Origin of the sequence: Corynebacterium intestinale (assembly GCF_023574125.1) — a bacterium.
Lineage (GTDB): Bacteria > Actinomycetota > Actinomycetes > Mycobacteriales > Mycobacteriaceae > Corynebacterium > Corynebacterium hesseae.
Genome location: NZ_JAMKFF010000001.1, coordinates 55,654 through 112,003 on the forward strand (window position 1 = coordinate 55,654; position 56,350 = coordinate 112,003).

At 60.3% G+C, this 56,350-nt stretch carries 52 protein-coding genes and 1 pseudogene (2 of these 53 running past the window's edge); 33 read left to right on the forward strand and 20 right to left on the reverse strand.

Annotation, left to right across the window (positions count from 1 at the left end):
- From M5J06_RS00275 to sepX, 4 genes are all read left to right on the forward strand, one after another.
- A protein-coding gene (locus M5J06_RS00275; protein ID WP_070520743.1) for a UTP--glucose-1-phosphate uridylyltransferase crosses the window boundary here: on the forward strand, window positions 1-309 show its 3' portion. 621 nt of this gene lie to the left of the window's left edge; the window shows 309 of its 930 coding nt (coding positions 622-930); the start codon falls outside the window, past its left edge; its stop codon occupies window positions 307-309.
- A gap of 88 nt (window positions 310-397) precedes the next feature.
- Complete coding sequence (glp, locus tag M5J06_RS00280; RefSeq protein ID WP_250223667.1) at window positions 398-1,690, forward strand: molybdotransferase-like divisome protein Glp; 1,293 nt, start codon at window positions 398-400, stop codon at window positions 1,688-1,690.
- 18 nt (window positions 1,691-1,708) lie between these two features.
- On the forward strand, window positions 1,709-2,425 hold the full coding sequence (locus tag M5J06_RS00285; protein WP_070520749.1) for a GNAT family N-acetyltransferase: 717 nt from the start codon (window positions 1,709-1,711) through the stop codon (window positions 2,423-2,425).
- Between the two features lie 161 nt (window positions 2,426-2,586).
- Window positions 2,587-3,816 carry a divisome protein SepX/GlpR gene (gene sepX / locus M5J06_RS00290; RefSeq protein WP_367615188.1) on the forward strand — a complete coding sequence of 410 codons (1,230 nt, stop codon included), beginning with the start codon at window positions 2,587-2,589 and terminating at the stop codon, window positions 3,814-3,816.
- A gap of 19 nt (window positions 3,817-3,835) precedes the next feature.
- Here sepX and M5J06_RS00295 read toward each other — a convergent pair whose 3' ends face one another.
- Window positions 3,836-4,453: a DNA-3-methyladenine glycosylase I gene (locus M5J06_RS00295; RefSeq protein ID WP_250223669.1), complete on the reverse strand. Its 618-nt coding sequence runs from the start codon at window positions 4,451-4,453 to the stop codon at window positions 3,836-3,838.
- 41 nt (window positions 4,454-4,494) lie between these two features.
- Window positions 4,495-5,124 (reverse strand): methylated-DNA--[protein]-cysteine S-methyltransferase, encoded by a 630-nt coding sequence (locus M5J06_RS00300; protein ID WP_367615182.1) that lies wholly within the window; start codon window positions 5,122-5,124, stop codon window positions 4,495-4,497.
- On the opposite strand from M5J06_RS00300, the gene M5J06_RS00305 reads away from it, so the two are divergent.
- Together M5J06_RS00305 and M5J06_RS00310 are read left to right on the forward strand one after the other, a co-directional pair.
- A complete protein-coding gene (locus M5J06_RS00305; protein WP_070520761.1) occupies window positions 5,087-5,500 on the forward strand; it encodes a DoxX family protein in 414 nt (137 codons plus the stop codon). The genes M5J06_RS00300 and M5J06_RS00305 overlap by 38 nt on opposite strands.
- A complete protein-coding gene (locus tag M5J06_RS00310; RefSeq protein WP_070520764.1) occupies window positions 5,487-6,176 on the forward strand; it encodes a zf-HC2 domain-containing protein in 690 nt (229 codons plus the stop codon). The genes M5J06_RS00305 and M5J06_RS00310 overlap by 14 nt, the downstream gene beginning before the upstream one ends.
- Here M5J06_RS00310 and pmt read toward each other — a convergent pair.
- Entirely contained in the window at window positions 6,173-7,786 is a 1,614-nt protein-coding gene (gene pmt, locus M5J06_RS00315; RefSeq protein WP_425248917.1) for a protein O-mannosyltransferase, read from the reverse strand. The genes M5J06_RS00310 and pmt overlap by 4 nt on opposite strands.
- A 38-nt stretch (window positions 7,787-7,824) precedes the next feature.
- On the opposite strand from pmt, the gene rsmI reads away from it, so the two are divergent.
- The 7 genes from rsmI (at window position 7,825) to M5J06_RS00350 (ending at window position 15,654) form a co-directional block, all read left to right on the forward strand.
- Window positions 7,825-8,673, forward strand: coding sequence for a 16S rRNA (cytidine(1402)-2'-O)-methyltransferase (rsmI, locus tag M5J06_RS00320; protein ID WP_070597491.1), 849 nt, complete (start codon window positions 7,825-7,827; stop codon window positions 8,671-8,673).
- A 38-nt stretch (window positions 8,674-8,711) separates the two neighbouring features.
- Window positions 8,712-9,776, forward strand: a complete 1,065-nt coding sequence (locus M5J06_RS00325; RefSeq protein ID WP_250223671.1) for a substrate-binding periplasmic protein — start codon at window positions 8,712-8,714, stop codon at window positions 9,774-9,776.
- A complete protein-coding gene (locus M5J06_RS00330) occupies window positions 9,760-11,070 on the forward strand; it encodes a hypothetical protein (RefSeq protein ID WP_145990297.1) in 1,311 nt (436 codons plus the stop codon). The genes M5J06_RS00325 and M5J06_RS00330 overlap by 17 nt, the downstream gene beginning before the upstream one ends.
- Before the next feature lie 38 nt (window positions 11,071-11,108).
- Complete coding sequence (locus M5J06_RS00335) at window positions 11,109-12,242, forward strand: MFS transporter (protein WP_250223672.1); 1,134 nt, start codon at window positions 11,109-11,111, stop codon at window positions 12,240-12,242.
- A gap of 24 nt (window positions 12,243-12,266) precedes the next feature.
- Window positions 12,267-14,099, forward strand: a complete 1,833-nt coding sequence (gene metG / locus M5J06_RS00340) for a methionine--tRNA ligase (protein WP_250223673.1) — start codon at window positions 12,267-12,269, stop codon at window positions 14,097-14,099.
- A 5-nt stretch (window positions 14,100-14,104) separates the two neighbouring features.
- Entirely contained in the window at window positions 14,105-15,298 is a 1,194-nt protein-coding gene (locus M5J06_RS00345) for an MFS transporter (protein ID WP_101736224.1), read from the forward strand.
- 95 nt (window positions 15,299-15,393) lie between these two features.
- Window positions 15,394-15,654: a HigA family addiction module antitoxin gene (locus tag M5J06_RS00350; protein WP_070520778.1), complete on the forward strand. Its 261-nt coding sequence runs from the start codon at window positions 15,394-15,396 to the stop codon at window positions 15,652-15,654.
- Window positions 15,655-15,866: 212 nt separating this feature from the next.
- On the opposite strand, the gene M5J06_RS00355 is transcribed toward M5J06_RS00350, so the two are convergent.
- Window positions 15,867-16,370, reverse strand: a complete 504-nt coding sequence (locus M5J06_RS00355; RefSeq protein ID WP_070563396.1) for a GNAT family N-acetyltransferase — start codon at window positions 16,368-16,370, stop codon at window positions 15,867-15,869.
- A gap of 8 nt (window positions 16,371-16,378) precedes the next feature.
- The gene (locus M5J06_RS00360) at window positions 16,379-16,873 is read right to left on the reverse strand and encodes a GNAT family N-acetyltransferase (protein ID WP_250223674.1); all 495 of its coding nucleotides are present in this window, start codon (window positions 16,871-16,873) and stop codon (window positions 16,379-16,381) included.
- A gap of 24 nt (window positions 16,874-16,897) precedes the next feature.
- Between M5J06_RS00360 and M5J06_RS00365 the strand changes: the two genes are divergently transcribed.
- The 5 genes from M5J06_RS00365 to M5J06_RS00385 all read left to right on the forward strand — a co-directional run bounded on the left by M5J06_RS00365 (window position 16,898) and on the right by M5J06_RS00385 (window position 22,813).
- Window positions 16,898-17,722 carry a TatD family hydrolase gene (locus M5J06_RS00365; protein WP_250223675.1) on the forward strand — a complete coding sequence of 275 codons (825 nt, stop codon included), beginning with the start codon at window positions 16,898-16,900 and terminating at the stop codon, window positions 17,720-17,722.
- A gap of 246 nt (window positions 17,723-17,968) precedes the next feature.
- A complete protein-coding gene (locus tag M5J06_RS00370) occupies window positions 17,969-19,117 on the forward strand; it encodes a resuscitation-promoting factor (RefSeq protein WP_070597502.1) in 1,149 nt (382 codons plus the stop codon).
- 33 nt (window positions 19,118-19,150) lie between these two features.
- Window positions 19,151-19,993: a 16S rRNA (adenine(1518)-N(6)/adenine(1519)-N(6))-dimethyltransferase RsmA gene (gene rsmA / locus M5J06_RS00375; protein ID WP_144268881.1), complete on the forward strand. Its 843-nt coding sequence runs from the start codon at window positions 19,151-19,153 to the stop codon at window positions 19,991-19,993.
- Complete coding sequence (locus M5J06_RS00380) at window positions 19,990-20,928, forward strand: 4-(cytidine 5'-diphospho)-2-C-methyl-D-erythritol kinase (RefSeq protein ID WP_250223676.1); 939 nt, start codon at window positions 19,990-19,992, stop codon at window positions 20,926-20,928. Before rsmA ends, M5J06_RS00380 begins: the two co-directional genes overlap by 4 nt.
- Before the next feature lie 49 nt (window positions 20,929-20,977).
- The gene (locus tag M5J06_RS00385) at window positions 20,978-22,813 is read left to right on the forward strand and encodes an ABC-F family ATP-binding cassette domain-containing protein (protein ID WP_070520795.1); all 1,836 of its coding nucleotides are present in this window, start codon (window positions 20,978-20,980) and stop codon (window positions 22,811-22,813) included.
- 36 nt (window positions 22,814-22,849) lie between these two features.
- Here M5J06_RS00385 and M5J06_RS00390 read toward each other — a convergent pair.
- Window positions 22,850-23,764 (reverse strand): annotated as a pseudogene (locus M5J06_RS00390) (AEC family transporter).
- Window positions 23,765-23,921: 157 nt separating this feature from the next.
- Between M5J06_RS00390 and M5J06_RS00395 the strand changes: the two are divergent.
- Window positions 23,922-24,512 carry a hypothetical protein gene (locus M5J06_RS00395; RefSeq protein WP_070530613.1) on the forward strand — a complete coding sequence of 197 codons (591 nt, stop codon included), beginning with the start codon at window positions 23,922-23,924 and terminating at the stop codon, window positions 24,510-24,512.
- A 99-nt stretch (window positions 24,513-24,611) separates the two neighbouring features.
- Entirely contained in the window at window positions 24,612-24,932 is a 321-nt protein-coding gene (locus tag M5J06_RS00400) for a putative quinol monooxygenase (RefSeq protein ID WP_070686397.1), read from the forward strand.
- Between the two features lie 69 nt (window positions 24,933-25,001).
- Here the strand turns inward: M5J06_RS00400 and M5J06_RS00405 are convergent, their stop codons facing one another.
- Window positions 25,002-27,560 (reverse strand): acyltransferase family protein, encoded by a 2,559-nt coding sequence (locus M5J06_RS00405; protein WP_250223677.1) that lies wholly within the window; start codon window positions 27,558-27,560, stop codon window positions 25,002-25,004.
- 226 nt (window positions 27,561-27,786) lie between these two features.
- Between M5J06_RS00405 and M5J06_RS12420 the strand changes: the two genes are divergently transcribed.
- Window positions 27,787-27,969: a hypothetical protein gene (locus M5J06_RS12420; RefSeq protein ID WP_070565752.1), complete on the forward strand. Its 183-nt coding sequence runs from the start codon at window positions 27,787-27,789 to the stop codon at window positions 27,967-27,969.
- Between the two features lie 58 nt (window positions 27,970-28,027).
- On the opposite strand, the gene M5J06_RS00415 is transcribed toward M5J06_RS12420, so the two are convergent.
- Window positions 28,028-28,825 (reverse strand): HAD family hydrolase, encoded by a 798-nt coding sequence (locus tag M5J06_RS00415; protein WP_367615183.1) that lies wholly within the window; start codon window positions 28,823-28,825, stop codon window positions 28,028-28,030.
- A gap of 99 nt (window positions 28,826-28,924) precedes the next feature.
- On the opposite strand from M5J06_RS00415, the gene M5J06_RS00420 reads away from it, so the two are divergent.
- Window positions 28,925-29,959, forward strand: a complete 1,035-nt coding sequence (locus M5J06_RS00420; RefSeq protein WP_250223678.1) for an enoyl-CoA hydratase/isomerase family protein — start codon at window positions 28,925-28,927, stop codon at window positions 29,957-29,959.
- Window positions 29,960-29,962: 3 nt separating this feature from the next.
- Here M5J06_RS00420 and M5J06_RS00425 read toward each other — a convergent pair whose 3' ends face one another.
- Genes M5J06_RS00425 through M5J06_RS00435 form a run of 3 tightly spaced genes read right to left on the reverse strand, consistent with a single transcriptional unit; the run spans window position 29,963 to window position 33,465 of the window.
- Window positions 29,963-31,099: a DUF6882 domain-containing protein gene (locus M5J06_RS00425; RefSeq protein WP_250223679.1), complete on the reverse strand. Its 1,137-nt coding sequence runs from the start codon at window positions 31,097-31,099 to the stop codon at window positions 29,963-29,965.
- 20 nt (window positions 31,100-31,119) lie between these two features.
- Window positions 31,120-32,262, reverse strand: coding sequence for a glycosyltransferase family 4 protein (locus M5J06_RS00430; RefSeq protein ID WP_250223680.1), 1,143 nt, complete (start codon window positions 32,260-32,262; stop codon window positions 31,120-31,122).
- Between the two features lie 6 nt (window positions 32,263-32,268).
- Entirely contained in the window at window positions 32,269-33,465 is a 1,197-nt protein-coding gene (locus M5J06_RS00435) for an NAD-dependent epimerase/dehydratase family protein (RefSeq protein WP_250223681.1), read from the reverse strand.
- A 247-nt stretch (window positions 33,466-33,712) separates the two neighbouring features.
- Between M5J06_RS00435 and M5J06_RS00440 the strand changes: the two genes are divergently transcribed.
- The gene (locus M5J06_RS00440) at window positions 33,713-34,369 is read left to right on the forward strand and encodes a sulfite exporter TauE/SafE family protein (RefSeq protein WP_070530598.1); all 657 of its coding nucleotides are present in this window, start codon (window positions 33,713-33,715) and stop codon (window positions 34,367-34,369) included.
- A gap of 127 nt (window positions 34,370-34,496) precedes the next feature.
- Here M5J06_RS00440 and M5J06_RS00445 read toward each other — a convergent pair whose 3' ends face one another.
- Together M5J06_RS00445 and M5J06_RS00450 are read right to left on the reverse strand one after the other, a co-directional pair.
- The gene (locus M5J06_RS00445) at window positions 34,497-35,042 is read right to left on the reverse strand and encodes a gamma carbonic anhydrase family protein (protein WP_250223682.1); all 546 of its coding nucleotides are present in this window, start codon (window positions 35,040-35,042) and stop codon (window positions 34,497-34,499) included.
- A 6-nt stretch (window positions 35,043-35,048) separates the two neighbouring features.
- Window positions 35,049-35,456: a hypothetical protein gene (locus M5J06_RS00450; protein WP_250223683.1), complete on the reverse strand. Its 408-nt coding sequence runs from the start codon at window positions 35,454-35,456 to the stop codon at window positions 35,049-35,051.
- Window positions 35,457-35,491: 35 nt separating this feature from the next.
- On the opposite strand from M5J06_RS00450, the gene M5J06_RS00455 reads away from it, so the two are divergent.
- From M5J06_RS00455 to M5J06_RS00475, 5 genes are all read left to right on the forward strand, one after another.
- Window positions 35,492-36,361 carry a patatin-like phospholipase family protein gene (locus tag M5J06_RS00455; RefSeq protein WP_070565770.1) on the forward strand — a complete coding sequence of 290 codons (870 nt, stop codon included), beginning with the start codon at window positions 35,492-35,494 and terminating at the stop codon, window positions 36,359-36,361.
- Window positions 36,362-36,483: 122 nt separating this feature from the next.
- Entirely contained in the window at window positions 36,484-38,049 is a 1,566-nt protein-coding gene (locus tag M5J06_RS00460; protein WP_250223684.1) for an aspartate-alanine antiporter-like transporter, read from the forward strand.
- A 198-nt stretch (window positions 38,050-38,247) separates the two neighbouring features.
- Entirely contained in the window at window positions 38,248-39,426 is a 1,179-nt protein-coding gene (locus M5J06_RS00465) for an acetyl-CoA C-acyltransferase (RefSeq protein ID WP_250223685.1), read from the forward strand.
- A gap of 37 nt (window positions 39,427-39,463) precedes the next feature.
- On the forward strand, window positions 39,464-40,522 hold the full coding sequence (locus tag M5J06_RS00470; RefSeq protein ID WP_250223686.1) for an enoyl-CoA hydratase/isomerase family protein: 1,059 nt from the start codon (window positions 39,464-39,466) through the stop codon (window positions 40,520-40,522).
- 40 nt (window positions 40,523-40,562) lie between these two features.
- Window positions 40,563-41,327 (forward strand): enoyl-CoA hydratase, encoded by a 765-nt coding sequence (locus tag M5J06_RS00475; protein WP_250223687.1) that lies wholly within the window; start codon window positions 40,563-40,565, stop codon window positions 41,325-41,327.
- Window positions 41,328-41,404: 77 nt separating this feature from the next.
- Here the strand turns inward: M5J06_RS00475 and M5J06_RS00480 are convergent, their stop codons facing one another.
- The 3 genes from M5J06_RS00480 to M5J06_RS00490 all read right to left on the reverse strand — a co-directional run bounded on the left by M5J06_RS00480 (window position 41,405) and on the right by M5J06_RS00490 (window position 44,495).
- The gene (locus tag M5J06_RS00480; protein WP_250223688.1) at window positions 41,405-41,905 is read right to left on the reverse strand and encodes a MarR family winged helix-turn-helix transcriptional regulator; all 501 of its coding nucleotides are present in this window, start codon (window positions 41,903-41,905) and stop codon (window positions 41,405-41,407) included.
- A 139-nt stretch (window positions 41,906-42,044) separates the two neighbouring features.
- The gene (locus M5J06_RS00485; RefSeq protein WP_250223689.1) at window positions 42,045-43,775 is read right to left on the reverse strand and encodes an AMP-binding protein; all 1,731 of its coding nucleotides are present in this window, start codon (window positions 43,773-43,775) and stop codon (window positions 42,045-42,047) included.
- A gap of 159 nt (window positions 43,776-43,934) precedes the next feature.
- Window positions 43,935-44,495, reverse strand: a complete 561-nt coding sequence (locus M5J06_RS00490) for a TetR/AcrR family transcriptional regulator (RefSeq protein WP_250223690.1) — start codon at window positions 44,493-44,495, stop codon at window positions 43,935-43,937.
- 229 nt (window positions 44,496-44,724) lie between these two features.
- Between M5J06_RS00490 and M5J06_RS00495 the strand changes: the two genes are divergently transcribed.
- On the forward strand, window positions 44,725-45,933 hold the full coding sequence (locus M5J06_RS00495; protein WP_250223691.1) for an acyl-CoA dehydrogenase family protein: 1,209 nt from the start codon (window positions 44,725-44,727) through the stop codon (window positions 45,931-45,933).
- Between the two features lie 49 nt (window positions 45,934-45,982).
- Window positions 45,983-46,732: an SDR family NAD(P)-dependent oxidoreductase gene (locus tag M5J06_RS00500; RefSeq protein WP_250223692.1), complete on the forward strand. Its 750-nt coding sequence runs from the start codon at window positions 45,983-45,985 to the stop codon at window positions 46,730-46,732.
- Between the two features lie 72 nt (window positions 46,733-46,804).
- Here M5J06_RS00500 and M5J06_RS00505 read toward each other — a convergent pair whose 3' ends face one another.
- Together M5J06_RS00505 and M5J06_RS00510 are read right to left on the reverse strand one after the other, a co-directional pair.
- Window positions 46,805-47,938, reverse strand: a complete 1,134-nt coding sequence (locus tag M5J06_RS00505; protein WP_250223693.1) for an acetoin utilization protein AcuC — start codon at window positions 47,936-47,938, stop codon at window positions 46,805-46,807.
- Window positions 47,935-50,574, reverse strand: a complete 2,640-nt coding sequence (locus M5J06_RS00510) for a GNAT family N-acetyltransferase (RefSeq protein WP_250223694.1) — start codon at window positions 50,572-50,574, stop codon at window positions 47,935-47,937. The genes M5J06_RS00505 and M5J06_RS00510 overlap by 4 nt, the downstream gene beginning before the upstream one ends.
- 232 nt (window positions 50,575-50,806) lie before the next feature.
- On the opposite strand from M5J06_RS00510, the gene M5J06_RS00515 reads away from it, so the two are divergent.
- Both M5J06_RS00515 and mmsB read left to right on the forward strand, forming a co-directional pair.
- On the forward strand, window positions 50,807-52,321 hold the full coding sequence (locus M5J06_RS00515; protein WP_250223695.1) for a CoA-acylating methylmalonate-semialdehyde dehydrogenase: 1,515 nt from the start codon (window positions 50,807-50,809) through the stop codon (window positions 52,319-52,321).
- 12 nt (window positions 52,322-52,333) lie between these two features.
- The gene (gene mmsB / locus M5J06_RS00520) at window positions 52,334-53,221 is read left to right on the forward strand and encodes a 3-hydroxyisobutyrate dehydrogenase (protein ID WP_250223696.1); all 888 of its coding nucleotides are present in this window, start codon (window positions 52,334-52,336) and stop codon (window positions 53,219-53,221) included.
- A gap of 19 nt (window positions 53,222-53,240) precedes the next feature.
- On the opposite strand, the gene M5J06_RS00525 is transcribed toward mmsB, so the two are convergent.
- Complete coding sequence (locus tag M5J06_RS00525) at window positions 53,241-53,822, reverse strand: TetR/AcrR family transcriptional regulator (RefSeq protein WP_250223697.1); 582 nt, start codon at window positions 53,820-53,822, stop codon at window positions 53,241-53,243.
- A 75-nt stretch (window positions 53,823-53,897) separates the two neighbouring features.
- On the opposite strand from M5J06_RS00525, the gene M5J06_RS00530 reads away from it, so the two are divergent.
- On the forward strand, window positions 53,898-55,397 hold the full coding sequence (locus M5J06_RS00530) for a GntP family permease (protein ID WP_250223698.1): 1,500 nt from the start codon (window positions 53,898-53,900) through the stop codon (window positions 55,395-55,397).
- Here the strand turns inward: M5J06_RS00530 and M5J06_RS00535 are convergent.
- Window positions 55,394-56,350: the 3' portion of a CaiB/BaiF CoA transferase family protein gene (locus tag M5J06_RS00535; protein WP_070565788.1), read on the reverse strand. Its footprint extends 54 nt past the window's final position; only the last 957 of its 1,011 coding nucleotides appear in the window; its start codon lies off the right edge, out of view; its stop codon occupies window positions 55,394-55,396. The genes M5J06_RS00530 and M5J06_RS00535 overlap by 4 nt on opposite strands.

Sequence of the window (56,350 nt, forward strand, 5' to 3'; positions counted from 1 at the left end):
CCGTCCAACCTTGTGGCCACGGGGCGCTACCTGCTCGACAGGAAGATCTTTGATGCGCTTCGCCGTATCAAGCCGGGCAAGGGTGGGGAGCTGCAGTTGACCGATGCCATCGAGCTCCTCATTAAGGAGGGACACCCAGTTCACGTCGTAGTTCACCAAGGCAAGCGCCACGATCTTGGCAACCCGGGCGGTTATATCCCAGCCAACGTGGACTTTGGTCTGCGCGATGAGAAATACGGTCCCGCGCTCTACAAGGCGATTAAGAAGATTGTGGAGGATTACGAAGAAGAAAACGGGCTGAAGGGCTAAGTCTTGACGCACCAAGCGCGCTAAGCTCTACTCCAGTAACTTCCATCCCTTTAGGCCCCACATACCCCAGAGCAAAGGTAGGCGGTACATGCGTTCGGTCGATGACCAGATGGCGTTCATTCTTGATGCAGCGATGACTCCGGAGCCGGTACGCATCGCCATCGCGAATGCGCTGGGTCTCAAGTGCGCGGAGGAGGTGCAGGCTAATCAGCCGCTGCCGGGCTTCCCGCAGGCGGCGATTGATGGCTACGCCGTGCGTGCCGTGGACGTCGGGGGAGAAAAAGCCCTCAAGGCGCGCACTCGCCACGACGCTGAGGATGCGGATGCTCCTGCCTCGGAGACTGAGATTGAGCGCTCGCTTCCGGTGGTGGGGGAGGTTCCGGCAGGCTCACGCCAACCTTTGCGTTTGCAGCCTAAGCAGGCGGTGCGGGTGTATACGGGTGCGCCTTTGCCCACGCTTGCCGACGCCGTCCTTCCCCTCGAGTGGACCGACCGCGGACGCAAGCGCGTGACCTCACACCGGCCAGTGCGTTCGGGAGACTTCGTGCGCCGCGTGGGCGATGACATCCAACCCGGCGATGTGGCAGTGTCCTCTGGAACTGTCTTGGGACCGGCGCAGATTGGCCTGCTCGCGGCGGTGGGGCGCTCGAAGGTGCTGGCGTACCCACGCCCGCGCGTGACCATCGTCTCTTACGGCAAGGAGCTTGTCGACGTCGACCGTGAGCCCGGCCTGGGTCAGGTCTTCGACGTGAACTCTTACTCACTCGCAGCGGCCGCGAAGGAGGCCGGCGCGGACGTGCAGCGCGTGGGCATTGCTGCCGGTGAGCCGCGCCGCGTGCGGGAGGCCTTGGAGACTTACCTGGCGCGCAGCGAGGTGTTGGTGATTTCCGGTGCCGTGGGTGGTGCGGGCGCGGATGAAATCCGCGAAGTCCTCGATGAGCTGGGGGATGTCGATACCACTCGTGTGGCAATGCACCCCGGTTCGGTCCAAGGTTTTGGTCTGTTGGGGGAGGAGCGCATCCCTACCTTCCTGTTGCCTTCGAACCCCGTGTCTGCGCTCGTCATCTTCGAGGTTTTTGTGCGCCCGTTGATTCGGTTGTCCCTAGGCAAGCGCAGCGGTCAGCGTCGCGTCGTACGCGCACGCGTGCTCAACCACATGGAGTCCCGCCCGGGCCGTCGCGGATACATCCGTGCCCGGCTGATGCGTGACGCCGAGACCTCCGATTACCTAGTGGAAGGGCTAGGTGGCGCGGCGGGCGCGCCGGCACACCTGCTCGCCGGGTTGTCAGAGGCGAACGCGATGATTCGCATCCCGGAGGAGGTCACCGAGATCCGCCCGGGAGATGTGGTCGACGTCCTCTTCCTGACCCAACGAAGCTAGCCGGCAGCTACGCACGCCATGCTTGATCCTTTTGGTACTGCCGCAGGGAGGTTTTCCACCCCCGCCAGCGGTGAGGCTCACCCCGAGCATCCGGGGTGGCCTGAGGCGACCCCTGCTGTGCGGCTGCGAGGTTCCAGCGTCTTCCCGCACGGAGCGACGGTGCGCCTGCGCCCGCTGTTGCGTCGGGATGGTGAGGCGTGGCGGCAGCAGCGCATGGCGGATCGGGATTTTCTTAAGCCCGTGGAACCTACGCTGCCGACGTCATGGGATGCGGCGCATTCGCAGTCTGCGTGGTGGAATCACCTGATGTTTTTGCGCGATTCTGCCCGCGTTGGAACGGTGGTGCCGCTCGTCATTGACGTCGATGGGCAATTTCGAGGCCAATTGACCCTGGGAAATATTCAGCACGGAGGGGTCAGTGAATGCTGGATCGGCTATTGGGTCCATTCCGGGGTACACGGCGCCGGCGTGGCCACCGTTGCGTGCGCCCTCGGCGTGGACCACGCTTTTTACCGAGTGGGGCTGCACAGAGTCACCGCCACCTACCTGCCGGAGAACCCTGCTTCGGGCAAGGTGCTACACAACAATGGCTTTCGGGATGAGGGATTTCTGCGCCGCAACTTACACATTGACGGCGCATGGCGGGACCACCACTTCTTGGCGCTCAATCGTGAGGATTTTGCCTCGAGCGCGGTGGAGCGCCTGCACGCAGCGGGGCGGATCCTCGGTCTCTAGATCGCGCTTGGATTAGTTCAACTACCTCTGTTTTCACTTAAGTAACAACCTTGTAATTTATGGGCATCGTTGATGCCCATGGAGCCGGTGTGGGCGGCTAGAGTAGGGGCCTAGTTATATTCCCTTTTCGTCGACCCCTGAAAGTGGGACACAGCCGCATGATGACTGCCGTGCCGATCATTCTCGTAATCGTGTTGTGGCTCTTCATCCTCGCCCCGTTGCTTTTGCGTTCGCAGCGTCCGATGAGCCACACGGGTGAGGCCTTTGAAGAGACCCGCGTGCTCTTCGAAGGTGATTCCGGCTCTGTGCCGGGCCGTCGCAAGCCGCGCCTGGGCAAGGAAGATATCCGCCCGCGCGCCCAGGCAGGAACGGGGGCTGCAGCGGACGAAGCGGAGTACGAGCTGGTGGAGGCCGAAGGCGTAAGCGAGGATTCGCAGTCCTCCCGCGCTGAAACCGCTACCTCTGACGAAGCTACTTCGGACGTCGCGGAGACGATTGACGGCGAGGTTGTTGAGGAAGACGCCGTTGAAGAGGACTTCGAGCTCGAAGCGGAGCCCGCCCACGTCGCCGAGGCCGAGCAGGAAGCAGGACAGGACACCAAGGACGTTGAAGCAGATGCTGCTGAAGTGTTTACAGCCCCAGCAAATGCTGAGGTGGCGGAGGATGCTTATGACTTCGATGACGCCTACACTTCTCCGGTCGATTTGATGTACCCGGGTGCTATTGACGCTGTGGAGGAGGCGCCGACGACGCCCAACGCCGAGGAATCAGATGGGGCTGATGGTGCTCCCGACGCGGAAGAATCCACGGCGGCCGAGAGCGAGAACGCTGATGCCGCGGAGCTGAACGCCGAGGACTCTGAGGCCGGCGGCAGCGATACCGAGCTGTCTGAGGACGAGCTCGCCTTCGCACAGCGCCGCCTTGGCCGCGGCGGATGGGATCCGGTGAAGGAGAAGGAAGCTTCTGCCACGCGTTACCAGCGCCGTCAGCGTACGCTCATCGGGTTGGCGGTAGCAGTGGTAGTTACGGTATGCCTCGGCATCGTCGTGGGCGGATGGACGTGGTGGCTGGCGGCTATCGCTGGTGTTATGACCACGGTTTACCTGGTTGCGCTGCGCGCCCAGGTACGCCGTGAACGGGAGCTGTTGCGGCGCCGCATTTACCACCTACGCCGCGCCCGCCTGGGAGTGCGTAACGCGGAGAACCCCGCCGAGTCGCTTCCGCCGAAGCTGCGCCGCCCGGGCGCGCTCATCCTGGAAATCGATGATGAAAGCCCGGACTTTGACTACCTTCCGGTGTACTCGGAGGATGATTCCGACGGTGGGTTTGACGGTCCTCATCCCACCCCGCGTCAACGGCGTGATGATTTGGCGGAGCGTCGAGTTGGCTAAGCGCTGTGTTGGCTGAGCGCTAGGCCGGCCACACACCGGATGTACCGCGACGGTGCGAGCCCACGAGGTGGGCATCGACCATGCCGATGGCCTCCATGAGTGAGAAGCACGTTACTGGGCCGACGAACTTGAACCCGGCCTTCTTTAAAGCCTTGGACATGTCCAAGGCTTCTTGCGTGTATTTAGGGATGTCTTCTTCGCGCTCCGGTGCGATGGTCTCTTCCGGCAAGAAGCTCCAGATGAACTCATCGAGTCCGCCCTGCTCTCTTAAGGCCACCGTGGCCTTCGCGTTGGCAAGTACCGCATTGATCTTGAGGCGGTTCCGGATGATTCCAGGATTATTCATCAGGCGCTCCACTTCCTCCTCGCCGAAGCTTGCCAGAAGGTCAGCATCAAACCCCACGAAAGCGGCGCGGAAAGCTTCGCGTTTGCGCAGAACGATCTCCCAGCTCAACCCAGCCTGGAAGCCCTCCAAACAGAGGCGCTCTAGCAGTGCGGATTCCTCATGGATGGGCATACCCCATTCGGTGTCGTAGTACTCCTTGAGGAGTGGGGAGGTCATTGCCCAAGCAGGGCGGCCGAGCCCCGCGGAGTCAAAAACAAGTCTCGTATCGTTTGCCATCTTTGTACTAGTCATGCCTTTTTAGACTGCAGAAGTTATTCATCGGTTCCCCAGGGCTACCCGTGCTTGCCAAGGGCTCTCTGCGGATTAGTGCCGCAGCATGCGGCCTCGTGGTCCAGAAGCATCTGCTTCGCGGCTGCGCCGCCGCGATAGGAACCAACACCGCCGCCAGCTGGTACGACGCGGTGACACGGCACCACAATAGGAAGCGGGTTGGTGGCACAGGCGCTCCCCGCGGCACGTGCGGCCTGCGCGCTACCGGCGGCGGTGGCAAGAGTCGAATAGGTCCAACGTTCCCCGAATGGGATGTCGCGCAGGACACGCTGCGCCCGATCCCGGAAGGTGCGCGGGGACTCAGGCACGGCGAGAAGCAGCTCAAAATCCCTCCGCGTGCCGGCAAAATACTCGGCAATTTGTTGAGAGGCGTCGACAAGCACCGCGCCTGCAGAGCCAGGTTCGGTGACATCCGTGAGGCGTTGCATGCTTCTAAGATCCGGAGATTCGCCGTCGAAATACACATGAGATAAACCTCGCGCAGATCCCACGAGGGTGAGGCAACCTAGAGGCGTGTTCGTAGTGGTCCACGTAAGCATGCTGGGTGGGGAGTCCTTTCGGAGGGAGGTGGCTATCCAGGGTAGTCTATGAACCATGAATAGACCCGCCGTACGCGATGCCGCGCTCCTCATCTTCCGCGCGGTGCTGGGAGTAATCTTCGTGGCGCACGGCGTGGACAAGATGTTCTTTAGCGGGATGGACGAAATTACCGGGCAGTTCTCCGCCATGGGGGTCCCACAGCCGCAGACCTCGGCATACTTGGCTGCCTTCGCGGAAATGCTGGGCGGGGCGGCCCTGGTGGTAGGCCTTCTCACGACCTTTGTTGCGGGGGCTTTAGCGCTGCTCATGGCGTGCGCATTGTATTTCGTGCACATCGGTAACGGTCTCTTCGCGGCCGATGGCGGCATCGAGTACCCGCTGGTTCTCATCGTGTCATTGCTCATGATCGTGGTCTTCGGTTCCGGCCGGGCGAGCGTGGATGGAGTGCTGAGCCGTGCTGACGCATGAGCAAGTGCAGGCAGCGATTTCCGCGCAGTTAGACGGGGAAGCCCCGCAGCTGTCGCCTGACGTCATCGAGGCACACGTTTCCAGCTGCCCAGACTGTGCGGCCTTCCGGGACAAGGCAGCGGCTCTATCCCGGTCGTTGAGCCTTGTGGAACCGGATGGAGCACCGCCGCAGGATCTATCCGAGGTAATCCTCGCTGGCGTGGAGCCAGAATGGCAGCGAGCTTCGAGCACCCGGCAGGCTTCGCTGTCGTTGGCGCGAGTAGCCCTCGGTGTGCTGTCCGTGGCATTTCTTGTGTGGGCGATTGTGGTCGTCGTCAGCGCTTCGGGTTTGACCACCCTGGAGAGCGAAGGGACCCTTGCAGAAGGCGCTGACCCGGAGCGCGCGCGCCTGTTGATCGAGGCCGCAGCACTGCGCTTCGGCCTTGCCAGCGGTTTGGGTTTTGCTGCATGGCGCCCTGCCTCAGCGCCCGGATTGCTGCCGGTGGCGTGCACAATGTTCGCGTTCCTGTGCGGCTTTACCATGCGCGATTTTGCCCTGGGTAGCGTCGCCGCGGGGCAGCTTTATATCCTCATCGGCACCGGGCTCGCCACCGCCTGCCTGGGCTGGGCTTGGGCGGCGGACCGGGGGTTCCTGCTGCGGGACGTTTATCGGACGCTATCTGCTAGCCCGCGTTAGGTCCACGACGGCAGCCACATGATGGAGTTGTACCAAGAATCCGGGATCATGTAGCCGTAGAGGATCGGGGAGAAGTAGGCAAACATCGCTACAACGAGTGCGGCGTAGCACACCGTGATGAAGGTGCCCAGCGGCATCGCGGAACCGAAGAGCCTTGCGAGCCAGTGCCATTCCAGTTTGCGGCCGCGCCCGATCATTTGGCCCAAGGCCAACGCGATGAGCACGATGATGAACGGGATAAACGCCGTGGCATAAAAGAAGTACATCTGGCGGTCGAAGACCGCTAGCCAGGGTAGGAAACCCGCCGCGGCGCCCACGAGCGGAATGAGGAAGGCGCGGTTGCGGCGCACGAGCAAGGACCACAGTCCCCACAGCACCGCTGGAATGACCAGCCACCAAATGGCCGGGGTGCCAAACAGGTACAGCATCTTGCGGCAGGATCCGCCGTCGCCACAGGAAATGTCAGTGGAGGAGTAGTAGAGGATGGGGCGCGCGGCCACCAGCCAGGCCCACGGCTTGGAATCCCAGGGGTGGCTGTGGCCGCCTGAAGTGGTCAAGGAGGCGTGGAATTCCAGCACGGAGGAGTGGTAGTAGAACCAGCCGGCGAGCGGCTCGGGGAGGTTGAGTAGCCAGGACCCTTCTTCGATAGTGCCGTCCACCTTGGCGTGGCGGTAGACGGCGGTTTCATCGGCGAACCAAGCGCGCCATGACCACGCGTAGAGCGCTACAGGAACCGCGACGATGGAGGCGAGGGCCGCGGGCGTATCGCGTACCAGCGTGCCCACGATGTAGCGGCGCACTCCATAAAGACGGCGCAGCGCGAGGTCCGAGAAGACGCTCATGAGGCCGAAGAACATGATGTAGTACAGGCCTGACCACTTCACAGAAAGTGTTAGCCCCAGGAAGACACCGGCCGCAAAGCGCCACCACCGGAAACCAAAACGAGGACCGAAGTCGGAATCACCCATGGTGCCCGAAAGGAAAGCGGCGTGGAGGCGCTCGCGCATCTGCTGGTGGTCGCGCGCCAAGGCCCACGCGGCGGCAACGACGAAGAAGACTTGGAAGATGTCCAGCATGCCAAACTTGGAGGCCACGAGAAGCACACCATCGCACACTGCGAGCAGACCAGCCAGGAATCCAACCTGCCATGAACCAGACAATCGGCGAGCCAGCGCCATTGTCAGCAGGACCGTGCCCACGCCAAAGAGCGCGGCCATGCAGCGCCATCCCAATGGGGTGTAGCCGAAGAGTGCCTCCGAAATCGCAACAATCTGCTTGGCCAGCGGCGGGTGGACGACAAGGCCATAGCCCGGATTGGACTCGATACCGCCGATGAAAAGGTTATGCCAGCTGGTAACCATGTCCCAGGCCTGCGGCACGTAGTGCTTCTCATCGAAGACGGGCGTGCCTTCGGAGACCGGGGAGGTCAGGCCAATGAAGCGCGTGAGGAAAGCCAGCGCCGCGATGATCGCGGTGCTGATCGTGTCAGCCGTTGTCCAGACATAGGGCCGGGGAGCAGGAGGCGCTGGCCGGGTATGGGCGCCGCGTGCAAGAGAAGGACGCGGGCGCTTGATGCGGCCAGATCGATCGGTAGGGGTTGCGATACTCACTCGGATGAGTCTAGCGTGCGTGTGCCATGCTGGGGAGTATGAGTCTTCAGCTTGAACCCTTGCCGCGTGGGGTCATCCTTGCCGCCACGCCGCTGGGAAACCCCGGTGACGCTTCAGCCCGCTTAATGCAAGCTTTGGGTCACGCAGATGTCATTGCCGCGGAAGATACCCGCCGCGTTCGCAATCTGGCCCAGGCATTAGGGGTGGAGATCCGCGGCAGGGTGGTGTCCAATTTCGACCACAACGAAGAGGAGCGTTCGCGCGCTCTCGTCGCCGCCGCCCGGACCGGGACAGTGCTCGTGGTGTCCGACGCCGGTATGCCCCTGGTGTCTGATCCTGGGCACTCCATCGTCACTGCAGCAGTGGAAGCAGACGTGCCCGTGACCTGCTTCCCAGGACCCTCGGCGGTGCCGACGGCTCTTGCGCTGTCTGGTTTGGGGGTGGGGCATTTTCTCTTCGATGCCTTCCCGCCGCGCAAGCCTGGGCCGCGCAAGGCGTGGCTGGAGTCCTTGGTGGGGGAGCAGCGCGCGATTGCGTTCTTCGAGTCCCCGCACCGCTTGGCACAGACGCTTGGCGACGCCTCCGCGATTCTCGGCGCCGACCGTCGCGCCGCTGTGTGCCGAGAGCTGACGAAGACCTACGAGGAGATTAAGCGAGGCTGCCTAGGCGAGCTCGCGGAGTGGGCTGAAGAGAATGCGCGGGGCGAAATCACCGTAGTAATCGAGGGCGGTGAGGCTGCACCCGTGTCGATGGAGACCCTCGTTGAGCAGGTCCGGGCAGAAGTAGAGCGGGGTGTGCGTGCCAAAGATGCGTGCAAGAAGGCGGCGGCGGGAACGGCATGGTCCAACCGTGAGCTCTATGACGCTTACCTTGCTGCTCGTGGTTAGCAGGGGTAAAAATTTAATTCATACGATAAAGTATTTGCTTGAGGGAAAAACGCGATCTTTGCTATCGTTTTGCCGTGCCACCATTGAAAGATAAGAAGAAAACTCGCTGGATTCGCTTGGTTTTTGGAGTCGTCTGCATTCTATCGGTGTTGGCGTCATTATTAATGCTGCGGCTTCAACCTCCGCGCGCGGCTCAGTCTGTGCAGATCAAAACATCAGATTGGGATCCGTATGTCACGACTAGTGATGAAAACGGTGGCGTTGTTGGCGACATTGTTCTGTCAGTTTTGGCGAGTAGTGGTTACAACGGTCAGGTTTCCTTTGACACATGGGATAGTGGCCTCCAGAAAGTACAAGAAGGAACTGTATTCGGCGTTTTCCCAATGGTGAAATCTGCTTCGCGCCTGGAAAATTACGAATACTCTGATCCCCTTGTTGACTATCGGTATGTCCTATTCAAGCGGAAGGATTACAACGTTACCCAGGCGATGCAACGTGGTGATTTTAACGGTGTACGTATTGGAAAAATTGACGGCTATGACTATTGGGCAGAGCTTGATAACTCAGGTGCAGAATTTAGTAACTACTCCTCGCCGGCTGAGGGTTTTAAAGCTCTTCAGAATAAAGAAGTGGATCTTCTCGCGGAATCCGATCTCGTAGGCAACGCTATTCTTAGGAGTGCGGCCTTCGAAGGTGATTCAGGGATGTTCGACATTCTTGAAGGTAATGCGGCAGCTCTTTCTTCTGAAGACAGTGTTCATTTCTTGATTCGGAAAAACAAGCAATCGAGAGCTGTAATCGATAGGTTCAATAAATCCCTGGCTGAGTATAAAAAGACCGATCGATATAGAGAGCAAATCTCCATGCTGAAAGGTGTACCAGAAAGAGTGAGGCTTATCGGTGATGGATTGATTGACATACGTGACGAATCAGACAAATTTCTTGGCAGTTTGCCAGCTGGAGTATCAGCTCAAGTGCTTGTTTGGCCGGATGACCTCAAAGAGGAGCAGGAAGTAAAAATCAAGATGCTCACCGGACCTTTGGCTGGGCGAACTGGTTTTGTGAATCTTGAAAGTGTGGAAGTCAATGACGTACAAGGCTAGTTTCCGATTAGTTTCGCCGCTGCGCGTTGATTGCTTAACCCAACCCGGAGTTGAATATCGTGATGGAGATTCTGCCCGACGCTTTTGGGAGTCAGTCGCCCGTGAATCTGGGACTATTTATGCGCGCAAGGTTCCGCAAGCAGGATCGCTACAATATGAATCAGCGCAGAGCATTGATATTCAGAATGATATCGCCGTGGTGAAGGACAAGGTTCAAGTCGAAAAGTCGTTTTATCGAAGTCAGGAACCGACAGTAGAAATCAGTTCTGTTGAGTGGAGCCTCTGTGATTTCGGTATCCTGCTTTCTGAAATCGAACTGGCTGTGGGGATTGAAGGGAAAACGGCCTCGTCAATTGAACAACTTGTGCAGAAGGTCGCTACGCGAATTAACCAAGAGCTCATCGCCCGCATTTATGACGAATTGCGCGACGTGATTAAACAACATGATGGCTACGAGGAATTTGTGTTGTTCCAGGGCGATACGCCCATGGAAGATGCCTGGGCGTCGCGAGCACTGATTTTTGACCCATCAGAGTCCGAATATGCAGAACTTCAAAGTGACTTTGCCTTGGAATGGCTGGGAAACACTAAAGGTAAGAGCGGGATTGTTGAATCGCTGAAACAGCGGAAGATTAGCCACACTGCGGACTGGATGAATTACATTTATCTGAGGGAAACTGCTGACAACAGGGTTGAGATGCAGGAGATGTGGAAGGCGCTTGTGCGTGCACAGTTCTTCTATGCTGCTACGGGTAGAAGCGATTCGAATCTCATGAATATCCTGTCTTGGGCCATGTCCCAATCTTCCGATATTTCAACTAGCAAGCTTCGAGCGCAACTGCGGCAGGAGATGGATTTTGCTGAAGCCTTGTTTCTCAAGAAAACGGAAGTGGGTAAATACGTTAATCCAATGTCGAGATTGGAGACGACGCGCATTCTTGAGGTTTGGGATTATTACGAAGTATTGGAGAATCCTGTACAAACCAAGCTGCGTATTTGCCAGACGAGACTTGACGATATTGATGGAGAACGAGCTCGGTCTGCGAGCTTTTTCACGGACTTAATCCTTATGGTGATTGGTGTAACTTCAATCTTGGGGACAATGTTGGCAGTGGTCAGTTTGGGCCGGAGTACTTCTGCCGATCCTGATCAAACTATCTATGATCTAGGTGCGGGTGACCTGACTACGTGGATTGCTACTCAACCCGTCGACGTCATTCTTCTTATATCAACCATAGTTTCGGTTCTCATGGTTATCGCATTCGTAGTTGCTCGTAAGAAAAGCGAGTCTTGATGGGGACGAGAACGCGATACGGAGTAATTGTACTGGCTTTGGAAGTCCAGTTCTGGTTTCCAGTTTGGTTGCTTTTCCTCTTAGAACGTGGAATTACCACCGAGGAGGCCTCTATAGCCGATGGGGTTTTCCGCTTGATTGCGACGGCCCTTGAGGTTCCTGTCGGATGGTTTTCAGATCGCATTGGCCGGAAGAAGTCCCTTTATCTAGCTCTTATTGGTACGTTTATTACATTCCTTCTTATCGCCTATGTGAATGACTTACCTAGCTTGTTTATTGCATGGAGCGTGTGGGGCCTTGTGTGGGCTCTTGTTTCGGGCTTGCTTACGGCCTATGGCTGGGAGATAGGCAGCCAAATAGAAGGTGGTGGTCCTACCACCGCAGCCGAGTTCATTCGTATACGCAGAGTGTGCGCAGCGATCGCGATGATTGTTTCGTTGGTATCGGCAGGAGCGCTGTTCGAACTGTCTCCAGCGCTTCCATTTGTTATTACAGCTGTAGTAGCTGCAGCTGTAATTCCTGTCGCGTGGGGCTTGCCTGATATCGATCAGCATGTGCGTCAAACTGGGCCGAAACGTATTTCAACGGCGAATTTGCCTTCAGGAGAGATTCTCTGGGCGATTGTGGCCGGTAGCATAGTGTTGATCAGCGGCTGGAGTATCCAAATGGTCTTTCAACCGCTTGGCTTGGAAGCATCATTGACTCCTAAAGAAATCTCCTTCCTCTTTGCCGGTTTTGGCGTGGCTCAGTTGGCGGGCGCATGGCTTGTGGGGAAGCTCCCCTTTTCGAGACGAACTGTGCTAGTTACGTCGGTAGCGGGAATTGCGTTTATGTGCTTAGGCGTGTGGCTTGGGTTCAAATTCGAAGTTGATGTTTGGGCTCCTTTTGTATTGCTTGTTTCGCTTGGTATTTTTTATTCGGTCGGCACTGCTTACTGTGACATTTGGGTTTCAGCGCTGTCATCCACTAAAAACCGCGCTACCATGCTGTCCTTCGTTTCGTTAGTAGGCGGAGTGGTAATGATCTTCACTCGGCCGCTGTTGGGTTTAATTTCGGGGAGCGTAAGCGCTGCTGCTGCGTGTGGAGTTTGGGGTGCGGTATGTCTTGTATTGACGGTCGTGCTATGGCTTCTGCTTGTAAATAAGACCTCAGAGTCAGTTCGTAAGTGCTAAACCTCTCAAAGTAGAGTGGTGTCCATGAAGAATCCAGTTGTCGTTAATGTTGCTTGGCCCTATGCCAACGGACCCCGCCACATCGGACACGTGGCGGGCTTCGGTGTTCCTTCCGACGTGTTCGCCCGTTTCCAGCGAATGCGTGGCAACGACGTCCTCATGGTTTCTGGTACCGATGAACACGGCACCCCGCTGCTGGTTCAGGCGGACAAGGAAGGCGTGACGGTGCGTGAGTTGGCGGATCGCTACAACCGCCAGATCGTCACCGACCTGGCTGGGCTCGGCCTGTCTTATGACCTCTTTACCCGCACCACGACGCGCAACCACTACGCGGTGGTGCAGGAGCTGTTCAAGGGTCTCTACGAGAACGGCTACATGATTAAGGAGACCACCCAGGGCGCGATCTCGCCGTCCACTGGCCGCACTTTGCCGGACCGTTATATTGAGGGCACCTGCCCGCTGTGTGGCGCCGATGGCGCGCGCGGTGACCAGTGCGATAACTGCGGTAACCAGCTCGATCCGGTGGACCTGATTAACCCAGTATCCAAGATCAACGGCGAGGCCCCGGAGTTTATTGACACCGAGCACTTCCTGCTGGATCTGCCTGCGGTCAAGGAGGTCCTCGAAGAGTGGTTGAAGACTCGTGAGGATTGGCGCCCCAATGTTCTCAAGTTCTCCCTCAACCTGCTGGAGGACATGCGCCCGCGCACCATGACCCGAGACATCGACTGGGGAATTCCCATTCCAGTCGAGGGCTGGGAGGACAATGGTGCGAAGAAACTCTATGTGTGGTTCGACGCGGTCATTGGTTACCTGTCTTCTTCCATCGAGTGGGCACACCGCACCGGCAACCCGGACGCGTGGAAGGATTACTGGCAGAACCCGCAGGCGCGCCACTACTACTTCCAGGGCAAGGACAACATCACCTTCCACTCCCAGATCTGGCCGGCTGAGCTCTTGGGCTATGCGGGTAAAGGCTCCAAGGGCGGTGAGCTGCACACCTATGGTGAGCTCAACCTGCCGACGGAAATCGTGTCTTCGGAGTACCTGACCATGTCCGGGTCCAAGTTCTCCTCTTCCAAGGGCGTCGTTATCTACGTCAAGGACTTCCTTGAGGAGTTCGGTCCTGACGCGCTGCGCTACTTCATTGCCGTTGCCGGTCCGGAAAACAACGACACCGACTTCACCTGGGATGAGTTCGTGCGCCGCATTAACAACGAGCTCGCCAACGGCTGGGGCAACCTGGTTAACCGCACCGTGTCGATGGCTCACAAGAACTTCGGTGAGGTGCCGGCACCGGCCGCGCTGGAGCAGGCAGATGAGGATATCCTGTCGCTGGCAGAGGAAACCTTTGCCACCGCCGCGGGCTTCCTCGAGCAGTCCAAGTTCAAGCAGGCCATGACCGCCATCATGCACGTCGTGGGTGAGGCCAATGCCTACATCGCTGCGATGGAGCCGTGGAAGCTAGCCAAGGATGAGACCCAACGCGAGCGCCTGGCCACGGTGTTGTGGACCGCGTTGCAGGTGGTTTCCGATTGCAACGTGATGCTGACCCCGTTCCTGCCCTTTACCGCCCAAAAAGTGCACGAGACCCTGGGCCGCGAGGGAGTGTGGGCCGCGCAGCCGCGCATCGAGGAAGTGACGGATGACATGCCGGTTGAGCTTGTTGGCGTAAACCTTCCGCCGGAGAATCACCTGTACCCGATCATCACGGGTGACTACTCCGCGCAGCAGGCCGTGTGGAAGCGATTCGACATAACCCCGGGGACCGCGCTGCAGAAGCCGAAGCCGCTGGTGGCTAAGCTTGACCCAGAGCTCGGTGAGACCGGCCCTGAGTGGGCCCCGGTTCAGAAGTAGAAGGGGTGGGTTTGGCGTTTCGGCGCACACTTGCGCCTGTCCTACTCTTCACAGTTGTTTGCCTGACCGCGCTGAACCTGCGCTCCGGTATTGCTTCGGTGGCACCGGTGCTGGGGCAGATCCAAGACTTCTTTGGAATCAGCTCTGGGCAGGCAGGCTTGTTGACCGCGCTGCCGGGGCTGTGTTTTGCCGCCATGGGGTTGGCGGCGGTTCCCATTGCGCGCCGCGTGGGCCTAAGCCGAACCCTAGCCGGCGGCACGGTGGCCTTGGTTGTGGGGCTCGGCCTGCGTCCATGGGTCAGTAGCTTTCCGCTTTTCGTCGCGCTTACCCTGTGCGTTGTTGCCGGCATCGCGCTGGCAAATGTGCTGCTTCCTGCATGGATCAAGCAACATGGATCGGGCCGCACGTTGGTGGCGCTGATGACCACCTACACCACGATGTTGGGCGTTTCCAGCGCCCTCGGCCCATTGTCCGCGGTGACACAAAAATCGTGGCAAGGTGCGTTGTGGATTTGGTGCCTGCCCGCCATCGCCCAGCTGGTGGCGTGGATAGTGGTCCTACCTAAGACCGGTAAGGACGTCGCCCACGGCACGGTTGATGGCGCGGACGCACAACGCCCCATGTTCACCTCACCCACTGCGGTGGCCATGCTCTTTTTCTTCGGTGTGCAATCCACCATGGCCTATGTACAGATGGGGTGGCTGCCGCGCATGCTGGTAGAAAAAGGCGTGAGTGAGAACACCGCCAGCGTGGCGCTCGCTGTCATCGGAGTCTTCAATATTCTCGGTGGCGTAGTCATGCCGTGGCTCATCTCGCGTCTTAACCGCCTTACTCCCGTTCCCGTGGTGCTTTCTTTGTGCACGTGTGCCGGGTGGGGTGGAGTGCTCGTGGCTGCCGACGCCGCCCCGCTGGCCTGGGCCTCGTTGATGGGGATCGGCGGTATGTGCTTCCCATTGGCGCTTGCTCTGCTCACTGCCCGCACGCGCACCGCGCTCACCACGGCGCGGCTCTCCGGCTTCGTTCAGCCGGGCGGCTACGTCTTGGCGGGCCTCGTACCGCTGTCCGTGGGAGTGGTGCGCGGGGCCACCGGGGATTGGACCGCTGTGCTCATTGGTCTCATGGTGCTCTGTTTCTGCATGCTGGTCGCGGGTCTGCGTGCGACCACTCGGGTCTACATTGACGACGAGCTCGCTGCCTAGCTGGTTCTCGACGGTATACTGCCTGTAGAGCAGAGGAGGTTGAGATCGTTGACTACCACTAACAAGCTCCCCCAGTACACCCAGGTGAAATCCTTATGGAGGACTTTCTCAAGGACATGGGGATTACCCAACACAAACTCGCTGTTTCGATAGGGGTCCCGCCTCGACGTATTAACGAAATCGTCCACGGAAAGCGGGCTATTACCGCCGATACGGCTCTTCGTTTGGCTAAATATTTTGGAATGTCCCCACAGTTCTGGCTGGGACTGCAGACTCACTACGATTTGGATGTCGCGGAAGACAAAATTCTTGCTGAGTTGGACGATATTGTGCCGCTTCAGGCAGCGTCGGCTTAACTTGTGCGCGGGGAGTGACTGAGCAGCACAGTGTGAGTCTCTTGGGTTGAAACTGCCGTTGTTGCCAAAGTTTCCCGCTTCGCCTCAAGATCTGGCTTGTTCTTTGGCAACAATGGCAGTGCCGTCACTGAGGTGGGGCGTAGGGCAGTGCCGTCACTGAGGTGGGGCGTAGGGCAGTGCCGTCACTGGGGTGGGGCGGCAATCAAGCCGCTTTAGGAGCGGTTGAAGTCGCGCTGCAGGTGCACCAGCCCTAGCCGCACGCCGTCCTTGGTGTGGATATTGGGCATGCGGCCGGTCTCCACGAAGCCGAACTTCTTGTGCAGGGCGATGGAGGACTCGTTGGTGTCCACGATGTAGGTGATCATCGTCTCCACGTAGTCATTTTCCTTTGCGTGATCCATGAGCGTGTCCATGAGCTCGCTGCCCACGCCCTTGCCGCGCGCTGATTCCGCGATGTAAATGGAGTCCTCCGCCGTGCCGTAGTAGATGGCTGGGGTGACGAATTGGAAGTAGGCGGCCCAACCAACAATTTCGTCGTCGTCCACGGCGACATAGACCGGATAGTTGTCCTTTTCCATCTGCGCCAGCCACTTCTCGCGGTCCTCTACGGACTCCTGCCATGTGACGAGGTTGGCGGCCGGTTTCGCGGCGGAGGCGGAGTTGTAGATGGCGGCGATTGCGGAGGCGTCGGCAAGCTCTGCGGGACGGACGTGCATGATGTTCCTTAAACCATGAGTTGCAAGTGGGTGAGGTCTATCCAGCGCCCAGCTTTGCGGCTGACTTCTTTTAACGTTCCTACAGTGGCAAAGCCGAACTTTTCATGCAACTTGATGGATGCGGCGTTGTCCGCCACGATGAGTGCCAGCAGCGTATGGACCTGTTCGGCTGCGCGGGCATGCTGAACGACTGCATCAAGCAAGCGCGTGCCTACCCCGCGGCCGTGGGCGGTGGGATCAACGTAGATCGTCGTCTCGTAGCAGCCCAGCCACACTTTCGGATCGCGGTAGGGGCGGTAGAGTGCCCAGCCTAGATACGTGCCGTCATCGTCGAATGCAATGAAACAGGGGCAATTGTCGCGACCTAATTGGTGCAGGTAATCGGTGCGTTCCTCCACGGTGGCGGGTTCGCTGCGAAAGATGAAGTGGGTCTCCCGGATGGCCCAATTCAGCGTGGCGGTCATCGCGGGGACGTCGGCGTCCGTCGCTTCACGGATAATCATGCGGGCAAGACTACACTCGCAGCCATGTCTAAGAAGAAGCCACGCCCCACGCCCGTTCCCGCCGAAGGTTTGAGCCAGCTTATCGACGCCCACACGCACCTCGCCTCCTGCCGCGACGCTGATGTCGACCTCGTTGAGCGTGCTCGTGCTGCTGGTGTTGAGCGCATCGTTACCGTGGGTGATGGCTTGGCTGAGGCGGAGAAGGCTTTGGCGGCGGCGCAGGAATTCGACAACGTGTATGCCGCGTGCGCCATTCACCCCACTAAGGCGGCTGAACTTGATGAGGCTGCTCGTTTGCGCTTGAGCGAGATGGCTGCGGATCCGCGCTGCGTGGCCATCGGGGAGACAGGCTTAGATACCTATTGGATTCACCACGAGCCGGAAACCACCGCGCCCCTTGAAGTCCAAGAGGAAGCGCTGCGCTGGCACGCGGAATTGGCGGCGAAGGTAGGAAAGACGCTCATGATCCACAACCGTGAGGCCGATGAGGACCTCATGCGTGTGCTGGGGGACTGCCCAGAGCCGCCGACGGTGATGCTGCACTGCTTTTCCTCGCCGCTCGCCGTGGCCAAAGAAGCCCTCGAACGCGGATACGTTCTGTCTTTCGCCGGCAACGTTACTTTCAAGCGTAATGAGGAGATGCGCCAGGCCGCTGCCATTGCGCCGGCAGGGCAACTGCTGATTGAAACGGATGCACCGTACATGACGCCGGAGCCTTTCCGGGGTGCGCGTAATGAGCCTTCCTTGATTGGGCACACGTACCGTTGCGTGGCGCAGGCGCGTGGTCAAGAAGTGGAAGACCTCGCGGCGGAGGTGGCCACAACCTTCGCGCGGGTCTTTGGTGTGTGAGGATTTTCACTTTATCTAAAGGTGCTGCTCAGTGGTGGCGCACGTGTTTGTTGTGACGAGTGTGCTGCTAGTGGCCGCGGCGCGTGAATGCATTTCGTAAGTTACGTTCTGTTACCGTATTGTTATTCAAAGTTAGTCCGGTAGTGATGTCGCCGGCAGGCGCGCGTGGGGCGCGCCGTGACAGGTGTTCAGAATGCGGGTCCCCGCATTGTGAATACGAAGCATCGTGAAGACGAGTAAAGGTTTATGTCCCCGAAGAAGCAGATCAAGCGAATCAACAATTCCCGCTCTTTGCCGCTGCGCATGGCTACCGGTGGTGTGCTTGGCACCCTAGCCGTGGGCGGCGTCGTTGCCGTCAGCACGCAGAAGGACATCACGCTTGACGTGAACGGCGAGACCACTCAGCTGGCCACCTTCGCTGGTGATGTCAACGCTGCCCTCGAGGCTGCCGGAGTCAACGTTGGGGGAGAGGACGTTGTCTACCCGGCCCTGTCAGAGCAGGTCGCTGATGGTGATTCGATCACCGTTCGCACTGCCAAGCCTGTCGCGGTTACCATCGATGGCGTCGAAAAGCAGCTCTCTTCCACCGATCTCACGGTGTCTGACCTGCTGGGCGGCCTCGATGGAATCGCCCCGGGTGCTGCCATCACTTCCGGTTCCAAGACCGTGGAGGAGGATGAAACGGTGACTGAGGGAATGAACCTTGAAGTGGTGTCCCCGAAGATCGTCAAGCTTACTGACGGCGGTTCCGTTTCCTATGCCAGCGTTGCGGCCAAGACTGTGGGGGACGTGCTCGAGGCTCGTGGAATCACGGTGGGCAAGGATGACCGCGTATCCCCAGCTCTGGATACGCCGGTGAAGGCGGGTACCGCCATTACTGTGGACCGCGTCGAGATCTCCGAAGAGGAAAAGACGGAGGACTTTGACGCGCCGGCTAATTATGTCGATGACCCAGAGCTCGAGGAAGGCACTGAGGAAGTCCGCGAGGAGGGAACCCCCGGTTCGCGCGCCGTGACCCGCAAGATTGTCAAGGTCAACGGCAAGGAAGAATCCAACGAGATTATCAAGGAAGACGTGCGCAGGGAGGCCGTTGCTGCCGTGATTGCGCGCGGAACCAAGCCGAAGTCCACCGCGCCGGCCGTTGCGGATGGCTCCGTGTGGGATTCCATCGCACAGTGTGAGGCAACCGGAAACTGGGCAATCAACACAGGCAATGGTTTCTCCGGTGGCCTGCAGTTCACCCCGTCGACCTGGGCTGCTTTTGGTGGCACCGAGTATGCCCCGGAGGCATGGCAGGCTTCTCGCGAGCAGCAGATCGCTGTGGCAGAGAAGGTTCAAGCCGCGCAGGGCTGGGGTGCATGGCCTGCGTGTACCGCCAAGCTCGGCCTGCGCTAAAGCTTACGAGCCACGCGTATTAGTCTGAGTGGTATGACTCAACCCCATCTGCTGGGCCCAGTGGAGATCCGCGAACTCGCCGCTGAGCTTGACGTGACGCCGACGAAGAAGCTGGGCCAGAACTTTCTGCATGACCCGAACACCATCCGCCGCATCGTTGCTGCTGCCGACTTGTCCCCAGAGGACCGCGTGGTTGAGGTGGGCCCCGGGCTGGGTTCGCTGACCCTGGGGCTGTTGGGGGAAGTTGCGCACGTGACGGCCGTGGAGATTGACCCGCGTCTGGCTGGCAAACTGCCGGATACCGTGGCCGCGCGGGCAGCCGACTTTGCGGATCGCCTTTCCGTGGTGGAGAAGGATGCGCTCACCGTTGAAGCGGGTGAGTTGGGGGAGCCCACCGCCTTGGTGGCCAACCTGCCCTATAACGTCGCGGTACCGGTGTTGCTCCACCTGCTGGAGGTCTACCCATCGATTCGCCGCGTTTTGGTCATGGTGCAGCTGGAGGTGGCTGAGCGCCTCGCCGCCGCGCCGGGCAGCAAGGTCTACGGCATTCCTAGTGTGAAGGCATCTTTTTATGGCCCGGTTAGGCAAGCCGGGACAATCGGCAAGAACGTGTTTTGGCCGGCGCCGAAGATTGAGTCAGGCCTGGTGCGCATCGACTGCACCCGCCCCTTCGACGAGGCGCTGCGCCCGCGGCTTTTTGCGCTGATCGACGCCTCCTTTGCCCAACGCCGTAAGACCCTCCGCGCCGCCTTGGCGGGCTTTTATGGCTCCGCCGCGGCAGCCGAGGAGGCGCTGCGCGCGGCGAATATCGATCCGCGCCTGCGCGGCGAGAAGCTAGGTGTGGAGGACTTCGTCCGATTGGCGGAAGCCTCATGAGTAATACAGTGACTGATTCCATGCAGCTGTGGCAGGCGCATGCCCACGCCAAGGTTAACCTGCACCTGGGTGTGGGCGAGGCCCGCGCGGACGGTTTCCACGAGCTTGCCACCGTGTTCCAATCCCTCGATGTACACGACCGCGTGAGCTACCGCTGGGGCGAGGGCTGTGCCGTGGAGGTCACGGGTAACCACGCGACAGGCGTGCCGGCATCGACCGAGAACCTGGCATGGCGCGCGGTGGAGCTGGTGGCGAAAAACCTCATGCTACCGGCAGCTGGCACGCTCACGATGGAAAAGAACATCCCCGCTGCCGGCGGGATGGCCGGCGGGTCTGCCGATGCCGCCGCGGCCCTGCTTTTGGCCAATCACGCGCTGAGCGCTGAGTTTGGTCGTGAGCCTCTCAGCATGGAAAAACTCTACGAACTCGCCGCGGAACTCGGCTCCGATGTGCCTTTTACCCTCATGGGCGGCACGGCTTTGGGACGCGGCCGCGGTGAGCTTCTGACTCCGATGCTGGCGCGTGGGCGCTATATCTGGGCGATCATCACCAATGCTGAGGGCTTGTCCACGCCGTCGGTATTCCGCAAGCTGGATGAGCTGCGGGGTGCCGGACGTGGAAGTACCCCGCACCTCGATACTGAAGCCGTGGGGCAGGCCCTCGTAGGAGGCAACCCCCGCGAGCTCGCCGCAGTGATGCACAATGACCTCCAGCCAGCAGCGCTCTCGCTGCGCCCGGACTTGCGCAAGATTCTGGATACTGGTGAGGCCGCCGGCGCCCTCAAGGGAATTGTCTCCGGTTCCGGGCCCACCTGCGCCTTCCTCTGCGAAGACGAGGAGACCGCGCAGGAGGTGGTGGCCCAGGTGTGCGCCGATAACCGCGGGACCCGCGGATTGGTGACCTATGGGCCGGCTACTGGTGCAACGCTGGTGTAGAGGCCTGCAGCCAGATTTCCACGCTGAGACACTAAGATGAACTCTCGCTATGGCGAACCTCATTAACCTCGAAAACGTAACCAAGTCCTTCGGGCTCAAGACCCTGCTGAACGGGGTCTCGCTCGGTGTTCAAACCGGTGATCGCATCGGCATCGTCGGCGTCAACGGCGGCGGCAAGACCACGCTGCTGGAGGTCCTCACCGGCATTGAGCCGCCGGACGCGGGCCGCGTATCCCACAACTCGGATTTGCGCATGGCGGTGGTAACCCAGCGGTTCGAGCTGGAGGAGTCCCTCACCATCGCCCAAGTCATCATCGAACCGCTCGGGCTGGAAACCTTCGAGTGGGCATCCAACGCGAAGGTGCGCGATGTCCTCGGCGGCCTCGGCATTGTTGACCTAGGGCTAGACACCCCTGTGGGATCGCTCTCCGGTGGTGAGCGCCGCCGCGTCAACCTGGCCGCCGCACTCGTTCAAGACCTTGACATCGTGGTACTCGATGAGCCGACCAACCACCTCGATGTCGAGGGCGTGCAATGGCTGGCCAGCCACCTGCTTTCGCGCAAGCTAGCGGTCGTCGTCGTCACGCACGACCGCTGGTTCCTCGACACTGTGGCCACCACGACCTGGGAGGTGCACGACGGCGTCGTCGATGCCTACGAGGGCGGCTATAACGACTGGACCTTTGCCCGCGCTGAGCGCGCCCGCCAAGCCGATGCCATCGAGCAGCGCCGCCAGAATCTGGCGCGCAAAGAGCTGGCGTGGCTGCGCCGCGGGGCGCCTGCCCGTACCTCGAAGCCGCGCTACCGCATTGAGGCAGCCGAGGCACTCATCGCGGATGTTCCCGCGCCGCGCGACAAGGTCGAGCTCATGGCCTTTTCCAAGCAGCGCCAGGGGCGAGTCGTCATCGAGCTTGAGGATGCAAAGGTTACGACACCCGATGGGCGCACGCTGGTGGATCACCTCACCTGGCGGCTGGCGCCGGGCGAGCGCATCGGCCTCGTCGGCGTTAATGGTTCCGGTAAGACCACGCTGCTGCGCGCCCTTGCCGGTGAAGTCGAGCTTGCCGCTGGCAAACGCATCGAGGGCAAGACCGTGCGCCTGGGCTGGCTGCGCCAGGAGCTCGATGACCTGGATCCACAGCGCCGGCTTCTCGACGCTGTCGAAGACGTCGCCACCTACGTCCACCTGGGCAAGAAAGAACTTTCTGCCTCCCAGCTGGCCGAGCGCCTGGGCTTTTCTGCCAAGCGCCAGCGCACACCCGTCGGTGACCTATCGGGCGGTGAGCGCCGCCGTTTGCAGCTGACCCGAGTGCTCATGGCGGAGCCAAACGTGCTGCTTCTCGACGAGCCCACGAACGACCTCGACATCGATACCCTCCAAGAACTTGAATCCTTGCTGGACTCGTGGCCGGGAACCTTGGTGGTTATTTCTCACGACCGTTACCTCATTGAGCGCATCGCGGACAACACCTATGCGCTGTTTGGGGATGGCAAGCTCACCAACCTGCCGGGCGGAATCGAGGAGTACTTGCGCCGCCGCCAGGAGATGGAAGCCGCCACCGCTGGCGGTGTGCTCGACTTGGGCGAGGCCTCGAAGAACGCTGACGATCAGCGTACGGAAACCGCCCCGGTAAAACGGCTGAGTTCCCAGGAGGAGCGCGAGCTGACCAAGAAGATGAACGCGCTCGAGCGCAAGATGGGCAAGCTCGACGACAAGACGGCGAAGCTGAATGAAAAGATGGCGCAGGCCGCGGAGAAGATGTCTTCCGGAGAGGGAGACAGCGGCGAGCTGGCCAAGCTCGACGCCGACCTCAAAGCGGTGGCCGCCGAGCGCGAGGAGCTAGAGATGGAATGGCTGGAGCTGGGGGAGAAGCTGGAAGGCTAGTGTTCGACGGCTAGTGCTCGCCAGCGAGGGTCAGCTCTACCCGAAGAATGCTGCGATGGCGAGCATGGCCGGCAAGGAGAGAAAAGTGGTGAGGAAGACCGTATCGCGCGCCACCGTCTCTCCCGATTGGTAGGTCGCGGCGTAGTTATAAACATTCTGCGCGGTCGGAAGCGCAGACAAGATGAGTACCGCGTATAGCTCCTTGCCGCTCAGGCCCAAGGCTAGGACCGTCGCCAAGGCGATGGCTGGCATGGCTACGAGCTTGAGCACGGTGGCGGTCATGGTTGGTAGGCGGTCGCTAGCCAGCAACCCGTCTCCGGTGAGGGAAGCGCCGAAACTCATCAGGATCATCGGGATGGAAGCCCCGCCGAGGATCTCGAGGGGAGCCATGATGACCTCTGGCACGTGCCAGCCTGCTGCCGAAACGATGAAGCCGGCGACGGCAGCGATGACAACCGGTGCCGTAAGCCCAGAGAACACAGAGCTGCCTATCGAGCGCAGGCTCGTTCCTTGGGCGTTAAGGCCGGCGATGATGAAAGGGGAGAGCACCGCCATCTGAAGTACGAGTGCTGGCACCACAAAGGTGGCATCACCGATGACATAGGTGGCGATGGGCAGCCCGATGTTGACGGAGTTGTAGTAGCTGGCCGCGGCCGCTCCGGCCATCGTCTCAGCCCCGCTCCGCCGGAAGAACAGCGCGCTGAGCAAGCCATACAGGGCCATCGTGGCGACCGAGGCAATCGCGATGACAGCGACAACCGGAGACATAAAGGCAGAGGTATCCGAGGTGGCCACGCTGGAGAAGATGAGCGCCGGAGTTGCAGCCCAGAATGCTGTGCGGTTGAACTACAGGCGCGCCTCACCATGGCCGATAACGCCCCGGTGACCCAGAAAGAACCCCACACCGATAACCACAAAAATGATGGCAAATCCGGTTAAGACATCCAGCACCAGTGATCAACCTCTCGAAGAATCCTAAAAGCAAGTCTCCGGTCATTCTTCCACGCCGGTCCTTTCCACCGGCAGCTGATAACAAAGTGATATCGAAAATGCCGTATGACCGGGAAGTCTTTTTCAAGGCGGGCGGACTTATGGCACGGTGGTAGTTATGAATTCTTTGCGTCGTGTTTCCCGCCTGTCCGCTACCTCCGCCGTGGCAGTATCCCTCACCGCCCTTCTTTCGGTCTCCGTGGCCCAGGCCGCCCCGGCTAACCCATCGTCCGCACAGCCCCAGGAACTGAACCAGCTGTCTTCCCAGGCTATGGAGCAGGTCAACTCCTTTGAAGTCGAGCTTCCTGCGCAGGCTTATGACCTGGCTAAGCAGTACAACGTCCAGCTGCCGGACTTCATCAAGAAGCCGACCCCGGCGGTGGCCGATGAGCTCGTTGGCGCAACCCATGCCCACCTGATTAAGCAGGGCCACCACGAAGATGCCAACGCCAAGAACATCGCCCAGGAATGGGCAAACCAGGCTGCGGCCGGCAAGGTTACCTTCCAGGACAATGCAGGCGATGGCCTGACTCATTTGGAAGAGGGCAGCGGTAACATTTACAAGCTCACGGAGCAGGAAGCTAAGGATCGCGTGAACTGGCTCAACCGCGATGTTCCTGTGACCAAGACTGACGGCACCGGCTTCGGCGTTGCGCAGGCCTTCGACGGCACCCACGTCTACGTTGCGGAGTACTTCTTCAACAAGTAGACCTTCACGCGGCCGGTGATAAGCCGCTTTTACAAAAGGCCCTGCCGCTACAGGCAGGGCCTTCTGCACGTTTTCGCGGAGAAGGTTACAGTGGGGCCCATGATTTTGATCAACGTACAGTTCCACGTCAAGCCCGAGTACGCCGATACCTTCCTGGAAGAGATCGACTGGTACACCAAGGCCTGCCAGGCAGAGCCCGGCTGCATTGACTTCAAGTGGTTCCGCGATCCGGAAGACAAGCAGCGCTTCCTGCTCCTCGAGTCTTATAAGGACGGCACTGATGTCGACCACGTCAGCACCGAGCACTTCAAGCGCTCGTGCGAGGAGCTGCCGAAGTACCTGGTAGAGACCCCGGACATCATCAACACTCACATCGACGGCAAGACGGAATGGGACAAGATGGCTGAATTCTCGGTCTAAACCCCACGCGTTTACAAAAGCCGCCCGGCAGAAGCCGGGCGGCTTTTAGCGATCATCAGGGGCTTTTAGCTAGCGGGAGCACACCGTAGTGAGGTCCTTTTCCTCGTTGGCGTATTGCTCCATGGCGTCGTACAGCGCATCTGCGTAAAGATGTGCGCCTTCGGGGAGCGGGTGGACGCCGTCGTCGTAAAGCATGGCCGGGTTCTCCTGAGCCATGCCGCACCAGTCTGCGATGTAGACGTTGTCGTGAGCAGTCGCGGCGTCAATGATCTCGGCGCGTGCCTGTCCCATCCAATCGCGCTCGCCGTAGGGCAAGACGAGCACCAGCGTGCGCTCGGGGCCGACAATGTCGATGAGCTCGTCCATCTGGCCCTCAAACGTAGCCCCGTTGGTTCCCAAACCCACAAACACGGTGGAGCGCAACTGCCCGGAATCCTTCTGCGCCTTGATGACAGGAAGGGCTGCCGAATAGTGGCGGGAGATCGTGGCGTCGATGCTAATGCCTGGGAAACGCTCATTGAGAGCCTCGGAGGCAGCGAGCATGACGGAATCACCGATAGCACTAATCTCGTTTCCAGTGGGAAGCGCACGCTTTTCCTTCGGCTTCGTGGTCTCGGAAGGCTTTGCGGGGACAGACGATGACTGTGCCGGGGCAGAATTCTCCGCCTGTTCGTTGGACAGCGCCATGCGCTCGAGCTCGCGCTCCAGTTCGCTCTTATCCTCCGACGTCACCAGCGCGTAGCCCACGCCCAGTACGGAAAGAACAACGAGGACGGGAACGGCAGGCCACATGGCCTTGCCAAAACCATCCTTGACCTCTTTCGCGCTGGGGCGTGCAGCCCAGTAGGCGCGCCACGTAGGGCGGAATCCGGCGCGGCGGAAGGGGTTTTCCACAAACTGGTAGGTCACCTCAGCCAGCACGCAGCTCAGCGGAAGCGAAAGGAGGCCTAGGAGCCAGGAGGGGGCGTCGGACAGCGCGTGGACAATCATTACCACCGGCCAGTGCCAGAGGTAGAGGGAGAAGGAGCGTTGGCCCAGCCACCGCATCACACGGGTGCGGAAGATCCACGTGAGGGGACCAGATTCGCGCACCACTGCCCAAATCATTGCCGCGCCGAGGACACTGGTAAGGACGAGGCCGCCGCGGTAGGTGAAATCCCGATCCGCGCCCATCCACACCAATTGCGCGAGGTAGCCAACTAATGCGAAGGAACCAACGGTTCCGGCGAGAATGCCCTTGTTTGTGGCCGGCCAAGAATCCGCGTCCATGTCCTTGTCGGTGGAGGTCATGAGGAGGGACAGCATCGCGCCGATGAGGAGGCCGAACGCGTGGGTATCGGTGCCGTAGTACACACGCGTGGGATCCTCGCCCGGGCTATAGAGCAGCGCCATGGCGACGGCCGACGCACTTGCGAGGATGAGCGATACGGCGATGGGCAGGCGCTTGGGCTTGCGGCGGGAAATGGCAAAGACGCCAAACATCAAAAGCGGCCAGATCAGGTAGAACTGTTCCTCGACGGCCAAGGACCAATAGTGCGCGAAAACTTGTACTTCATTAGGCGCAAAATAGGTTTGGCTCGTGGCGATTTGGGTCCAGTTGTTGACAAAGAAGAACGTGCCCAAGAATTGCTCGCGGATGCCAACGGCCAGGTCCCCACCAATGAGCGCCACTATCGCCGTGCATATGGACAGGACTATGAGTGCGGCCGGAAGGATTCGCCGGAAGCGGCGGAGCCAAAAGCCTTTGAGGCTGATGCGTCCAGTGACGTTGAACTCGCGAACAAGCAGCGAGGTGATGAGGAACCCGGAAAGGACAAAGAACATGTCCACACCGAGGTAGCCGCCGGGGAGAATATCCCCGAAGAAGTGGTAGATCACCACGGCGAGGACCGCTAGACCGCGCAGACCATCCAGGCCCGGCACTTGGCGCAGGCGGGCGCGCGCACGGCGCTTTGAGCCAGCGGGGGCAGTGGGGCCAGAGGCGGTTGCGTTGCGGGCGGATGCAGAAGCAGCTGCTGGAGCTGCGGCGGCTGTGCCCGCCGCGACGGTTGCGGTTGCAGGGGCGGCTGCAGCGGCGGCAGTGGGGGAAGCCTGTGCTACTCGCCGCTTTTCTGATCGGCGTTTTTCCTGCTTGGCGCTTAACGCCCCGACGGATTGCGAGCGGCGGGCCAGAGCACGCGAAATCTCGTTCTCGGTGCCGGGTGAAGCCTTCTTCTCAGGTTGCTTGGATTCCCCGGTTCCTTTGCTCTTTTGGGGCGTTGTGGTTTCCCGGGGCTTTGCGGCCGCCTCGGTTTTTGTCTCCTCGTTGGCCTTTGCAGTCGCCGGGGCTTTCTTGGGTTTCTGGGCCGTCGCGGCCTTTTCGGCTCCTTCTTGCCGCTTGGGGTGTGCTGGAGCCGGGGAAGGAGACTGTGCTTTGTCGCCGTGTGCAGGTGGCTGCTTCGCAGCGGGCTGAGTTTGTGATGGCTTGGTTGTTGAAGCCTTGTCGGCGCTGGGCGTTGCAGGTGCCTGGCGTCGTTGGGCGGGAGCCTGCGGGTTCGGGTGCCGCGGAATGGCCCGACGTGGGCCGCGTCGACCGGCCGAAGCTACTTCGGCCTCTTCGCGGGCTTTAACTAGTTTGGCCTTTTTCACCGCCGAGGCTTTGGGAAGTGCATCCGGAGTCAGATCTAGAGTGAAGTCTTCAGCCGAACGTGGGCGTACGCGGCCAGGCCGAGAGGCAGGACGCTGGGCATTACGGGGTCCGTGCCCAGTGGGTGCTGGTGGAGTCTTAGGGGCGCTTGCCTTAGCAGGCTTATCGTTCGCGGTAGGCGCGGTGGACTTAGCAGGTGGCGGGGACTGAGAGGGCGTAGCAGGCGCAGTGCGCGCGGAAGCTGCAGCGGGTGAAGGCGAGGTAGTTTTCGAGGAATCCGCCGAGGAGGACGGAGCGGGACTCGATGCAGACGACTCGCCCTTTGCCAAACGTGACATCATCGACCGCAAAAACTTCTTCACTACACACTCCGCAGGTAGACACCGGGGTTCGGGTACTGAGGCTCAGTAACCCGAGTAATCCTACTCTGTGCGTGCGGGCTACTCGGGCAAGGCTGCGGGGGAGCGTGTTAGGTGCGCAAAAGCTGGCGTAGTACGGTGCTAACCCCGTTGTTGGTATTAGCTGGGGCGATGATATCTGCGATTTCCTTCAGCTGAGGATGCGCGTTTTCCATGGCCACAGCCGTCCCGGCGGCGCGCAGCATCTCGAAATCATTGAGGTAGTCACCGAAGGCCACAGTGGCTGCGATCGGAATACCGGCGAGCTCAGCGAGCTTAGTTAGCGCCGTACCTTTTTCCACGCCGCGGGCCATCACATCGAGCCAGACCTTGCCGGATACCGCGACATTGTCCTCCGGGACGGCGCGGACGATGGGATCGTAAATGTGCGCCTCAGAACCAGATTCGCAGAAAATAGCAATCTTGATGATGTTGCTATCCGGCACTGCATCCAAGTCATCGACCCAGGTGACCGCCTTGTAGTACTTTGCAATCTCTGTACGTGCCGCGTCTGACACATCCCGTGCAACGTAGGCGGTCTCCGGGGAACATAGAACTACGGTATGTTCCACGCCGATGGTCGCAGCAGCCTCTCGTGCCGCGTGCACGGTGGATTCCGCAAGTGGGAATGCCGCGATGATCTCGCCGCCGCGCATGATGACCGAGCCGTTTTCGGCGATAAACGTTTCGCCTTTCGGGAACATGTCCTTCAAGGTGGCCAGTTGGCGCCCCGAGGCCGGAACCAGCTCGCAGCCGCGGGCAGTGGCTAGGTCCTGGAGCTCCAAAAAGTCTGCAGGGAGTTGGCCATGCGCGTCGAGGAGCGTGCCGTCCATATCAAGGGCAACAAGTTGTGGGAGCAAGTAAGTCACACCAATCTAAAAGTGTTGGGCTAGAGGCAGGGAACCATGTCCAACGTAGCGCCAAGAAATAGGTGGCTGAAACTTTTGTGATATGGAACACTGGTGCGCATGACTACGACTGATCCAGTACTCGTTTCCGTGCGCAACCATACCGGAGTCCTCGAACTCAACCGGCCGAAGGCCCTGAACTCTTTGAACCCGGACATGATTGACATCATCCGCCGCTCCCTCGAAGCGTGGGCGCAGGATGACGACATCGAGCAGGTCCTTATTTACTCCAACAGTCCCAAGGCATTCTGCGCTGGCGGCGACGTGCGCCACGCGCGGGAGGGAATCGCGGAAGGCAAGCTGGAAGAGGTTGATGCCTTCTTCGCCAGCGAGTACCTCACCAACGGCGATATCGCCGAGTTTCCGAAGCCCTACATCGCCGTCATCGACGGCGTCGTCATGGGCGGTGGATTGGGCATTTCCCTGCACGGTTCGCACCGCGTGGTGACGGAAAAGGCCTTCGCTTCGATGCCGGAGATGAATATCGGCTACGTCACGGACGTCGGAGTAGCTTATGCGGCCCAGCGCATGGTGGGAACCCGCGGTGTAGCCTCGCCGGGTTTGGCAAAGTTTTGGGGTCTGAGCGGGTACCGCATGTATGCCGCGGACATGCTGTGGACGGGCGTGGCAACCCACGTGGTCAAGGATGCAGCCGAGCTGATTGAAGCCGCTATCGAGCGCGGTATTGATGCCGCACTGGAAGAGCTGGCCCTACCCGCGCCACAGCAGCCAGCACCGCTCGAGCAGGTGGCTCAAGACCTGGAGGAGACCTTCGCGCTGCCCACGTGGGAGGAGATTTCCGCGGAGCTGGACAAGCGCCCGCAGATCGCCGGCGAGGTGCGTCGCCTCATGGCAGCCGCATGCCCGGCTGCCATCATCGCGGCCAATGAGCTCTATGAGGCGGAAGCCGCTGTCGACGATATCCGTGAGGCGCTCCTGCTAGAACTCAAACTGGGCATGCACATGTATCGCCGCCCCGACTTTTCCGAAGGCGTGCGTGCGGTACTGGTGGATAAGACCCAGGACGCAGCGTTTAACCCGGCGACCATGGAGGACGTTGACGTCGAAGAATTCCGCGCGGTGCTGAGCTCCTAGCGGTTATATAGGGCGTGCTCGCTGGTATGCGGCGCGCGCCCGCTGCTCATCCACTCCCGCCGGCACCGCAACATTGAGCGTGGCCTGCGCGGCGGCCCGTGAAGGCGCGGGCAGGTGAAACGCGGGGGCGTCAGAAAGCGCCAGGCCTTGGCGGCCGTCGGGTAGCTGCACTGGCAGCAGGGTCCACAGCCCCAGAATTGGCATGGCTAGCTGCGGCAAGCGCAGAGAGCGTGCCTCGGGGATGGGTACGCGGGCGCGAATCAGCTCGGGGATGGCATTGTCGTATCCGAAGCGGCGCAGGTTTGCTGCGGCGTGGGCGGACATGGAACCGGAGAGCTCGTCCGCCCATGCCCACGTAAAGGTGCTCGTTGTGGCGTTGAGGGTGGCGATGAGATGGGAGGGAACCGTATGCGAACCATAATCGGAGTTCACCACGGTGCGCGACGTGTCAGGGTCAAGGTCAGCCCACAGGTTGGGGAATCGGGCCTCCAGGAAGAAATTGTGCTCGGTGGCCATAAAGTGGGCGTCGGCCAGCACATCGCGTGCGCTGAGCCCGCCGCGGCCTGAGGGATGGGGGAGAGCCGTGATCCGGGTGCCGTGGAAGTGCGCGAGGCCTTGTACACCATCTGGTGCCACGCCCACATAGGAGGCGAGCTCGGCGGTGGCGAGGCGTTCGTCGACGCCTCCCTCAATATCCCCCGTATGCTCAAGTCCGGCCAGGATGCTGACACGGGGATCGGGGTGGATCTCCGCGAAGTCGACGGCGACGAGCGCCTCGCCCTCGCCCTGCGGGACGCGGATGACTGGGCGGTCACCCACCAGCCGCCGCGCCAAGCCGCGCAGCAGGGCGGAATCGGGCTGCGGACCGTGGAACTCCGGTTGCGGCGCGTGTTCCGTCAACCCCGTAGACCAGTGCAAGCGGCCATCCTGGATTGTGGCTAGGCGCAGGCCATCGAAATCATAGGTCCCAGAGGCGGTAGTAAAACGCACCACCGCGCGCTGATCGGTGGCGGGCCCGGAGTCGGAAGATGCAAAGTTCACCTCGACGTCGCGCACGTCGCCCAAGCGTGAGGAGAACGCGGCGTCGATGCCGGCTTGAATGAAGGCGCCAGCGGAGTACAGGTCCTGGGCTGAGTCCATTAGTGCTCCTTGACTTGGTTTTATTCCCTGAAGAAGGGATGCTCGATAGCCTCCTCATAGGCCTGAAGGAGGGCTTGGGTGGATTCTACCCAGGAATACTTTTCGGCTTCGCGGCGGGCGGCAGCACCCATCGTCTCCCGCCGCGTGGCATCACGAAGAAGATTGACGGTAGCGCTGGCCCAGGCCTCATCATCGGCATCGGGCTCGATGAGGTGTCCTGTAACGCCTTCCTCAATGACGAAGGGAATACCGCCGGCATTCGTGCCGATGACCGGCACACCCGAGGCGAAGGACTCCAGCGCCACAAGGCCCAGTGTCTCTGTGGCGGAGGGGAAGAGGAAGACATCTCCGACAGCGAAGGCAGCAGCGAGCTCCTCACCGGACAAGTAACCGGTGAACACGGTGTGCGAAGGATCGAAGTTGGCCTTGAGCTCCTCCAGCGCAGGGCCATCGCCGACGACGGCAAGGCAGGCGTCACCAAGCTCTGCCCGCACCAGGCGCATCACGTGATCGAGGCGCTCCAAGTCCTTTTCCTTGGAGACCCTCCCGATATAGGTCACCAGCGGGGAGTCCGGGTTACCGTCGGTGAGGCGCTCGCGCATCTGCGCGGTGGCGCGGCTTGGGTGGTAGGCCTGCGTATCGACAGCCTTGGGCCACAGGTGCACGTTGTGGATCCCCACCTCCCGAGCCTTATCCACCATGGGGCCTGAGGTGCAGAGATTCACCGCAGCCTGGTTGTGCAGGTACTTCAGAGCGGCCTCAGTCAGCGGGCGGGTCCACCCGATGCCCAGTGCATCGACGTATTCAGGCACGTTGGTGTGAAAGCTGGCCACCAGCGGTACGGCGTCGCGCTGCGCGGCAAAGACGCCGAGGGCCGCTGTCCAAATGGGATTGACCGCGTGGATGACATCGGGATCGAAATCTCTGATTTCCTTAAAGAACCTCCACGAGGGCAATCCAAATTTAATCTCCGGGTAGACCCACAGCGACAAACTGGGTATGCGGGTGACCTCAAAACCGGCGTAAGTGGCAGGGGCCTTTCCCGTGGCAAAAATCCGGACCTCATGGCCCATCGCGGCCAGCTGGTCCAGCGTGCGCGTCAGGCGCGTGACCACGCCGTCGATCTTGGGCAGGAAGACCTCGGTAACGATAGCGATGCGCACGGAGGACTAGGCCTCCGTGGAGGGAACGCCGGCGTGCTGCTGGCGCGTCCACAGCGATTGCGCCGGAATCTTGGAGCGGTCAGCGCGGTCGGCATATTTGCGCGCGACTTCTTCGACCTCGTGCAGCAGCCCTTCAGACAAGGTGGTCGGTTCCAACCCCAGGTTGAGGAAGGTGTCGTTGGTGACGTGGAGCTCATTCTCCGCGGATTCCTTGCGCGGGTTCGGCACGTAGGCCACCTCTGCGCCAGAGATCTTCGCAACCAACTCCGCTAAGTCACGCACGCGGTGGGTCTCCGTCATCTGGTTGATGATCTTGACGCGCTCACCGCGCGCCGGCGGGTTCTGCAAAGCTAGCTCGATGCAGCGCACCATGTCCCGGATGTGGATAAAGGCACGGGTCTGGCCACCGGTGCCGTGCACGGTCAGCGGATAACCAATGCCAGCCTGGATGAGGAAGCGGTTGAGCACCGTGCCGTAGTCGCCGTCATAATCAAAGCGGTTGATCAGGCGCTCGTCCTTCTGGGTCTGCTCCGTGTGCGTGCCCCAAATGATGCCCTGGTGCAGATCGGTGATGCGCAGTTCATCATTCTTGGCGTAGTAAGCAAAGAGGTGCTGGTCCAGCACCTTCGTCATGTGGTAGACCGAGCCCGGGTTGGAGGGGTACAGGATCTGTTGCTTGACGACGCCCCCCTCACCCGTATCCACTTGCACGTCCAGGTAGCCTTCCGGGATCTTCATTCCGGCGGTGCCGTAGCCGTAGACACCCATGGTGCCCAGGTGCGCGACGTGGATATCCTGCTCAGATTCCACGATGGCGGCGAGTAGGTTGTGGGTGGCGTTAATGTTGTTATCCACCGTGTAGCGCTTGGTGCGCGAATTCTTCATGGAGTAGGGGGCGGCGCGCTGCTCGGCGAAGTGCACCACGGCATCTGGGCGCTCAGTGTTGAGGAACTCCAACAAGCCGTCGTAGTCGTGGGCCACGTCGAGGTTGCGGAAGCCAATGGTCTTGCCGGAAACCTCGGTCCACGCAGCCAGGCGCTCCTCAATAGAGGCGATGGGCGTCAAGGATTCCGCCCCCAGCTCTTCATCGATGGCGCGCCGGGAGAGGTTGTCCACGATGATGACGTCATGGCCTTGGTCGGAGAGATAAAGAGAAGCGGGCCACCCACAGAAGCCGTCGCCGCCGAGAATCGCTACCTTCATTACTTTATCTCTCCATTTTCACTGTCGGGGGCATGAGCTATGGTGCCGCCGACGATGGGAAACCCCGTCGCGGCGGCAAGCACTTTTCAATACCTTACCGTTTACGGCCTTCACATGAGGGCCCTTAACGGTAAACAGTGAGTGAATGTTTCCTCAGGCTGCACCACTAGTCCGAGGCATGGCGCAGGGCGCTGAAGACCAGGTGCCCAGAGCAAGTTCCGGAAACGCGCCCTGTACACTGGCGCGCATGCTTGAAGCCGTGCTCAATGCCTTTGCCGATTCCGTCAACGCCCTACTGATCGGAATCCTGGTGGCTATCGGCATCATGCTTCCGCGGGGGAGCTACCGCAAGATTGCGGCCCTCGTCATCGTCGGCGATTGGTTCGGTGTGCTCACCGCAGCCGCCGTGGTGATGTTCGTATTCGTCGGTATCCAGGACAAGGTTGCCGCGGCCTTGGAATCGCCTCTGCTGGGGTGGGGGCTGGTAGTCATTGGCCTTGCTCTGGGACTTCTAGCCTGGCGCTCCCAGGGCGAACCCAACGATATGGTGCAGAAACTGCTCGGCCCGCTGCGCACTCCTTCGGCTAAGACCGTTGTGGTGGGCTATGCCATGGGCGTTATCCAGTCCTTGACCTCCGTGCCCTTTTTCTATGGCCTGATGCACCTAGCGGCCGGGGACTTTAGCAATACCGTTAAGTATGGTGGCCTCTTTTTCTACGCCACGTTTGCGCTCTCGCTGCCGACGGTGTGCGGATTGTTTATCGCACTTGTGCGGGCGAAGCCACAGTCCTGGGCCGGACGCGCCTTTGCGTGGGCCCGGGAGAACTCCACCACCGTGGCATTGTGGAGCGGCTACGGCGTGGCCGCTTTCCTGGTGGTCATGGGCATCTTCGCCCTGCTATAAAGTCTTGCCTTTAAAGCGACTCGGTAGCTGTCCTAGCTTCGCGGTGGTGGAACTGCCCTAGTTGCCAAAATTTTGGCCAGATCCTGCGGCAGGTTCAGGAGTTTTGGCAACAACGGCAGTTGCGGAGCTAGTCGTAGAGGACGGCGTCGAGGGGGAGGGCGTCGCCAAGCAGCGCCTGATTCTTTGAAATTTCGACGTAGCGCGCGGCGTGCGGGATGAAGGCGGCGGATTCCTCCGGGCTCAGCTCGCGCCGCACCTTGGCGGGCATCCCGGCGGCTAGTGTGCCGGCGGGAATGTCCTGGCCTTCGAGCACCACCGCGCCGGCGGCGATGAGAGAGCCAGGGCCCACGGTGGAGCCCGAAAGCAGGGTGGCTTTCATCCCGACGAGCGTGCCCGCACCCACCTTCGTGCCGTGGAGCATAGCCATGTGGCCCACGGTAACGTCATCCTCCAGCACGCAAGGCTCGGTGGATTCAACGTGGATGACGCAGTTGTCCTGGATATTGACGCGGGCGCCTAGACGGATGGAACCAACGTCCCCGCGCAGCACGGAGCCATAAAACACGGAGGAGTCCGGACCGATGGTGACATCACCGATGATGGTGGCATTCGGGGCGATCCAGGCGCTGCGGTGGATGCGGGGAGTGCGTCCTTGGAAGGGAAGGATGAGCATGGCAGGCTAGCTTTCTTCAGGGGTCGTTTCGATGGAGACGGCAAGGGCCTCGGAGACCTCATAGTCGCCGGGGTCGGCGCGAAGCTGGGCCAGCGTGTCCCGTTCCGCAGGGGATAGCGGGATGGCCCAGCCCCGCTTGGGATCATGGACTGGGCGCTGAGTCTTCGTTGTGGGGGAAAGATGCACCGTGGTTTGAGGGTCACGTAATTGCGCAGGCTCGCCGGAGCGCGCCACCTCACTGAGTATTTGTGCGCCGGCTGGGGAGGTAACCAAGATGATGAGGCCGCCGGCTGTGTGGACGGAGAGGCGATCTACAGAGACCTCGACGGCGTGGGGATCCGGGGAAGCCAAGCGGACGGTGGGGGAGCCGCCGAGCTTATCGACGATATCCTTTACCGCAGAAAACAAACTCATGGCGCGATCCTAGCGCGGGGGTACCATCGTGCAGTGTGATTGACGCGAAAGATACAGCACTCGTCATTGAAGGCGGCGGCATGCGCAATTCCTATACCGCCGCGTGCATCGTCAAGCTCCTAAAGGAGGAGGTGGAATTCGGCTGGGTCGGAGGCGTGTCCGCGGGCTCCTCGCACACCGTGAACTTCCTTTCCCGCGATGTGGTTCGCTCCGAGGAATCCTTCGTGGACTTTGCCAAGAACCCCAGCTTCGGCGGCCTGGGCTCGCTGTTGCGCGGTAGCGGCTACTTCAATGCGGAGTTCATCTACGAGAAGGCTGCGGACCAGGACATGCCCTTTGACTGGGAAGCCTTTGACGCCAACCCCGCACAGATGTGTATTTCTGCCGCGCGCGCCGATACGGGGGAGAGCGTGTATTGGGGGCGCGAAGACATCAAGACGCAGGAAGACCTGATGGTGCGTGTGCGCGCCTCCTCGACGCTGCCGTTGATCATGCCGATGCGCGTCATCGACGGTGCGCCGTATGTCGACGGCGCCATGGGGGAATCCGGCGGCATCCTTATCGAGCAGGCGGAGAAGGCCGGGTTTGAGAAGTTCCTGTTCCTGGGGTCGAAACCGCGTGGCTACGTGCGGCCTGAGGTGGGGCGGCCGGCGGCGCTGCGACGAATCTTCCGAAAGTACCCTGCCGTGGCGGAGGCGATGATTGCCCGGCCGGCCCGGTACAACGCCTCCAAGGACCGGCTTCTGGAGCTGGAAAAGGAGGGGCGCGCACAGCTTTTCTTCCCAGAGGATATGCAGGTGGCATCGACTGAGCGTTCTGTGACAAAGCTGCGCTCCAACTATGAGGCTGGGCGCGCGCAGACCTATGCCGAATGGCCGGCGTGGAAGGAATTCCTCAGCAGCTAGTGAGCTCAGCGGGGTCGTGCGCGACTCACTTTTGCCAACACGGTGTGAGTCGTGCCTCCTCTGGGGAGGAGAAGCGGACCCATGCATGGAGTTTTCTGAGTGTTTTCTTACAATGATTTCCCGTGTTGGCACTATTTGATGGAAATATTTGGCTGAGCATTTTCTTTATTGCTTTGCTCGGCACGTTATTTGGCATGATTCCTTTTGGCCCGCTGCGCTTCGGCGCAGCCGGCACCTTGTTCGTGGGCTTGGCCATCGGCGCCTTTATCGATCTCGACGGCACGATTTTAAGCAGCCTGCAGGAGATGGGCCTTGGCCTCTTCATCTATATGCAGGGCTTGTCTGCCGGCGAGCGCTTCTTCAAAGGCTTCTCTGAACAGCTCAAGCACATGATTACTGCCGCGATAGCGGTGATGGGTGCTGCCGCCGTGGCGCTTCTCGCGGGCGGCTGGCTGGGACTGTCGCCCTTGCTCTCCGTGGGCGTGTTTTCCGGTGCGACGACCTCGACGGCATCGCTGGCCGTGGCGCAACAGCAAACGGGCGAGGAACTGCCCGCCGTGGGCTACTCCTTGGGCTATCCGGTAGGCGTGGCCGTCGCTATCCTCCTTGTAGCTTTTCTGCTCAAGCAGTCCTGGCCGGCCACTAAGGACAAGGACAATTCTGCGGAGGAGGTCTTCCGCTCCCGGACTATTCGGGTGACCAAGGACATCACCTACGAGGAGTTGGTGGAGCGATTCGAGGATCAGTTTGTTATCGCCACGATTCGCCGCGGCAATATCCGAACCGTGGCCGGGGACCATCCGGAGATTCGCAAGGGTGACATCCTGCGCGTACTCGTGACGAAGGCGAAAAGGCACGAGCTTACCGCTGCTCTAGGCAAGCGTCAGCCTCAAGTGCCCTTCGTGGACAAGCGCTTGGTCATTGAAACCGTGGTGGTGTCGAACTCTGATATTGCTGGTCGAACCGTGGAGGACCTTAACCTCTTCAAGCGCTACGGTGGTCGCATTGTCCACGTGCAACGCGGTGATGAAGAGTTCCTGGCTAGCTTCGATACGCACCTCGATGCAGGCGACCGGGTGACGGTGATTGTGGATCAGGACCGCCTGGGCGATATTCGTGATTACTTCGGTGACTCGGTTCAGGGGTATTCCCAGCTGAACTGGGTTGCTGTCGGTGGTGGTCTGTTCCTGGGCTACCTCATCGCGCTCATTGTGGTTCCACTACCGGGTGGCACGTCCTTCGAGCTTGGCTTTGCGCTCGGCCCATTGATTACCGGACTTATCCTCGGCGCTCTGCACCGCACGCGCCGCGTGCCCTGGAAAGTTCCGGCTTCTATCAATCTGGCTCTTCAGCAGTGGGGCCTGGTTATCTTCTTGGCTTCGGTGGGCTTGGCCTCAAGTGAAGCTTTCCAGTCCACGGCATTCTCCTGGATGGGCCTGAAATGCATGGCTCTCGCCGCCATCATTACCGTGGTTGTCGTCGTCCTCTTCGCTGTGGCTAACAGGTTCCTCGGCCAGTCAGAAACCCGCACCGCGGGCGGCGTTTCCGGCATCTTCGGCCAGCCTGCCGTGGTCGACTACGCCACAGGAATCAGCACGGATTCCCGCATTATGACTGGCTACGCGGCCACCATTGTGGTGGCGCAGATAGTTAAAATCGTGGTTATTCCGTTGATGCTCACGGTCTAATCCGACATGCAAACTGCTGCGGGGAGCCTAGTCAGTGCTCCCCGCAGCTGGCCGTTTTGGAGCCTTCACCGCACTTCAAACTGTTTTGTGTCGCGCTGCTTTGGCATTGTGCGAGCATACATTGATGCAAAAGGGTGGCGCGGCACACAATCCATCGGTACGATTCTGGTTAACTTCGTACAGTTTGGAGAGCGAATTATGGACATCGTTATTGCGGGCGCTGCCCGCACGCCTTTCGGCAAGTTGCTTGGTTCCCTTGCACCCTTGTCTGCGACGGAGCTTGGATCCCGCGCCATCGCTGCCGCACTCGAGCAGGCGCAGGTTCACCCTGACGACGTCGATGCCGTGGTGTGTGGCCAGGTCCTGCAGGCAGGTGTGGGGCAGAATCCCACGAAGCAAGCAGCACTAGGGGCAGGGATTTCTCCGAACGCGCACACCGCAACGGTCAACAAGGTCTGTTTGTCCGGCCTGACCGCGGTTATCGACGCCTCCCGGCTCCTTCGCTCCGGCGAAGCCACGGTGGTAGTTGCCGGGGGAATGGAGTCGATGTCAAACGCGCCGCACCTACTGCCGCAGTCACGCAGTGGGAAGAAGTTCGGTACCGTCGAACTGCTCGATCATATGGAACACGATGGCTTGCGCGCGGCCGACCTGGGGATTTCGATGGGGTCGCTGTCAGAGAAATATGCCGAACGCTATCCCGCAACCCGCCAAGAGCAAGACCGCTGTGCCGCGTTGTCCCACCAGCGCGCTGTGCAAGCGAGTGAGGAGGGAGCCTTCGACAAGGAAATCACTCCCATCACCGTGAAGAGTCGCCGCGACGAGGTCACTGTCTCACACGATGAAGGAATTCGGGAGGGGGTTACTGAAGAAACCTTGGCCGGGTTGCGACCAGCTTTTCAGAGCGATGGGAGTATTACCGCCGGCAACTCCTCACCCATCACGGATGGGGCGGCTGCAGTAGTTCTCACCACACGTGAGCACGCGGAAAAGGAAGGACTGCCGGTCATGGCGGTCTTACGTGCGCCAGGGCAGGTAGCCGGTCCGGATTCATCCTTGCAGGAGCAACCCGCTCGGGCTCTCCTCGCAGCCCTTGAGCGCCAAGGCTGGGGCATTTCTGATCTCGACCACATTGAGATCAATGAGGCTTTTGCCGCAGTGGTGGTTCATTCGGCCAATGTCCTTGGAATCAATTCCGATGAGGTGAACCCGCAGGGCGGTGCGATTGCCTTGGGACATCCCATTGGTGCATCCGGTGCTCGACTTGTAGTTCATGCGGCGCATCGCCTTGCGAGCGGCCAGGCCCATCGCGCGGGTGTCACTTTGTGCGGCGGCGGTGGCCAGGGTGAAGCTCTGTTGCTTGAAGCTCCACACTAGAACGCACCCGATTGTTCATAAAGAGGAGGAATAGACGATGACGAATGAAATTATCCACGACATCCGCGGCCATGCTGGTGTTCTTATGCTAAACCGGCCCAAGGCCATTAACGCGCTAAATCAGACGATGATCGATGAGATGACGGCAGTTTTGAAGGACTGGCAAGACGACGACCGCGTCAAGCTCGTTATCCTCCGGGGCGCGGGTGATCGTGGGCTGTGTGCTGGTGGCGACGTTGCGGCCTTGTACCACGATGCACTGGAGGGCGGCACGGCAGGCGCCCATTTCTGGAAGACGGAATATGAACTGAACTATTTAATCTCCACCTATTCCAAGCCCTATGTGGCGCTCATGGAAGGCATTGCGTTGGGCGGTGGAATTGGTGTCTCAGCGCACGCCTCATACCGTATTGTTTGCGAGGATTCGCGCATCGGAATGCCGGAGGTTGGGATTGGGTATTCGCCTGATGCCGGTGGGTCCTATCTTCTATCCCGGGCTGCGGATCGTCTTGGCCGGCACTTGGCGTATACCGCGATCCACGTGGGGGCCGCGGAGGCGATCGATACCGGCTTCGCGGACTACTTCGTGCCCAAGGACAAACTCGATGCTCTCGTTGAGCAGCTGGTGGAGACGGGCGACCCAGCCGATATTGAGAAGTTCACTGAGTCAGTGGGCCCAGGCTTCGGTAAGGACCGCGCCGAAATGGTGGACGTCTACGCCGCAGACACCGCTGAAGAGACCCTTGACCGCCTGCAAAGACTTGCAGCAGCAGGCGGCGACGGGCATTGGGCGGCGAAGGCCGCCAAACGGATGAGCTTGAATTCCCCGCTGGGCATTCGCGTCACCGAGGAATCATTGAATCGCAATGCGTCGATGAGCTTCGCGGAAACCTTGACCCAGGAGTTCTGGATGTCCGTGAACATGCAAAAACACAAGGAATTTGTGGAGGGAATTCGCGCGCAAATCGTCGATAAGGACCGCAATCCCTCCTGGGAATATGAGTCCATCGGCGCCGTCCCCGACGACATGGTGGCGTCTGTCCTTGACCCCATCGAGGGCAGCGTGGAAGCCCCAGAATTCAACGATCACCACTGATTAGGTACCAATCAAAAACCACAGGAAGGACACTATTACCATGGCAATTCTTAGCGAAAAGCGCGGCCGCGTCGCACTTATCACGCTCAATCGTCCGGAGGCGCTTAATGCCCTGAACAACGACACCATGCTTGAAGTTACCCAGGCAGTTCAGGAATTCGACGCCGATGCAGAAGTAGGGGCAATCGTTATTACCGGTTCAGAGAAAGCGTTTGCCGCCGGTGCAGATATCAAGGAAATGTCCTCGAAATCGGCGACAGAGATGTACACCGCGGATTGGTTCGCAGGTTGGGACGTCCTCACACGAGCCCGCACACCGATCATCGCTGCAGTGAACGGATACGCGCTCGGTGGAGGTTGCGAGCTGGCCATGATGTGTGACTTCATCATCGCTGGCGACAAGGCCAAGTTTGGCCAGCCAGAGGTCAACTTGGGAGTTACTCCAGGCATGGGAGGCTCTCAGCGACTGACCCGAGCTATCGGAAAAGCGAAGGCCATGGAGATGTGCCTGACTGGCCGCATGATGGCAGCCGAGGAAGCAGAACGCTCCGGCTTGGTAGCCAGCGTGGTTCCTGCGGGTGAGCTCCTTGACTCGGCGCTGGAGACGGCAAAACTCATCGCCTCGAAGTCCTTCGTGGCAACGTCTCAAATCAAAGAACAGGTCAATGCGGTTGATGAACTCTCATTGTCCCAAGGTATCCAGTTCGAGCGCCGTACCTTCCACGCTTTGTTCTCTTCTCATGATCAGAAGGAAGGCATGGCAGCCTTTGTAGAGAAGCGCGACCCAGAGTTTAAGCACGCTTAAACCCTTAACCGCGAGTTAGCCTTTTTGGCTTCTTCGGTCGCACGAGCGTGGGGGCACGCTTCTTAAAGAACTGATGGCTACTGGGCGTCGGACTCCTCGACATCTTCGCCTGCTGCGCGACGGATGCGGTTGGCAGCAGCAATGATGCGGTCTTGCTCGCCAGTAGAAAGCGCAACGGAATCAAAATAGCGATCAAGGGCAGGTCCCGCCGCCGAGGCCAACACGATGCCTTGGTCGGTGATCATGACCAAGGTTGAGCGTTTGTCTTTTGGATCGCTGACCCGCTCGATAAGTTCGTCCTTCTCAAGTTTGCGCACCGTGTGAGTGAGTGACGCCGGTGGAAGCTGAAGCCGAGCGCTGATTTTAGACATGGGCATGCTTCCCGCACGTGACCACATGAGCACAGCGAGGACCTCGAACTGGTTGTAGCTCACCCCATAAGGAGCCAGCACATTTTCGGCGCCATTACGCAAAATGTGTGCGGCACGTTCGAAGGAGGATACCGTGGCGAGGCCACGAGCAGAGCGCGCGGAATAACGCTTCGCCCACTGACGGCGTGCTTCAGCGATGATATCCATGAGCGGAAAAGGACCTCCTTGCGGTACGTGAGATAACTATAAATGAGAGCTTCGCTGTTCTAAGTACCCGACCACACGCATCGCAGATGCGAAAGCCCCAGCAGTGGGCTGGGGCCTGCGTTGCTGAAGGGCGGTGGGGTTAACCCTTTAGAGCTGGAAAGTCGGAATCCGCGTATTCCGTCGATGCCTTCGTCTCGCCGCCGTCAGCGGAGTGGATCTCGTTTTCGCGCTTGCGCAGATCTACACGGCGGATTTTGCCGGAGACGGTCTTCGGAAGTTCATAGAACTCGAGGCGGCGGATGCGCTTGTAGGGTGCCAACCCATCGCGGCAGTGCTTAAGGATGGATTCGGCGGTCTCCGCCGTCGGCTCGTAGCCGCCGGCGAGAGCGACGTAGGCCTTTGGCACGGCGAGGCGGATGGGATCCGGGGAGGGTACCACCGCTACCTCGGCAACTGCCGGGTGTTCAATGACGACGGATTCGAGTTCGAAAGGGGATAGGCGATAGTCGGAGGCCTTGAAGACATCGTCGGCGCGGCCAATGTAGAAAATGTAGCCGTCCTCATCGCGCTCCGCGGTGTCTCCCGTGTGGTAGTAACCATCGCGGAAAACTTCCGCGTTCTTGTCTGGATCATTGAAATAACCCACAGTCAGGCCGACTGGGCGGGGGTCGAGCTTCAAGCAGATTTCTCCGGTATCCCCAATTTCATCAGTAGCGGGATCCTTGAGCACAACTTCCCAGCCTGGCAGCGGACGCCCCATCGAGCCTGGCTTCACCTTTTGCTCTGGGGTATTGGCAATTTGCAGCGTCGTCTCTGTCTGTCCGAAGCCATCGCGAACATTTGTGTTCCAGGCCTTGGCAATGGTGCTGATGAGCTCGGGGTTGAGCGGCTCGCCAGCCGCAACCAGCTTTTTCGGTGGCGTCTTCATACGGCCCAGGTCTGCTTGGACGAGCATGCGCCAGACCGTTGGCGGCGCGCAGAAGCTGGTGACGCCTTCTTCTTCCATCTTGTCCATGAGCGCAGCGGCGTCGAAGCGCGCATAGTTGTAAAGGAAGATGGTGGCCCCGGCGATCCACGGCGCGAAGAAGTTCGACCATGCGTGCTTGGCCCAGCCGGGAGCGGCAACGTTGAGGTGGACGTCGCCAGGCGCCAAGCCAATCCAGTACATCGTGGTCAGGTGACCCACTGGATAGGACGTGTGAGTGTGCTCGACGAGCTTCGCCTTCGACGTAGTGCCAGAGGTGAAATACAGCAGGAGAGTCTCATCAGCCTTGGTTTCCTGCTTCGGCGTGTACTCTTCCGAGCCAGTAAAAGAATCCGAATAGCGCAGGGTGGGGTGCGCTGTCTGTGCATCTGGTTCATCACCGACCTGGATCAGGGTGAAGTCACCGCTGACGTCTTGGAATTTGGCGGCGTCCTCGGCATTGGCCACAACCCAGGAAATATTGGCTCGGTCAGTGCGGTCCTGCAGATCAGCCGCGCCAAGCATTGCAGTCGCCGGGTTAAGAACGAAGCCTGCCTTGATGCAAGCCAGCATGCACTCCCACAGCTCTACTTGATTGTTGAGCATGAGCATGACGCGATCGCCGCGCTGGACCCCCTGGGCCTCCAGCCAGTTAGCCAATTGTGCCGAGCGGGCTGACATCTCAGCAAAGGTACGGCGGGTGCTGCTGCCATCTGTCTCACAGATGACGAGAGCCTCGCGGTTCTTTGAATCCTCCGCAGTGGCGAGGTGATCGAACCAATCAAGTGCGAAGTTGAAGTGCTCGAAGCGCGGCCACTCGAAGTTGCTGCGGGCTGCTTCATAATCAGTCTGATAAGAAACCAGCAGGTCGCGGGCTGCTTGGAATTGTTCGGTCACCGTGGTCATTGGTTCTCCTCTAGCTCGTGCTCAAATGGGGAAGGACGGCGCAATGGCTATGGCCCGTGTCCCAAACCGCTCGTCTCTGTGACGTGGGTCGCAGCCTACTTTACTTCGAGTTCGAAGTAATGGCTAGAGATTTTCCGAACTGTCTTTGAAAGATGCAGGTTAGCGTGGTGAAATTCCGTGGAGAATGAGCTGGCCAAGGGTGTGGTAGGCCTCTGCTGGGGCTAGGGTGTCTGAGTAAAAACCCTGCTGAATATCACTCATTGAGCGCTGGATAAGGCGGGAGACAAAGTCGGTGTACTCGGCGGTGAATTCCCCAGCTTCGACGCCCTGGCTGAGCAACTTGTGGATAGTCTCGGTAGCTCTCTTAGTGTTGAGGCTATACACCTCCTGAGCGGCGAGTTCAGAGGCGAGGTCGCGCATGAACTCAGGGCTCGCGGGTTCCAGGGCAATGGTCATCGAGGAGAAGTATTTCTCAAGAGCTTGGGCGTATGTGGGCGCTGTGGTGACTGCGGTGCGACGGGTGATTTCTTTGAAGAAGCTGACCAGTACGCGGCGAATGATCGCGTCTCTGGATGGGCCTAATGCGTACATGGTCGATTTTGAGCATTGGTAGCGCTTCGTTGCGCCGTCGATGGTGAAGGATTCGAAGCCCTCGGCCAGAAAGTCCTGCAAGAGGGCATTGAACAGCTCGCGTTGTCGTGGCGTGAGTGGTTGGGTCATGAGTCTTTCTGCCTCTCGGCGGTCCTGGCTATGTGGGGTATTTTTGTGCGTTCTCCCCAGTCTGTTGCGCACAACGATCATAGAACACGGCACGCAAGAGTACGGAAAGATGTATATTCGTACTCATTCAATGTGAAGAGCCCATTGATACTTGAGTCCAAGAGCTTGTATGTGGACTGGAGAAAGCCCATACAGCGACCTTAAAACCCAGCTAGAAAGGTAGAAAGCTATGCCGCCGATTCTTAGTCCGCAACACCCCAGCGGGAAACACTTGGAGAACATTAAGTACCCCCACGCCGATATTTTCGCGGTGGCAGATCGTCTCGTCCCAGAGGAACAGGCGCGTTTAGCAGAGATCCACGAGTTTTTGCAGACGGAGATTCGCCCTGTCGTAGGCGAATACTGGGACCGTGAGGAGCTGCCATTCGATCTTCTGCCCCGTATGGCAGAGATGGGTTTGGGCGAGATTGAACTCACGGATACCTCGCGCCTTTACCGCGGGCTGGTGTACGCGGAAGTAACCCGCGCGGACGTGTCCTTGTCTGCCTTGGTGGGCATTCACAACGAGTTGGTCCTCGGACTTATCGACAAGCTGGGCTCGCCAGAGCAAAAGGACACCTGGCTAGCAGGTTTGCGCCAGTTCACCAAGGTGGGTTGCTTTGCGTTAACCGAACCGGAGCACGGCTCCGATATCGCCGGAGGCCTTGCCACCACAGCAGAGCGAACCTCTGAAGGCTGGCTCATCAATGGAGCGAAACGTTGGATTGGGGCCGGCACCTTCGCCGATTTTGCTATCACCTTCGCACGGGATAAAGCAGACAACGAGATTAAGGCCTTCATCGTTGAACTCGACCGCGAGGGCGTAACGCGCAGCAAGATTTCGCGCAAGATGGGCCTGCGCATCATGCAGAATGCGGACCTTAAGTTCGACAACGTCCTCATCCCACACGAGAACCTGATTCCGGGCGCGGAATCCTTTGCCAACGTCAATGACTTCCTGTGTTATTCGCGCGCCTGGGTGGGCTGGCAGGGAGCCGGTTTGCAACTAGGCATCTTCGACAAGGCCCGCGAGTACGCGGTCAAGCGCCAGCAGTTTGGCAGGCCAATCGCCAAATTCCAGTTGGTCCAGGAGCAGCTTTCCCGCATCCTCGGCAACGCCACCGCGTCACTCGCCATGATGGCGCAGCTGGCAGAGGTTCAAGAACAAGGAAAGCTGGAAATGCCCTTTGCCGCCTTGGCAAAGGCAACTACCACCCGCCTGGCGCGCGAATCCGCTGCCGCGGGCCGCAACATCGGTGGAGGAAACGGCATCCTGACCGAATACGACTTGTCGAAGATGATGGATGATGCCGAGATTCTCTTCACCTACGAGGGAACCTACGACATCAACTCGCTCATCGTCGGCCGCGCTGTCACCGGCGTTTCAGCTTTCGTTTAAACAGCCCTGTCAAACCCCACATCCCACGGTGATTAAAGGAGAAAACATCATGAACCTGCACGAAGCATCCGCCGTCGTTACTGGCGGTGCATCCGGCCTCGGGGCCGCAACGGCCGCAGCACTCGCGGAGCACGGAGCCACGGTCACCGTGCTCGATCTGTCCGTCCCGGAGGAAAAACACAACGGGATTAATTACACGGCAGTCGACGTCACCGATGCGGCCGCAGTACGCGAGGCGGTTCTCGCCGCATCCGAGCAAAAGCCTTTGCGTGTGGCGGTGAATTGCGCAGGCATCTGCCCTTCAGCACGCATCTTCGGGCGAAAAGGCCCCCACGACCCGGTGCTGTTTTCTAAGACGATCAACGTTAACCTCATGGGGACCTTCCACGTCATGACCGCAGCCGCCGAGGCGATGGCCCAGGCAGAACCACTCGACGAGGACGGCCAGCGCGGAGTCATCATCAACACCGCTTCCGTCGCGGCCTTCGAAGGGCAGGTTGGCCAGGCGGCCTACGCGGCGTCGAAGGGCGCGGTGGCTGCCCTGTCGATTACCGGAGCACGGGATCTCGCGTCGTTGGGAATCCGTGTCAATGCCATCGCGCCGGGCGTCGTAGCTACCCCGATGATGGAACAAATCACTCCGGAGTTCCGCGAACAGCTCGAGGCCACCGTGCCTTTCCCCGCAAGGCTGGCAAAGCCGGAGGAATTCGCCGCCCTAGCTGTGTCCATTACCGAGAACCCCTATATCAATGGCGAAACGATTCGCTTGGATGGTGCGCTGCGTATGCCGCCACGCTAAGGGCCTCATCACGAGAATCAACCCTCAGAAACCCATCACGCGCGCATTGTCGACGCCCCTCCGATACGGGGCCTAGCCATAAGCCGGCAGGCCCCAATAGGGAAAGACTGCGCGCGTAGTCTGCACCAGCGCTGCGTGCGGCCTTTCCGCCATGACCTTGGTGGGATCGAAGTCCCCAATGGAGGCGCACGCGCCCTCATCACCCAAGGTTGATGAGCCCTCCCAGCCGTTCGGCATTCGTTCCGAAGCTGCGAGCTCAACGTCGGCGACTGCGGCCAGCACCTGGGTCCACGCGCGGGCAACGGCGTCGACGTGATATCCGCCGCCGCCAAGCGCGACCCATCGCCCACCCGCAAATTGTTGCGCCCATACCGCCACTGAGCGATAAGCCCGCGCCATCGCGTCGATGGTGAGTTCCAGATCCGCGAGGGGATCAGAGCGGTGCGGGTCCGCACCGTGTTGGGAAATGATGAAGTCGGGGCGGAATTTCTTGAGGAGCGGTGGGACGACCGCGTGGATGACTTGCAGCCACTCCTCGTCACTCACCCCGCGGGGCAGAGCCACGTTAACCGCGGTCCCTTCCGCGCCTTGACCACCAATCTCGTGTGCATAGCCAGTCCCAGGAAAGAGATAGAGTCCCGATTCGTGTACCGAGATGGTGAGCACGTTGGGGTCATTCCAAAAAATCTTTTCGACGCCGTCACCGTGGTGGGCATCCAAGTCCAAGTACACCACGCGTTGGGCGCCATTTGCCTTAAGCCAACGGATGGCAATCGCAGCATCGTTGTACATGCAGAACCCTGACATGGAATCGGCGAAGGCGTGGTGCAACCCGCCGGAAAGGTTAACGGCGCGCTGCGCGCGGCCCTCCCATACAGCGCGCGCGGCCGCTAGGGTGCCACCGGCGATGCGCGCGGCGACCGTCGATAAGCCGTGGCTAATCGGGTTGTCTTCAGTGCCCAAGCCAAAGTGAGCGGAAGGCACCTCGGCGCGGGTGGCGGCGATGTAATCAGGACTGTGAACGAGCTCCAAGTGGGAGGTATTCAACGGGGCGGGACATTCGATGTCGAATTCTTCCAGCACCCCGAAGTGTTTGGCCAGCGACAGTGCTGCGGCGACTCGATCCGGCCCCATCGGATGCCCTGGGCCCAGCGAATAGCGGTGCATCTCCTCGGAGGCAAAAAGAAGAGGCTTCGTCTGGTTCATGACAAGGACCTCGCGAGAGGATCGCGGACATCACCGAGCGGTGCGATGCGCATTCGAGCCCCCACCACAACAGTGTGCGCTACCCCGGCGATGACGGGGGAAAGCTCAATATCGACGAGTGCAGCGATGTCGTCCTTGAGCTGTGCCAGCTGCATCATGACCTCTTCGACACGGTGCAGCTTGGCAGCCTTGGTGCCGCGGTAACCAGCAAGAAGGGGAGAAGCCTTGAGGCAGCTGAGCATGTCGAGTGCATCGGTGCGACGAAGCGGGGGCACGCGCCACTCGACGTCTCCCAAAAGATCCGAGGGTAGACCGGAGAAACCGGCGGAAATCATGGGCCCAACAACGGGATCTTCGATGGCGCGCACAGTGAGAGAGGCGCCGGCTGTGACCATGCGTTGCACGACTGGGATGAGAATGGCCGGATCCTCGCCCAAGTGGAGGTCGCGCGTGAGCTGGGTGATGGTAGTCCACGCGCGCACCATGGATTCCTCGTCATGGATGCTGCGCACGACGGTGGGCAGCTCCGAACGGCCCCGCACCATCTGCGAGCTGCACTTGAGGACGACATCCCAACCATAATCGCGGCCGGCCGCGATGGCTTCGTCGAGGGTGCGCACCGGGGCCCAAGGGACGATCTCTATGCCATAAGCCCTAAGGATTCGCGCGCACTCCTCGTCGGTGGCCCAGCGTCCCGTGGGGGAATCAGTCAGAACCTCCGCGACCACACCGCGCGCTTCTGCAAGGCCCGTGCTGTTGGCGAACTCATCGGAAGGATTGGGGCGTGCTAGAGCGCGGCGGCGTTCATTATCGATGATGGTGGCCAGAGCCTCAATGGCGTCGGCGTAGGTGCCAAACACGGGAAGCTGGCCGGGCGCCTCTGGCCCCTCGGAGGTGCGGAAATCGGGGATATCAAAACCCACGAAGCTGGCGATGAGCGGGGTATCCGTCGTCGTTGCCGCCAACTGGGACAGATTTACGTAGGCCTCCTTGAGGATGAACTCACCAACTTCCACGACGGCGCACAGCACCGCGTCGATACCCGGATCTTCTAGGGCGCGCCGGGCCAGTTCCGTGATGGCGGGGGCGGGGTCATCGACGACGGTGGTGGCGTGCGGGCGCAGCCCGAAGCGCCAGGCGGCCTGTTCCATCTGCGCGGTGAGGCCGGAGGAATTCGACATCACTGCGATGCGGCGGCCCTGCGGAACGGGTTGGCGCGCGAGGAGCTGGGCGATGTCGAGCATGGCATCGCGGCGGGTGACCACCATTGCCCCGGTGCAGCGAATGATCTCGTCGAGCGCAGCCGGGCTCGCCGCCGATAGTCCCTCCACCGCGTAGTGGCGGGCCGACTTCAGAGCCCGAGAGGGCAAGAACACGACGACGTGCTTGTCCAGCGCTAGGCGGCGCAGCACCCGGAAGAATTTGCGCGGGTTACCAATCGAGTCGAGGGAGAGCAAACAAATTCGTGTGTTCTCATCTTGGCTCCAGAATTGCATGACGTCATTGCCTGTGACGTCAGCGAAGGAACCGGCGGCAATGAAATTGCTTAGGCCGCATCCGAGCTGCAGTGCATGAGACAGAGCTAGCGTCGCCACACCCGCAGACTGAGTAAACAGGCCCACCTGTCCCGCACGCGGCATGGGTGCTGGGCTGGCGTTGAGCCGCACTGCCGCGTCTGTGTTGATCAGGCCTAGCGCAGCTGGGCCAAGGGCTCGCAGGCCGTAGTCCCTAGCCGCGAGCACGATGTCGCGAGCCTGGTCGGGGGAGAGGTTGGGGTTTTGGCTGCGGGAGATGAGGACTACTCCTTTGGCACCGGCAGCGGCAGCAGCCTGCATAGCTTCCGCGCCGCCGTGGCCTTGGAACTCGATGACGACGAGATCCACCGGCTCATCGAGGGCGTTGAGCTCCTCCACGCCGTGAAGGTGGCGTAATGTACCGGCGAAGTTGGCGCTAGCTAGCTGCTTGCTGGACAGCGTTCCGACCACCGCCACGGAGCGTGGGTTGAGCAAACGGTGGATCGAGTTCGCTTCTGCACGCAGCTCGCGGCGCTCCATGACATCGCGGGAGTTCTCATTCGGCGCTATTCGGAAATCCACCCGGATGAAACCATCCTCAAGTTCCGGCTTCGCGGAATACCCTGCGCGAACGAAAACCTGCACCATCCTGCGGTTCTGCGTCAGCATCTCGGCGAAGAAGCGCTCCACTTTTCCTTCGCGTCCAATTTCTGCGAGGTGCTCTAGCAGGATATTAGCCACGCCTTTTCCGTGGTGGGAATCTTGGACAAGGAAGGAGACATCGCCCACCCGCGCGGGCAGGAACTGCTCGACAATGGAGTATCCGGCAACGGCCACGATGTTGCCGCGTTCCACCATGACGAGGGTGACTTTGTCATAGCCATCCGTGTGGAGCCAGCGTTCTAGGTCATCGTCGGTCAGCGCGGGGTGCGTGCCGAAGAAGCGCAAGTACTTCGATTGATCCGAGACGCGGTCGTAGAAGGCGCGGATGGCGTCGCGGTCGGCGGGTGTGATGGGGCGCAGCGTGGCGATGTCGCCGTCGTTGAGGATGACATCGGCTTCCCAATTCTGCGGCTCGGGGCCGGTGTGCGCGGTAGCCGTGGGCTGCTCCAGGTGGTCCATGCCATCACCTTAGCCAACGCTACGTTGAGCTCAGGACAGGTGAACGGCATTCACCCCACAGGGCCTTGGGGAGGGTATTCACAAAAGCGCTGGACATTACATGTATGGCAAATCACTGCAGGGGGTGAATCGTGTTCTGTATCTCAATTTCTATGGCGGGCGGTTGTTGTCCAACGTTAGTGTGTGACCCAAGCCATACAGGGAGCCGAAGGTTCCAGGAAGGAGACGCGCCATGCGCACTGTGTATCACTACGTCAATGGAGAAACGTTTGAAGGGACATCGGGCAATACCCAGCCTGTGCTGAATCCTTCGACCGGCAAGGAGCAGGCCGCGGTGGCCTTGGCGAACAAGGCCGACGTGGACAGCGTCATTGCGGAATCCGCTAAGGCCCAGCCGGGTTGGGCGGCGCTGAACCCGCAGAAGCGCATCCGCATCATCATGGAGTGGATCCGCCTCATCCATGCCAACATGGATGAGCTGGCCACCCAGCTCTCCCTCGAGCACGGCAAGACTTTCCCGGATGCCAAGGGCGATGTGCTGCGCGGCGTCGACGTTCTGGAGTTTGCCCTCGGTGCGCCGCACCAGCTCAAGGGCGAGTACTCCTCGGAGGTTGGCACCGGCATCGATACCTACTCGCTGCGCCAGCCGCTCGGCGTGGTAGCGGGAATCACTCCATTCAATTTTCCGGCCATGATTCCGTTGTGGAAGGCCGGCCCGGCCCTGGCGGCGGGCAATGCCTTCGTGCTTAAGCCCTCCGAGCGCGACCCCTCCGTGCCGGTTCGCCTGGCGGAGCTCTTCATTGAGGCCGGCGGCCCCGCCGGTGTTCTCAACGTTGTGCACGGCGGCAAAGAGGCCGTCGATGCCATCCTCGATTCCGAGACGATCAAGGCTGTGGGCTTCGTTGGTTCCACGCCGATTGCGCAGTACATCTACGAGCGCTGTGCGGCCACCGGCAAGCGCGCCCAGTGCTTCGGTGGCGCAAAGAACCACGCCATTGTGCTTCCCGACGCCGACATCGACGCCACCGCCGACGCCATCGTGGGCGCTGCCTTCGGCTCCGCCGGTGAGCGCTGTATGGCACTGTCCGTCGTGGTTCCGGTGGGGAAGGAGACGGCAGACCGCCTGCGCGATGCCATCCTGGCAAAGATTCCGGAGCTCAAGGTGGGACACTGCCTCGACCCAGAGGCCGACTATGGCCCATTGGTCACCGCGGAGGCGCGCGACCGTGTCCACCGACTCATCGCCGAAGGCGTGGAAGCAGGCGCAACGCTGCTTACCGACGGCCGGGAGTTGGACATGTCTGACAAGTCTTTCAACGAGGATTCCCTCGCGGATGGCTTCTATTCCGGTCCGAGCTTCTTCGACAACGTCACCGCAGACATGTCTATCTACAGCGAGGAGATCTTCGGCCCCGTGCTGGTTATGGTCCGTGCCGAAACTCTGGAAGAGGCTGTTTCTTACCCGAATGACCATATGTACGGCAACGGCGTCGCCATCTTCACCCAGAACGGTGGCGCGGCCCGCGACTTCTGCAAGAACGTTCAGGTTGGCATGGTGGGCGTCAACGTCCCGATTCCGGTGCCGATTGCCTACCACACCTTTGGTGGCTGGAAGGCCTCTGGTTTCGGCGACCTCAACCAGCACGGTCCGGATTCCTTCCGCTTCTACACCAAGACTAAGACCGTCACCTCGCGCTGGCCTAGTGATGACTCCGCAGGTCCCCAGTTCACCATGCCGGTCATGTAAGGAGAGAACGCAATGACGACTATCGCTTTTATTGGATTAGGCAATATGGGCGGTCCGATGGCCGCCAACCTGGCAAAAGCCGGGCACGAGGTTCGTGGCTTCGATGTCGTGGAAGAAGCCCGGGACCGTGCCGCCGAGCAGGGGATCACCATCATCGAAACCGCGGAAGAAGCCGCGCAGGGCGCCGAGGTAGTGTTTACCAGCTTGCCTAACGGTGGGCTGGTCAAGCAGGTGCTCGAATCGGTCCTCGCAGCAAACGACGACGCGAAGACCTACGTTGATGTCTCCACCATCGCGGTCGCGGAAGCTCGCGAGCTCGCGGACACCGTGAGCAAGGCAGGCTCCGCCTTCCTTGATGCACCGGTCTCCGGTGGCATCGCCGGTGCCGCCGCGGGAACGCTTGCCTTCATGGTCGGCGGCACAGCCGAAGACTTTGGGAAGGTCAAGCCGCTGCTCGACATCATGGGCAAGTCCGTGACCCACTGCGGTGACATCGGCAACGGCCAGGCCGTCAAGGCGTGTAACAACATGATCCTTGCGGTCCAGCAAATTGTGTTGGCTGAAGCCCTCGTCCTTGGCGAGCGCTTGGGGCTCGATCACCAAGCCTTCTACGACGTCGTTTCCAACGCCACCGGAAACTCGTGGTCGCTGTCCGTCAACGCCCCAGTCCCGGATATCGTGCCGAGCTCGCCGGCCAACAATGACTTTAAACCCGGCTTCGCCTCTGCCCTTATGCTTAAGGATCTCAAGCTGGCCATGGCCGCGGCCGAAGATACCAAGACCGACACCGTCCTGGGCCGGATTGCGGAGGAGCAGTACGCCTCCTTCGTGGATGAAGGCCATGGCGGACTTGATTTCTCCGCCATCATCTCCGAGGTCCGTTCCAAGGGCGAATCCTAAGATTAGAAGCGCCTGAAAACTAGGGTGTTTGGTCCCCGTCGAGGATGCCCTGCAGCAGCGGGGCATAGTACTCGATGAGTTCCTCAGTTGAGAAGGCCGCGAACTCGGTATCACCGAAGCGCCGCATGAAGGACAAGCCCATGAGCAGGGCCAGCGCGGATTGGGCTCGCAGCTCTGGCGAAGGTGTTTGGCGTCCGGATTCCTCACGAATCCGGGAGGCCAAGACCTCCAGCAAGTCGGATTTAATTCTCTTACCAATGGCTCCGAGCGTCTGATAGTCCCCGCTTGCGACCGAAATCGTACGGGCCATGGAGTATGGGGCGTTATGCGGCGCGGTGAGGGTCTCCACCACCGCGGTGCGGCCTAGCTCGCTGAAAGGGCCGGCAAAGAGCGCCGCCGAGGAAGCGGTGAAATCCACCGTTGCCTCAAAAAGCCCTTCCTTGTTGTGGAAGTGCTTCACGATCAGCGCGACGGACACTTCCGCTTTTTCGGCGATGTCCTTCATCGACACCTGGGAGAAGGACCGCTCACTGAAAAGCTCGCGTGAGCACTCGAGAATCCTCTCCCGCGTCGAGGCTGCTTTCTCTTCCATAGAGGACATGGTACCGGCGCCGCATGCGCAGGAAGGGCGATTCGTCCTCTTGCCTCAGATGACCAAGACTGTGAGGTAGAAACAATGGTTATCTCATTCATCGGGGTGATTCTCTCCCTGATTTTCCTCGTCGTGATGGCCTATCGCGGGCACTCCGTGGTGGTCGTCGCTCCCTTCGCGGCGCTGATCGCGGTGCTCTTTTCCGGCGAGCCTATCCTGGCCACCTATACCCAGATCTTTATGCCGGCAGCCGGAAACTTCGTGACCAAGTATTTCCCGCTCTTCCTCTTCGGGGCAATTTTTGGGTACCTAATGACATCCACAGGGCTGGCCCGCTACCTAGCGCGCGGGATTACCGTGTTGTTTGGGCCTAAGCGAGCGATGTTCTCGACGGTCGTCGCCACCGCATTGCTTACCTACGGCGGTGTGTCCGCGTGGGTTGTGGCTTTCACCATCGTGCCCATCGCGACCGCTCTGTTTAAGGAGTCTGGGATCCCCAAACGGCTCATGCCTGGTGCGATTGCCTTGGGAACCATCACCTTCGCGCTGGCCGGGCTTCCCGGTTCGCCGCAGATCCACAATGCCATTCCCACCAGTTACTTCGGAACCAACGTCTATGCGGCGCCGCTCTTCGGCCTCATTTCTTCCGCCCTCATGCTGGCGGCGGGAACCGCCTGGCTCGAATACCGCGTGCGAACCCTCCGCGCGAAAGGTGAGACGTTTGAGCCGCTCGATGCCGACGGGAAGGTCATCGAAACACCCGAGGGAATCGGCGACAGCGGGGAAGAAGCAAGTGTAGAAATCGGTGGTGAATCCTTCGACACCAACTCCGGTGGCCGGGTAGCCACCCACGCCAGGGCTGAAACCGAGCCTTCTGTCCAGGTGCAGGGTTTGCTGGGTCTGGTGCCCATCGCCGTTGTCATCGCGGTCAACTTCGCCATGGTCTACGGGGTGTCGAAAGTGCTGGACACCTCCTACTTAGCCGAAGAGAAATACGGCGAGACCAACCTCGATGCGCTGTTGGGCATCTGGTCACCGACGGTCGCTTTGGCCTGCGCGGTGTTCGTCATCGTGGCGATGTTCCCCAAGCGCGCCGCCGAGTCCATTAAGGAATTCTCCGATGGCGCCAAGAACGCAATCCTTCCGTGCCTCACCACCGCCTCGGAGGTTGGCTATGGCGCGGTGATTGCCGCACTGGCTGTCTTTAGCGTGGTCAAAAGCAACATGATGGGAATCTCCGATAACGCCTTGGTGGTTTCCACAGTGTCCACCGCCGTCATCTCCGGCATCACCGGCTCCTCCTCAGGTGGTCTGTCTATCACGATGCAGACCCTGGGTGATCAGCTCGCCCAGCTAGCGACGTCACAGGGAATCAGCCTTGAGCTGATGCACCGCGTGACCGCGATGGCCTCGGTATCTTTCGATTCCATGCCGCACAACGGCGCGGTGCTTACCATGCTGATTGTCTGCAGCATGACGCACCGACTGTCCTATAAGGATGTTGCCGTGGTGACCATCATCATTCCGCTGGCAACGCTGGCGTTGATGCTCGGCGTCAACGCGCTCATCCCCGGCCTGAGCTAGAGAAAGCGCGGGGCCGCGCTAGGCTCCGTGTGGCCCGCGCTTTCCACATAGGTTTCTCGCGCGGCAAGGTGCGGGTGCGCCAGAACGTCCTCGGGGGAGACGACCTCCGTGACACAGGCATCGCTGCCGCGGAAGATATCGATCCATTCCGCTTGTGTCTTTTCCGCGAAGCGCTGCGCGATGATCTCCTTCATGGTTGGCCAGGCGTCGCGGTCATTTTGTTCGTAGCCACTTAGTTCCTGTTCAAGCCCAAGGCCTTCCACCATGAGCGCATAAAACTGTGGCTCGATGGCACCGGCGGCCATCCACTTTTCATCAGCTGTGCGGTAGACGCTATAAAACGGTGCACCTCCGTCTAGAAGGTTTGTCCCGCGTTCCTGCCATTGGCCTTTGGCACGGAAGGCATGCAGCATGGCGGTGAGGTTGGCCGCGCCGTCGACAATAGCGGCATCCACCACGCAACCACGGCCGGTGTTCTTCGCCTGCAGGACGCCCGCGAGAAGTCCTGTTACCAAATACATCGAGCCGCCGCCGAAGTCCCCGAGGAAGTTGACCGGCGGAACGGGTGCTCCGTCGCTGCCTGCGATGGGGTGCAGCGCACCTGAGACCGCGATGTAGTTGATGTCGTGGCCGGCGGTGTGGGCCAGCGGGCCGGATTGGCCCCAGCCGGTGATGCGCCCGTAGACCAGCGCCGGGTTGATCGCCTGCGCCTCCTTAGGGCCTAGACCAAGGCGCTCAGCCACGCCGGGGCGGAATCCTTCGATGAGGATGTTCGTTGTGGTCAAGGTTTCGCGCAGCTTGTCGACGTCCACCGGGTCCTTAAGGTCCGCCTCCAGAACCTCTTGCCCGCGGTAGAGGATGCTGTGCGGGACCACGGCGGGAGGATTACCTGGGCGGACCACGCGGGTAACACTAGCGCCCATGTCCGCAAGCATCATCGCAGCGAAGGGACC

What these genes read in the sequence shown, in the direction of transcription:
- glp (WP_250223667.1), top strand. Translation starts at nt 398, where the DNA reads ATGCGTTCGGTCGATGACCAGATGGCGTTCATTCTTGATGCAGCGATG.
- M5J06_RS00285 (WP_070520749.1), top strand. Translation starts at nt 1,709, where the DNA reads ATGCTTGATCCTTTTGGTACTGCCGCAGGGAGGTTTTCCACCCCCGCC.
- sepX (WP_367615188.1), top strand. Translation starts at nt 2,587, where the DNA reads ATGACTGCCGTGCCGATCATTCTCGTAATCGTGTTGTGGCTCTTCATC.
- M5J06_RS00295 (WP_250223669.1), bottom strand. Translation starts at nt 4,453, where the DNA reads ATGACTAGTACAAAGATGGCAAACGATACGAGACTTGTTTTTGACTCC.
- M5J06_RS00305 (WP_070520761.1), top strand. Translation starts at nt 5,087, where the DNA reads ATGAATAGACCCGCCGTACGCGATGCCGCGCTCCTCATCTTCCGCGCG.
- M5J06_RS00300 (WP_367615182.1), bottom strand. Translation starts at nt 5,124, where the DNA reads ATGAGGAGCGCGGCATCGCGTACGGCGGGTCTATTCATGGTTCATAGA.
- rsmI (WP_070597491.1), top strand. Translation starts at nt 7,825, where the DNA reads ATGAGTCTTCAGCTTGAACCCTTGCCGCGTGGGGTCATCCTTGCCGCC.
- M5J06_RS00330 (WP_145990297.1), top strand. Translation starts at nt 9,760, where the DNA reads ATGACGTACAAGGCTAGTTTCCGATTAGTTTCGCCGCTGCGCGTTGAT.
- metG (WP_250223673.1), top strand. Translation starts at nt 12,267, where the DNA reads ATGAAGAATCCAGTTGTCGTTAATGTTGCTTGGCCCTATGCCAACGGA.
- M5J06_RS00350 (WP_070520778.1), top strand. Translation starts at nt 15,394, where the DNA reads ATGGAGGACTTTCTCAAGGACATGGGGATTACCCAACACAAACTCGCT.
- M5J06_RS00355 (WP_070563396.1), bottom strand. Translation starts at nt 16,370, where the DNA reads ATGCACGTCCGTCCCGCAGAGCTTGCCGACGCCTCCGCAATCGCCGCC.
- M5J06_RS00360 (WP_250223674.1), bottom strand. Translation starts at nt 16,873, where the DNA reads ATGATTATCCGTGAAGCGACGGACGCCGACGTCCCCGCGATGACCGCC.
- M5J06_RS00365 (WP_250223675.1), top strand. Translation starts at nt 16,898, where the DNA reads ATGTCTAAGAAGAAGCCACGCCCCACGCCCGTTCCCGCCGAAGGTTTG.
- M5J06_RS00370 (WP_070597502.1), top strand. Translation starts at nt 17,969, where the DNA reads ATGTCCCCGAAGAAGCAGATCAAGCGAATCAACAATTCCCGCTCTTTG.
- rsmA (WP_144268881.1), top strand. Translation starts at nt 19,151, where the DNA reads ATGACTCAACCCCATCTGCTGGGCCCAGTGGAGATCCGCGAACTCGCC.
- M5J06_RS00380 (WP_250223676.1), top strand. Translation starts at nt 19,990, where the DNA reads ATGAGTAATACAGTGACTGATTCCATGCAGCTGTGGCAGGCGCATGCC.
- M5J06_RS00385 (WP_070520795.1), top strand. Translation starts at nt 20,978, where the DNA reads ATGGCGAACCTCATTAACCTCGAAAACGTAACCAAGTCCTTCGGGCTC.
- M5J06_RS00395 (WP_070530613.1), top strand. Translation starts at nt 23,922, where the DNA reads ATGAATTCTTTGCGTCGTGTTTCCCGCCTGTCCGCTACCTCCGCCGTG.
- M5J06_RS00400 (WP_070686397.1), top strand. Translation starts at nt 24,612, where the DNA reads ATGATTTTGATCAACGTACAGTTCCACGTCAAGCCCGAGTACGCCGAT.
- M5J06_RS00420 (WP_250223678.1), top strand. Translation starts at nt 28,925, where the DNA reads ATGACTACGACTGATCCAGTACTCGTTTCCGTGCGCAACCATACCGGA.
- M5J06_RS00425 (WP_250223679.1), bottom strand. Translation starts at nt 31,099, where the DNA reads ATGGACTCAGCCCAGGACCTGTACTCCGCTGGCGCCTTCATTCAAGCC.
- M5J06_RS00435 (WP_250223681.1), bottom strand. Translation starts at nt 33,465, where the DNA reads ATGAAGGTAGCGATTCTCGGCGGCGACGGCTTCTGTGGGTGGCCCGCT.
- M5J06_RS00440 (WP_070530598.1), top strand. Translation starts at nt 33,713, where the DNA reads ATGCTTGAAGCCGTGCTCAATGCCTTTGCCGATTCCGTCAACGCCCTA.
- M5J06_RS00445 (WP_250223682.1), bottom strand. Translation starts at nt 35,042, where the DNA reads ATGCTCATCCTTCCCTTCCAAGGACGCACTCCCCGCATCCACCGCAGC.
- M5J06_RS00450 (WP_250223683.1), bottom strand. Translation starts at nt 35,456, where the DNA reads ATGAGTTTGTTTTCTGCGGTAAAGGATATCGTCGATAAGCTCGGCGGC.
- M5J06_RS00465 (WP_250223685.1), top strand. Translation starts at nt 38,248, where the DNA reads ATGGACATCGTTATTGCGGGCGCTGCCCGCACGCCTTTCGGCAAGTTG.
- M5J06_RS00470 (WP_250223686.1), top strand. Translation starts at nt 39,464, where the DNA reads ATGACGAATGAAATTATCCACGACATCCGCGGCCATGCTGGTGTTCTT.
- M5J06_RS00475 (WP_250223687.1), top strand. Translation starts at nt 40,563, where the DNA reads ATGGCAATTCTTAGCGAAAAGCGCGGCCGCGTCGCACTTATCACGCTC.
- M5J06_RS00480 (WP_250223688.1), bottom strand. Translation starts at nt 41,905, where the DNA reads ATGGATATCATCGCTGAAGCACGCCGTCAGTGGGCGAAGCGTTATTCC.
- M5J06_RS00485 (WP_250223689.1), bottom strand. Translation starts at nt 43,775, where the DNA reads ATGACCACGGTGACCGAACAATTCCAAGCAGCCCGCGACCTGCTGGTT.
- M5J06_RS00490 (WP_250223690.1), bottom strand. Translation starts at nt 44,495, where the DNA reads ATGACCCAACCACTCACGCCACGACAACGCGAGCTGTTCAATGCCCTC.
- M5J06_RS00495 (WP_250223691.1), top strand. Translation starts at nt 44,725, where the DNA reads ATGCCGCCGATTCTTAGTCCGCAACACCCCAGCGGGAAACACTTGGAG.
- M5J06_RS00500 (WP_250223692.1), top strand. Translation starts at nt 45,983, where the DNA reads ATGAACCTGCACGAAGCATCCGCCGTCGTTACTGGCGGTGCATCCGGC.
- M5J06_RS00505 (WP_250223693.1), bottom strand. Translation starts at nt 47,938, where the DNA reads ATGAACCAGACGAAGCCTCTTCTTTTTGCCTCCGAGGAGATGCACCGC.
- M5J06_RS00510 (WP_250223694.1), bottom strand. Translation starts at nt 50,574, where the DNA reads ATGGACCACCTGGAGCAGCCCACGGCTACCGCGCACACCGGCCCCGAG.
- M5J06_RS00515 (WP_250223695.1), top strand. Translation starts at nt 50,807, where the DNA reads ATGCGCACTGTGTATCACTACGTCAATGGAGAAACGTTTGAAGGGACA.
- mmsB (WP_250223696.1), top strand. Translation starts at nt 52,334, where the DNA reads ATGACGACTATCGCTTTTATTGGATTAGGCAATATGGGCGGTCCGATG.
- M5J06_RS00525 (WP_250223697.1), bottom strand. Translation starts at nt 53,822, where the DNA reads ATGTCCTCTATGGAAGAGAAAGCAGCCTCGACGCGGGAGAGGATTCTC.
- M5J06_RS00530 (WP_250223698.1), top strand. Translation starts at nt 53,898, where the DNA reads ATGGTTATCTCATTCATCGGGGTGATTCTCTCCCTGATTTTCCTCGTC.